The organism is Pseudomonas sp. GL_090, assembly GCF_057837765.1.
In genome coordinates, this window is the sequence record NZ_CM174452.1 from 5,681,552 (window position 1) to 5,737,459 (window position 55,908).

Sequence of the window (55,908 nt, forward strand, 5' to 3'; positions counted from 1 at the left end):
TCCGGCCCGCTGAGCTGCCCGGCCTTGCGCAGCAGATCCCTGGCGATCTGCCACAGCGCATCATCCTGATTCAGCGGTTTTGCCGCCGGCACGTTGGCCGGGGACTTTTCCACCTGCAACTGCGCCCCCAGTCGCGCCCAGTCCGCGTCGTCCATCTCCAGGGTCAGATCCACCGGCCAGTCGCCGATGCTTCCGCGAATTCGCAACATAGTCTGCTCCCGCACATTTCTTCCCGACATGCTCCCATGGGACTTGTGCAACGCCAAGCAGGCAGTCAAACTCTCCGCACTTACGTTATAAGATTACATAACATTTTCTTCATTTTACTTTTCGGAGACTCGCCATGCGTCGCCTGCTTCTCGCCCTGCCGTTTGCCATGTTGCCATTGGCTGTCGCCCATGCCGCCGACGAACACGATCATGAGCATGGCAGCCTGGATGCCCATGAACATGGCGTGGGACGCCTCAATGCGGCGCTGGACGGCAAGACCCTGGAGCTGGAACTGGAAAGCCCGGCCATGAACCTGGTGGGTTTCGAGCACGTCGCCACCAGCGATGCAGACAAAGCCAAAGTCGCCGCCGTGCGTGCTCTGCTCGAGCAACCACTGGCCTTGTTCAACCTGCCGAAAGCCGCCGGTTGCGTGGTGGAGAACCAGGAACTGGAAAGCCCGCTGTTCGGCGACAAGCCCGATGCCGACGATGATCACGATGAAGACGCCAAAGACGAAGACGGCCACGAACATCACGATGATCACAGCGAAATCCACGCCCGCTTTCAGTTCACCTGCGCCACGCCGGCGGCACTGAAGTCGCTGGACCTGGCGAATATTTTCACCCGCTTCCCGGCCACCCAGAAAATTCAGGTACAACTGATCGGCCCGAGCGGGCAGCAAGGGGTTGATGTGACGGCCAAGGCTGCCAGCCTGAAATTCTGAATCCACCGAAGATCCCCTGTAGGAGCGAGCCTGCTCGCGAAGGCGTGTCAGATACATTGGTATCGACTGATACACCATCGCGAGCAGGCTCGCTCCTACAGGGGTTCACCACCAACCAGACCGGTTTCACATGACCCAAGCACTCATCGAACTGTCCGACCTGGGCTTCAGTTGGCCCGGTCACCCGCCGCTGCTGGACATCCCGGCGTTTCGCCTGGAGCGCGGGGAAACCCTGTTCCTCAAAGGCCCCAGCGGCAGCGGCAAAACCACACTGCTCGGCCTGCTCGGCGGCGTGCAAAAGCCTGATCGCGGCAGCATCCGCCTGCTCGGCCGGGAACTGACGCAACTCTCGGCCGGTGCCCGCGACCACTTCCGCGTCGATCACACCGGCTACATCTTTCAGCAGTTCAACCTGCTGCCGTTTCTGTCGGTGCGTGAAAACGTCGAACTGCCCTGCCACTTCTCGAAACTGCGCGCCGAACGGGCGAAACAACGCCACGGCAGCGTCGACAAAGCCGCCGCCACGCTGCTCGCCCACCTGGGTTTGAAGGATGAAAACATCCTCGGTCGCCGCGCCGACTCGCTGTCCATCGGCCAGCAGCAACGGGTCGCCGCCGCCCGCGCGCTGATCGGTCAACCGGAACTGGTGATTGCCGACGAGCCGACCTCGGCCCTCGATTACGACGCCCGCGAGAACTTCATTCGCCTGCTGTTCGCCGAGTGCCGCGAAGCCGGGTCGAGCCTGTTGTTCGTCAGCCACGACCAGAGCCTGGCGCCGCTGTTCGACCACAACCTGTCGCTGGCCGAACTCAATCGCGCCGCTACCCCGTCCGAGGTCTGAGATGTATCTGTTTCGTCTAGCCATCGCCAGCCTGGCTAACCGCCGCTTCACCGCGATCCTCACCGCATTCGCCATTGCCCTGTCGGTGTGCCTGTTGCTGGCAGTGGAGCGCGTGCGCACCGAAGCCAAGGCCAGTTTCGCCAGCACCATCAGCGGCACCGACCTGATCGTCGGCGCCCGCTCAGGCTCGGTGAATCTGTTGCTGTACTCGGTGTTCCGCATCGGCAACGCCACCAACAACATCCGCTGGGACAGCTTCGAACACTTCGCCAGCAACCCGAAAGTGAAGTGGGCGATCCCGATGTCCCTTGGTGACTCCCATCGCGGTTACCGGGTGATGGGCACCACCGAAGCCTACTTCGAGCACTACCAGTACGGCCGCCAGCAACACCTGCAATTGAGCGATGGCCGCGCCTTCGAAACCGACCCGTTCGAAGTGGTGCTCGGTGCCGAAGTGGCCGATGCACTGCACTACAAACTCGGCGACAAACTGGTGCTGGCCCACGGCGTCGCGGCGATCAGCCTGGTCAAGCATGACGACAAACCGTTCACCGTGGTCGGCATTCTCAAGCGCACCGGCACGCCGGTGGACCGCACGCTGCACATCAGCCTCGGTGGCATGGAAGCGATTCACATCGACTGGCACAACGGCGTGCCGGCCCGGGGTGAGGGGCGCATCACCGCCGACCAGGCGCGCAACATGGACCTCACGCCGCAAGCGATCACCGCGTTCATGCTCGGCCTCAACAACAAGATTTCGACCTTTGCCCTGCAACGGGAAATCAACGAATTCCGTGGCGAGCCGATGTTGGCGATCCTGCCGGGCGTGGCGTTGCAAGAGCTGTGGAGTCTGATGGGCACTGCGGAAAAAGCGCTGTTCGTGGTCTCGCTGTTTGTGGTGCTGACCGGGTTGATCGGCATGCTCACGGCGATTCTTACCAGCCTCAACGAGCGCCGCCGGGAAATGGCGATCCTGCGCTCGGTGGGCGCGCGCCCCTGGCACATCGCGACGCTGTTGGTACTCGAAGCCTTTGCCCTGGCGCTGTCGGGCGTGATCGCCGGCGTGGCGTTGCTGTATGTGTGCATCGCCGCGGCCCAGGCCTATGTGCAAGCCAACTACGGCCTGTTCCTGCCGCTGTCCTGGCCGAGCGAGTATGAGTGGACGCTGCTCGGTGGCATCCTGATCGCCGCGCTGCTGATGGGCAGCGTGCCGGCCTGGCGCGCCTATCGCCAATCCCTGGCCGATGGCCTGTCGATCCGTTTATGAGGACGTTGAAAATGCCCCGCGCTGTACTTGCGCTGTTGATGCTGGTCGCCCTGCCCCTGTGGGCGGCCCAGCCGAAAGACCTGACCTGGTCGGAGATGATCCCGCCCGACGCCCCGAAAGAAGTGCCGAACATGACGCCGCTGCACGATCTGTCGCAGATGAGCAGCACGCTCTCGGCAGAGTCGGCACCAGCAGCCAGGCAGGACCTGCCCAACGCACCGGTGGTCAAGGCCCTCGATGGCCAGAACATTCGCTTGCCAGGCTACATCGTGCCGCTGGAAGTGAGCGAGGAAGGCCGCACCACGGAGTTTCTGCTGGTGCCGTATTTCGGCGCCTGCATCCATGTGCCGCCACCGCCGTCGAACCAGATCGTGCACGTCAAGAGCGAAGTCGGCGTGAAGCTCGACGAGTTGTATCAGCCGTACTGGATCGAAGGCGCACTGCAGGTCAAGGCGTCCACCAGCGAGTTGGCCGATGCCGGGTATCAGATGGAGGCGGACAAGATTTACCTGTATGAATTGCCGGAGTGAGTCCGGTGGTCATGCGTTGCTTGATAGTCAGTATCGCGAGCAGGCTCGCTCCTACAGATAATCGCGTCCCCTTGTAGGAGCGAGCTTGCTCGCGATGAGGCCATCAAAAACACCAAAAAAATCACTCCCGCCCCACTTTCATTGAGCTGCATCAAAAGACCGGATAGTTAGCCGGCTTACCATTGGACATCGAACACTTTTAACGTCCTTTGGAGCCCCCATGAACAAGTCCATGCTCAGCGCTTCGCTGGTTGCCCTCGCGCTCGCAGCCCCGCTCGCCCATGCCTTTGAGGCCGGCGACATTCTCCTTCGCGCCGGTGCAATCACCGTCAACCCGCAAGCCGACAGCTCCAGCGTCAAGGTCGATCAAGGCCCGCTCGCAGGTGCCGACCTGGGTGGCAAGGCGACACTGAGCAGCGACACGCAACTGGGCTTGAACTTCGCCTACATGCTCACCAACCACCTGGGTATCGAGTTGCTGGCAGCCACACCGTTCGAGCATGACGTGAAACTCAAGGGCACGGCCCTGAGCGCGGCCAACGGCAAACTCGGCACCCTCAAGCACCTGCCGCCGACCTTGAGCCTGGTGTACTACCCGCTGGATCCGAAGTCGGCCTTCCAGCCGTACGTCGGCGGTGGCATCAACTACACCTATATCTACGACGAACACGTAGGCAGCCAGGCGCAGTCCGCCGGTTTCAGCAACTTCAAGGCGGAAAACTCCTGGGGCCTGGCGTGGCAGGTCGGTGCTGACTACATGTTGACCGACAACATCATGATCAACGCCCAGGTGCGCTACATCGACATCGATACCCGCGCCACCGTCGAGAACAACTCGATTGCCCCAGGTACCCGGGCACGTGTGGACGTCGATGTAGACCCGTTCATCTACATGGTGGGCCTGGGTTACAAGTTCTAAAGAACGTTCACGTGGTGGTGAATGAGGCTTGGTGGCGAACAGACTAAATACTGACGGCGACTGCTTTGTAGTCGAACGGGGGAAGCCCCCTCGCCACAGGGAATCTACCTGCATCAGGTAAATTCCGGCCGTGAAAAAGGCGCCTGTAAAAAGGCGCCTTTTTCATGTCCGCATGGAAGCGATCTATCGCCCCAGCAACCGCGCCAGCCCCACGCGCATCGATGTCTGCTCCGTGGTACTGAAGCGCTCCAACAGGCGCCGGTTATTCGCCCGGGAATGACGAATGTCACCGGAGCGCGCCGGGCCGTAGCTCACCGGTGGCAACTTGCCAACCACGGTTTCGAGCGCTTCGAGCATTTGCTTAAGGGTCGTCGCCTGGTTCCAGCCAACGTTGACCGCACCGACTTCGACCTGGGGCATTTCGATGGCCTGCACCAGCAAGTCGACCAGGTCTTCGACGTAGACAAAATCCCGGGTCTGCTCGCCATCGCCAAACACCGTGATCGGCAAGCCCTTGAGTGCGCGCTCGCTGAAAATGCTGATCACCCCGGAGTACGGCGAGGACGGATCCTGGCGCGGGCCGAAGATGTTGAAGAAGCGGAAAATCACCGGTTCCAGACCATGCTGGCGGCGGTAAAAGTCGAAGTAATGCTCGCTGGCCAGCTTGTCCACCGCGTAAGGCGTCAGGGGCGCCTTGGGCGTGTCCTCGTCGATCGACTCACCTTCGCCATTGTTGCCATACACCGCCGCACTGGAGGCAAACAGCACGCGTTTGACCCCGGCCTGGCGCATGGCTTCGCAGACGTTCAGCGTGCCGATGAAGTTGCTCTGGTGTGTGCGCACCGGATCGTCCACCGAGGCCTGCACCGAAGCCACGGCGGCCAGATGCGCCACGGCGCTGCATCCGGACATCGCCCGGGCAACCAAAGCCGCATCGGCCACGTCGCCGACGATCAGTTCGACCCTGGGATTGTCCAGCGGCAGATTGCTGCGCTTGCCGGTGGACAGATCATCGAGAATCCGCACTGCATGGCCCTTGGCAAGCAGCGCGTCGGTCAGGTGTGAACCAATGAAACCGGCACCACCGGTGATCAAAACGGGGCCGTCAGCCATGGCGATAGAACCTGTCCAGTAGACCGGGAAGCGCCGCACGCCAGGCGCGCGGTTTGATCCCGAAGGTGTGCAGAATTTTCTTGCAGGCCAAGACCGCGTGTTGCGGTTCTTCGGCGGCATCCGGACGCGCGGCGTGGGCCTGGGCGGTCGGGGCTTCGATGGCCAGCGGATGCAGGCTGCGGGCTTCGGTCAGAATCGCCTGCCCCAGCGCCAGCGGCGTGGTCGCCTCATGCCCGGCGTAGTGGTAGGTGCCCCACAGCGGCGCGGCGCAATCGAGTTGTTTGAGCACAGAAATGATCACACGGGCGGCATCGTCGACCGGCGTCGGATTGCCGCGCCGGTCGTCGGCCATCAGCAATTCTTCAGGTTGTTCGGCACGGGCGAGGAAGCGGCCAAGGGTGCCATCCGGGCTGTCGTCCAGCAGCCAGCCGAAACGCAACAGCACGTGTTGCGGGCAGGTGGCGCGAACGCTTTGTTCGATTCGCCACAACGCCTGACCGCGCAGGCCCAAAGGCACCGGTTCGTCTTTTTCGCTGTAGGCGGTGGCACGGGAGCCGTCGAACACGCGATAGCTGGAAGGTTGCAGCAGCACGATGTTGTGGTGCTGGCACAGTTCCGCCAGACGCTCGATCGCACGCTCCTGGCTGGCCAGACGCTGTTCGCTCACCGCCTCGGCCTGAAACCAGTCGAAGTAATAGGCAAGGTTGATCAATGCATCGGGACGGGTGTCGTCGAGCAGTTGTGTCAGGCTCGCGGCATCCCAGCCGTCTTCGGGCGGGCGGGGGGCGAGGAAGCCGATGTCTTCCTCCGCACCGAGGCGAATCAGCGCCTGCCCAAGGGCATTTCCGCCGCCCAGTAACATAAGGCGCATTCGCATAGAGTCAGCAGGCCCAGTCTGATTGAAACAATGGCTTTATCGACATCGCCCCCAGGCGATGTCGTTGGTAATTGCCGGAATCGTTGCATTTTGCGGGTTTAGTGCGCAACCGTCACCCGTAAAGTGTAGATGCCCTGGATTTGTGGTGCTGTCTCTGGCCTCTTCGCGAGCAGGCTCGCTCCCACAAAGGATTTGTGTTCACCACCCCTCTGTGGGAGCGAGCCTGCTCGCGAAGAGGCCCTGAAGACCAGCGAAGGTCTTGAGCGGTACTTGCAACTTCCCGTTCCCACCCGCATAAATTGCTGCATGAACCTGCCCATCCCCGCAGACAGTGCCCTGAGCGGCTTCCACCCTGCCGTCAGCGCCTGGTTCAGCCACACGTTCGCAGCGGTCACCGCCGCCCAGGCCCGGGCGTGGCCGTTGATCCGCCAGCGCCGCTCGACCCTGGTCGCCGCGCCCACCGGTTCCGGCAAGACCCTCACCGCCTTTCTCGCTGTCATCGACGACCTGGTGCATCGCGGCCTGGAAACCCCGGAAGGCTTGCCCGACGCCACCCTGGTGGTCTACGTCTCGCCGCTCAAGGCGCTGTCCAACGACATCCGGATCAACCTGCAAAACCCGCTGGCCGGCATTACCGAGCAATTGCGCATGATGGGCCTGCCCGAACTGCAGATCAGCACCGCCGTGCGCACCGGCGATACACCGCAAAAAGACCGATCAGCAATGCGCAAAACGGCGCCACACATTCTGGTGACCACGCCGGAATCCCTGTATGTGCTGCTCGGCTCCGATTCCGGCAGGCAGATGCTCGGCACCGTACAAACGGTGATCGTCGACGAGATCCACGCCATGGCCGCCAGCAAACGCGGCAGCCACCTGGCACTGAGCCTTGAACGCCTGCAAGCCCTCTGCCCGGAGCCGCTGCTGCGCATCGGTCTGTCGGCCACGCAAAAGCCCATCGAAGCCGTCTCGCGCTTCCTGGTCGGTCGCGACCGTCCGTGCGAGATCGTCGACATCGGCCACGCCCGCCCCCGCGACCTGGACATCGAAGTGCCGCCCGTGCCGCTATCGGCCGTGATGGCCAACGATGTCTGGGAACGGGTGTACGACCGCCTCGCTGCCTTGGCCCGGGAACACCGGACCACACTGATTTTCGTCAACACCCGGCGCCTGGCCGAACGCCTGAGCCGGCACCTGAGCGAGCGTCTGGGCAAGGATGCCGTGGCGGCCCACCATGGCAGCCTGGCCAAGGAATTTCGCCTGGATGCCGAGCAGCGACTCAAGCGCGGCGACCTGCAAGTGCTGATCGCCACGGCGTCGCTGGAGCTGGGGATCGACATCGGCGACGTCGACCTGGTGTGCCAGATCGCCTCGCCGCGCTCGATTGCCGGGTTTCTGCAACGGGTCGGCCGTTCCGGGCACCAGGTCGGCGGCACGCCCAAGGGGCGTTTGTTCGCCACCACCCGCGACGACCTGATTGAATGCGCCGCGCTGCTCGACTGCGTGCGCCGGGGCGAACTCGATACCTTGCTGATCCCGCAAGCGCCGCTGGACGTGCTGGCGCAGCAGATCATCGCCGAGGTCAGTTGTCAGGAATGGCCGGAGCAAGCGCTGCTGGAGATGCTGCGCCGCGCCTCGCCCTACGCCGCACTCGACGACAAACACTACCTGGCGCTGCTGCACATGCTCGCCGAGGGTTACAACGGCCGTCAGGGCATCCGCAGCGCCTACCTGCACCGCGACGCCGTGAGCCGCACCCTGCGCGGTCGCCGGGGCGCGAAACTGACGGCGGTGACCAGTGGCGGGACCATTCCGGACAACGCCGACTACAGCGTGCTGCTGGAGCCTCAAGGGCTGAACATCGGCACCATCAACGAAGACTTCGCGGTGGAAAGCATTGCCGGGGATATCTTCCAGCTGGGCAACACGTCCTATCGGATCCTGCGGGTGGAAACCGGCAAGGTCCGGGTCGAGGACGCCCAGGGCCAGCCGCCGACCATTCCGTTCTGGCTCGGTGAAGCACCGGGGCGCAGCGCCGAGTTGTCCGCGGCAGTGGCGCGCTTGCAGGCACAACTCGACGACCTGCTGGGTGCCGCACCGGGCAACTTGCAGCCAGCGCTCGACTGGCTGACCGAAACCCTGGGCCTGAACCTCGCCAGCGCCGAACAACTGGTGGATTACCTGGCCCGCGCGCGGCAAACGCTGGGCGCCCTGCCATCGCAAGACACGCTGCTGATGGAGCGCTTTTTTGACGAGTCCGGCGGCACCCAACTGGTCATTCACACGCCGTTCGGCAGCCGCATCAACCGCGCCTGGGGCCTGGCCCTGCGCAAGCGTTTCTGCCGCACCTTCAACTTCGAATTGCAGGCTGCCGCCAGCGAAGACGCCATCGTGCTGTCGCTGTCCACCAGCCACAGTTTTGAACTGGACGACGTCTGGCGCTACCTGCACAGCAACAGTGCCGAACACATACTGATCCAGGCCGTGCTCGACGCGCCGCTGTTCGGTGTACGCTGGCGCTGGAATGCCGGTGTGGCCCTGGCCCTGCCGCGCTACAGCGGCGGGCGCAAAGTCCCGCCGCAGATCCAGCGGATGAAAAGCGAAGACCTGATCGCCAGCGTGTTTCCCGATCAGATTGCCTGCGTGGAAAACCTCGCCGGCGAACGGGAGATTCCCGACCATCCACTGGTAGAGCAAACCCTCGACGATTGCCTGCACGACGCCATGGACACTGAAGGCTGGCTGGCCTTGTTGCGGCGCATGGAACACGGTGACATTCGCCTGATCAGCCGCGACTTGCCGGCGCCTTCGCCGCTGGCGGCGGAGATTCTCAGCGCCCGCCCCTACACCTTTCTCGACGATGCGCCACTGGAGGAACGCCGCACTCAAGCCGTACTCAACCGCCGCTGGAGCGACCCGCAATCCACCGACGATCTCGGTGCCCTGGATACCGAGGCGATTGCCGCCGTGCGCGACGAAGCCTGGCCAGCGCCCTCCGGTGGCGATGAAATGCACGAGGCCTTGATGAGCCTAGCGTGCATCACCGATGCCGAAGCCGGCGCCAATCCGCAGTGGCTCGACTGGCTCACGACCCTGGCCGACAGCGGACGCGCGAGCCGCTTGCAGATCAACGCCGGGCAATCGTTGTGGCTGGCACTGGAGCGCTTGACCTGCCTGCGGGCGATCTATCCACAGGCCGAATTGATACCATCGCTGCAAGCGCTGCCGGACTTCGACGAGGTCTGGGATCCCGAAGAGGCCATCCTCGAACTGATCCGCGCGCGGCTCAGCGCCTTCGGGCCGCTGGCGCTCGATCGTATTGCCGAACCTCTCGGCTTGCCTGCTGCACAGATCAACCAGGCCCTGGCGCAACTGGAACGCGAAGGCTACGTGCTACGCGGCCGCTTCACCCCGGGCACCAGCCGGGAAGAATGGTGCGAGCGGCATTTGCTGGCGCGGATTCACCGCTATACGGTCAAGCGCCTGCGCCGGGAAATCGAACCGGTGGCGTTGCAGGATTTCATGCGATTCCTGTTCGACTGGCAGCATGTCTCGAGCGCAAGCCAGGGTCAGGGCGCGGCGGTTTTGCCGACCGTCATTGCGCAATTCGAAGGCTACCCCGCTGCCGCTTCAGCCTGGGACAGCAACATCCTGCCGGCGCGGATCAAGGACTACTCGGCGACCTGGCTGGATGAGTTGTGCCGCAGCGGCAGACTGGTGTGGACGCGCCTGACTGCGCACAGCAAAAGCGCCAGCACCGCCCTGCGCAGCACGCCGATCGTTTTGCTGCCGCGCAACCGGGTCGGCCTCTGGAGCGGCTTGACCGAACAGACGCCAGTCAGCGAACTCTCGCCGAAAACGCAAAAGGTCCACGCGGCCCTCGTCCAGCATGGCGCGCTGTTTTTCGATGAGCTGATCCATGAGGCCCATTTGCTGCGTTCGGAGCTGGAAATCGCCCTGCAGGAACTGGTGGGCGCGGGGTTGGTGAACGCCGACAGCTTCGCCGGGTTGCGCGCACTGATCACCCCGGCCAGCAAGCGCCAGCCGCGCAACAGCCGGCGTGGGCGCGGGGCATTCATCGGTGGCATGGACGACGCCGGGCGCTGGGCTTTGTTGCGACGCGTGCCTGCCGAGCCGGTGGTGCAAAACCAACGGACGCCTGCCGAAACCCTTGAACACATCGCCATGACCTTGCTGCGCCGCTACGGCGTGGTGTTCTGGCGCTTGCTGGAACGTGAAGCGGACTGGCTGCCGAGCTGGCGTGAACTGCTGCGTACGTTCCATCGCCTGGAGGCACGCGGCGAGATACGCGGTGGGCGCTTTGTCAGCGGCCTGGCGGGCGAGCAATTCGCCCTGCCCGAGGCGATTCCATTACTGCGCGAGGTGCGGCGTCGGCCCCATGACGGCAGCCTGGTCGCGGTGTGCGGGGTCGATCCGCTGAACCTCGCCGGCACGCTGTTGCCCGGCGCGAAAGTCCCGGCACTGGCGAGCAATCGGCTGGTGTATCGCGATGGATTGCCGGTGGCTGCCGAGATTGCTGGCAAGCAGCAGTTCTGGGGGGAGCTGGATCAGCAGATGAGTGCTGAAGTGCGCAGCAAACTGATCCGGTATTGAGGGTGTTTTATCGGGCTTCATCGCGAGCAGGGCTCACTCCTACAATTGATCTGTGTCGTTCACAAATCCCCCTGTAGGAGCGAGCCTGCTCGCGATGAGGCCAGAGCAGCCAAAAAAACTATTGAGACCGTGGCCGATCCGGCATCAGCACCGCCGAGTGATCCGGCTCATGCCCCGCCTCGGGTAGCGGCTCGACCGGATGCCTCGGAACCAGCGCCTGCTGTGGATAAGTCTGCGCGAAGTTCACCCACGGGCAGTTATCCACAAGCTTTTTCAAACGCTGGTTGAAGGCCCGGCTCACCGCGTATTGACCACCGGACACCGTGCGAAATTGCGCGGTCAGCACCACACCGTTGAGGTCCATCCTGTCGACGCCAAACACATCCAGCGGCCCTTGCAGGTTGTAGCGCAGGAAGGGATCGTTACTGATGGAATGCCCGGCCTCGCGGATCAGTTCGATGGCCTTGTCGACATCGGTATCGTAGGTAAATTGCACCGAGAAAAACGCATAGGCGAATTGCCGCGATTGGTTGGTCACGGCCTTGATCTGCCCGAACGGCACCGAGTGCACGAATCCCTTGCCGTCGCGCAGGCGCAAGGTGCGGATGGTCAGGCCTTCGACGGTGCCTGCGTGACCGGAATCGAGCACCACCCAGTCACCGATGGACAGGGTGTCTTCGATGATGATGAACAGCCCGGTAATCACGTCCTGCACCAGTTGCTGGGAACCGAAACCGATCGCCAGGCCGATGACCCCGGCACCGGCCAGGAACGGCGCGACGTTGATCCCCAGGTTGGCCATGGTGGTGATCGCGCAAATCACCACCAGGATGATTTTGATCGCGTTGCGCAACAGCGGCAGGATGGTTTTCACCCGCGTACTCGGCTGGCGCGCCGAGCGCTTGTTGGTCGGTGGCTTCAGTGCTTCCTGAATCGCCGTGTCGAGCACCACCCAGACCATCCAGGTCACCAGCAGGATCAGACCGATATGGCTCAGGGAATCACTGATCGCCCGGCCCACGGCATTGCTCACCGCGAATTCGAACAGCGACACGCCCCAGATCCGCCCGAGGATATCGATGAACACGATGGCCATGCCGATGCGCAACAAAGCATGGGACAGGTTGAGAAAACGCTCCTTGTAAGCGCCGCTGCGGCGCAGGTCCGCTTCGCTGCGGGCCTTGAACAAATGATGCAGCGTGGTGCTGAGAAACACCGTGGCAATCAGCAACACCGTGGTGAACAAGGCGCTGCGCAGTACTCTCTGATTGTCCACCCCTGCGCCGATCAGGTTGATGATCGAAACCAGTACCATCAACAGAATCGGCCAATACCAGAGCCCGGAAAATATCCGCAGGGTTTCACGCAACGCCGGCTGCCTGAGGCGCTGGGCCAGCGGCAAAATACGGATCACATGGGCGACCGGGCGGCGCATGCGGATCACCAGCAAACCGAAGGACATCGACGCTGCCAACCCGGTGAACACAGCGATGCTGCCGGTGAGATTGTTGCCCAGTTGATGGGCGATCTGCGGACTGGTCAGGGCATCGCTCAATGCCACCAGAAAGCCGATAGCGAACAAGGGGCGGGGACTCTTGTCGCGAATGATCTGCACCGCCCGCCGCTTGTGCCCGGCATTGAACACCACTACCAGCGACAGCACCAATGACCCGGCAAATATCCCCGCGCTGGCGGCATAAGCCAGACACAGCGCCAGCGCCCGTCCCGCCGATATCGGCAAAAACTGGCTGGCATAAATCGTCAACGGCAGACTGATCACCGCCGCAAGGGTGTAGGGCAGCACATAACCGAGCAACGCCTGGCCCCGTTCACGACTGAGCAGCAGACGATGCTCGCACAGGCGCCTGGCGGCCATCCGCCCGAGCAGCCAAAGACAGGCAAACACCACCGTCCACACGCAGGTCAGCAACAGGAAATCGCCGGCGACGCTCCAGGGCGAACGGGCCGAAGGCTGATTGACCAACTGATCCACTTCATCGACCGCGAGGCCGGCACGCAGACGCCAGACGTCGACGAGGTTTTCGTTGAGATCGAGTTTGGTCTGGACCTCGTCGATGCTTGTACTGATGGCCCCCAGTAACCCGCCTTGCACCAGCGGTTCGGGGTGTGCCGGCGGCGTCGCGGCGGTCGCGGTGGCGGGCAGCCCCGGTATCGCGGCGGCTTCCAGTTGCTCGCCGCCCACAAACAGCAACGCTCCCAGCAGTATCGCGGTCTTGAGCCTGATCAAAGCACCCGCTCCTTTGGCTGTGTCTGTATGGAACTGATCGAGAAATGCCGGGCAAGTTCGGATATGGCCCCCTCGGCACAGACTAGCACTCGTGCTCGCGATATTTGCCTTGGGCGCAAATATCAAATGCCCCATCCAGTATTTTTCTGAATGACCGGGGAGCGGGGGACCGTCCGTAGCGCCATCGAAACTTTCGCCGCAGCCTCGTAGTCATCTCAAGACAGGGGCTGTAAGACCGGAGGCGACATGGCGGCGATTCATATCGGTATTTCAGGCTGGCGCTATACGCCCTGGCGGGGAGACTTCTACCCCAGGGGCCTGACCCAAAGGCGCGAATTGCAGTTCGCCTCGCGGGCGGTCAACAGCATCGAAATCAATGGATCGTTCTACGCGCTGCAACGGCCCGAACGTTATGCCCAGTGGTATGGCGAAACCCCGCTCGACTTCGTCTTCAGCGTCAAGGCCCCGCGCTTCATTACCCATATCAAGCGGCTGCGGGACATCCACAAGCCGCTGGCGAATTTTTTTGCGTCCGGAGTGTTGGAGTTGAAAGAAAAACTCGGGCCGATCCTCTGGCAGTTTCCGCCCAGCTTCAAATTCGACGTCGAGTTGTTCGAAAACTTCCTCGACCAACTGCCCCGCAATACCGAACAGGCCGCCGCCCTCGCCCGCCAGCACGACTCCCACGTCACCGGCCATGCGAGTCTGAAGGCTTACAAAAAGAAGCCCTTGCGCCATGCCGTGGAAATCCGTCATGACAGTTTTGTCGATCCGCTGTTTGTCCGCTTGCTCAAGCGCTACAACACGGCCCTGGTCATCGCCGACACGGCAGGTAAATGGCCGTACCGCGAAGACATCACCAGCGATTTCGTCTACCTGCGCCTGCATGGTGCCGAAGCGCTTTATGCCAGCGGTTACACCCCACAGGCACTAAAACACTGGGGCGAACGAATCGAGGCCTGGCATCACGGCCAACAACCGGATGATCCACAATTGATTGCGCCCCGGCAGAGGCCAAAGGCGTGCAAATCCCGGGAGGTGTTCTGCTATTTCGATAACGACATCAAAGTCCGTGCCCCCTTTGATGCACGCCATTTGTTGCAACGCCTGCACCTCGACAAAAACCTCGCCACCATCCCCGGTGAGCCTGCCGCCGAGGGCGTGTTGCCATGAGTATTCCCGAGCCGGTCGGCGTCACGGACGAGCAGACACCCATCAGCACGACAGTACGCAGCTTCACCGTGCTGACGGTCAACACCCATAAAGGTTTCACCGCGCTCAACCGCCGTTTCATCCTGCCGGAACTGCGTGAAGCGGTGCGCAGCGTATCTGCCGATGTGGTGTTTTTGCAGGAAGTCCACGGCACCCACGAGCAGCATCCCAGGCGCTACACCAACTGGCCGGCGATGCCGCAATACGAGTTCCTCGCCGACAGCCTGTGGCCGCAGTTCGCCTATGGCCGCAATGCGGTGTATCCGGCGGGCGATCACGGTAATGCGCTGTTGTCGAAGTTCCAGATCATCCGCCACGACAACCTCGACGTGTCCTTCAGCGGCCACGAGAATCGCGGTCTCTTGCATTGCGTGCTGCGCTTGCCCGGCGACGGCCAGGAAGTGCATGCCATTTGCGTACACCTGGGGTTGCTCGAAACCCATCGCACCGCGCAACTGAAGCTGCTCGCCCAGCGCCTGGACGCCCTGCCCGGCGATGCCCCGGTGGTTGTCGCCGGGGACTTCAACGATTGGCGCCTGCGCGCCGATGCAATGCTCACGCCCAGCGGTTTGCGCGAAGTCTTCGCCGCGCACCATGGCAAACCGGCGCGCAGTTTCCCCGCGCGCTGGCCGGCATTGCGCCTGGACCGCATCTATGTACGCAACCTCAAGGCCAGCCATCCGCAAGTGCTGACCTCCCGGCCCTGGTCGCACCTTTCCGACCACGTCCCGCTGTCGGTGGAGATCGAGCTATGAGCAGCCACTCGATGGAAAAAAACACGCTGGAGCACATCCCCGCCCCGTCTTCCCTCGAGCCGACTGCGGTCGATGTCGAATACGGCTGGCAAGGCAGCAATCGGGTCGAGTTGCTGGAAAACGGTGAGGCGTATTTTCCCCGGGTGTTTGAAGCCCTGCGTCGGGCGCAAAGTGAAATCCTGCTGGAAACCTTCATTCTGTTCGAGGACAAGGTCGGCAATGAGCTGCAACAGATCCTGATCGAAGCCGCTCAACGCGGCGTGCGCACCACCGTCAGCCTCGACGGCTTTGGCTGCGGTGAACTGAGTACCGGGTTCCTCACCGCCCTGACCGTCGCCGGCGTGCACCTGCAAATGTTCGACCCGGCACCGAAACGCCTGGGCATCCGCACCAACTGGTTTCGGCGCCTGCATCGCAAGATTGTGGTGGTCGATGGCACCGTCGCGTTCGTCGGCGGGATCAACTTTTCCGCCGATCATCTGGCCGACTTCGGCCCCGAGGCCAAACAGGATTATTCCGTGGAAGTACAAGGTCCGGCCGTTGCCGATATCCATCACTTTGCCCTGCTGCAATGCGGGCGCCCGGCGCACGCCAGATACTGGTGGCACCGCCGTCGGCAGCGGCGTTCGGAACTGGCCTTCAGCGACCACGATGGCCAGGTGCGGCTGGTGTACCGCGACAACGGGGAACACCAGACCGACATCGAGGAAGTTTACCGCCAGGTATTGCGCCAGGCGCAGCGTCGGGTGGTAATCGCCAACGCCTACTTCTTTCCCGGCTTCCGCTTGCTGCGCGAGATCCGCAACGCGGCCCGCCGAGGCGTGGATGTGCGGCTGATCCTGCAGGGCCAGCCAGACATGCGGGTGGCCAGGCTTGCGGCGCGCATGACCTACGATTACTTGCTCAAGTCCGGGGTAAAGATCTACGAATATTGCGACCGCCCGCTGCACGGCAAGGTCGCATTGGTGGATGAGGACTGGAGCACCATAGGCTCGAGCAACCTCGACCCGTTGAGCCTGTCGCTGAATCTGGAAGCCAACGTGCTGATCCGCGACCGTGGCTTCAATCGAGTTCTGTTCGATCGCCTGGAAGACCTCAGCGACAACCATTGCAAGGCCATGTCTCACGACATCGCGCCACGCGGGCGGGTCTGGCACATGACCATCGGTTTTCTGGTATTTCACTTCCTGCGGCATTTCCCGGCATGGGCCGGTTGGTTGCCGGCGCATAAACCACGCCTGAAACCCTTCCCCCCTCCGACCGGGAGCGCTGACCATGAACCGCGCTGAACCCAACACGACAACTCACGCCAAAAGCCCTGGCAAGTCGCATTGGAGCCGCTGGAAACGACCGCTGACGATGCTGTTTTTCCTGATGCTGATCGTGCTGTTCACAATGCTCGCCCAGCGCCTCGAATGGAGCGAAGTGTTCGAAAACCTGGCCGATTTCAAGGTGCGCACACTGATCATTGCGTCGGGGCTGACACTGGTGAGTTTTCTGGTGTACGCCTGCTTCGACCTGATCGGCCGCACCTACATCCGCCAGAACCTGACCTGGAAGCAGATCCTGCCGGTGGGGATCATCAGCTACGCCTTCAACCTGAACCTCAGCGCATGGGTCGGCGGCATCGCCATGCGTTACCGGTTGTATTCGCGGCTCGGGGTCAGCAAGAGCAACATCGCGAAAATCCTCGGCCTGAGCCTGGCGACCAATTGGTTCGGCTACATGGTGATTGCCGGTGCCGTGTTCAGCAGCGGGCTGGTGCGCATGCCGCCGGGCTGGAAGCTCAGCAGTAGTACGCTGCAAGGCGTGGGGGTTTTGTTATTGCTGCTGAGCGCCGGGTACCTGGCGGCGTGTCGGTTTGCCAAGCGTCGGGAGTGGGCAATTCGCGGAATGGAAATTGACTTGCCGTCGCTGCGCATGGCGGTGCTGCAACTGGCCCTCGGGGCTCTGAACTGGTCGCTGATGGCGGCGGTGATTTTCACCTTGCTGCCGAGCAAACTGGACTATCCGCTGGTATTGGGCGTGCTGTTGATCAGTGCCATCGCCGGGGTCATCACTCACATACCGGCCGGGCTCGGCGTGCTGGAAGCAGTGTTTGTGGCGCTGCTGCAACACGAGACTTCGCGGGGCAGCCTGGTGGCGGGACTGCTGGCCTATCGAGCGATTTATTTCATCCTGCCGCTGTTGATTACCGTGGTGATGTACCTGCTGGTGGAAGCCAAGGCCAAGGCGTTGCGGATAGAGAAAAAACCCAAGTGATTTTGTGCTGGTTGTGAAGACGCCTTCGCGAGCAAGCCCGCTCCCACAAGGTCTGTTGGTGGATGCAGATTCTATGTACACCCTCGATCCATGTGGGCTTGCCCGCGAAGGCGTCCACAAGCACACCGCAAATCACTCGGATTGAATAATGCTCAACCGCTCCCCCACCACCATCTCGGTAATCCAGCCAACGAGGATCGAGGTGTAGGCCTGCTGCGAAACCGGGTCGCTCAGCGCATGGTCGGCACCGTCGATAATGCGGTGAGTCAGCGAGTGCGTCTGCTGGCAGGCCGCGCGGTAACTCATGATCGTCGCGTGGGGCACGTATTCGTCGGTCTCGGACTGCACCAGAAGCACGTCCCCGGTGAATTGCGAGCAAGCATGCAGGGCACGGTTGCTGTCGGCACGCACCAGGGTGCCTCGGTAATCACGCAGATCCAGTTTGTCCAGATCGCGTTTCGGCGTGTGCCATTGCTCGTCGCGATACAGCGCCGGTACCCGCAGCGCCAGCCAGCGAACGGGCCTGAGCGAGGTCAGAATCGAGGCCAGATACCCCCCGTAGCTGGTGCCGACCACGGCAATGGCCGAGGTATCGAGGGCCGGGTGTGCGAGCAAGCGGTCATAGGCTGCCAGCAAGTCGCGCAAATTGTCTTCCCGGGTCACCCGGGACAATGGTATGCCGGTGCCACCGGTATGCCCGCGCAGGTCGAAGGTCAGGCACACGCACCCCAACCCGGCGATACCTTTGGCGCGCTCCAGATCCCGCTCCTGGCTGCCGCCCCAACCGTGCACAAAGAGCACGCCGGGAACTTTCGATTTGGGACTCAGGAAGGTCCCGCTCATCTGTTCGTCGTCGATGTCGATCTGAATGGATTCGCTTCTAGCCGTCATAGGGTTTAACCGTCACGTACTTGAGGAGAAAGTCACCGGACTGCGCCGGCCCGCGGTACACCTCGATGGCGTCCGCCGGCAGCGGCTGATTGGTATAGGTTTCCACCGAAGACACACGAATCGCGCACACCCCCGGATCGTCGGTGAAACGCTGCAATGCCGCCACTTCGGCGCTGCTGGCACCGCCTATGCGCCAGGATTGTTCGAGCACGCCACTACGCGGCCGGCCGTCGCTGGCGATGCCTTGGGCGATATCGTAGTTGCGCCGCGAGGCATAAAAACCGGGGTAGGCTTCATCCGCCGCCCTGTCGAACACCTGTGCCTGATGGATCGCCAGGCGCACGTCTTCCGGCAGATCCAGTTTCAACAATTCGTCATAGCCGCCCGGCACCACCAGCAAGTTGGATCCGCCATACACCTGTTCACCCTGAGCGTCCTCGGTCAAGTATTGATCACCGCAGTAACTGAGTACCTTGTCGCCGATAAAACTCTGGCCGACGCTGTGGGTGACCACCTGGTCCAGGTCCTGTTCGAGTACCACGCCTTCGCCGAACGTAGCCTCAGCCTCTGACCTGGCAAGCAATTCATCGAACTCGTCGAGGCTTTTGATCACTTCCTGACCACGTCCGGCACAGGCATGAATCGGCTTCAGGCGGATCGGCCCGGTGTACAACAAATGCTCCGCCGCCGGGCGCGCATCCTTCAGGGAGAACACGCTGAGACCGTCGAGCACCACGCTGCGCACCCGCTCGGAAAACAACGGCGCCCAGCCTGGCGGCGCATGGGCGTGGCGGTTGAGCAATCCGTGACTGATGGCTTTGGTGCAGATGAAGTCGTGGTCGACATAACCGCCCCACAAATCCTCCGGCCCCTTGACCCCCAGTTGCCGGGCTGCCGCAGTGCCCACCAGGGTCTGGGTCGGCAACAGGTAGAGGTCCTGCCCGTCATGCAACTGCGGGTCGTAGCTGCCGCCGTATTTAAGCCCCAGTATCTGCGCCAGCCAGCGGGCCAGTGCACGATTGGTTTCAACTTCGTGTACTGGCGCGTCGGCGAGCACCGAATGGGCGACCACCAGCTTCCTGCGGTTTGTTGGGGTCATGCATCCCCCTTCAATCGACGCTTGATGAATGTAGCTCAGAGGTGCAGAGATCAGGCCAAGCTAACCTGAGGGGAAAGGGTTTTCAAATCAGCCTGTTGCGCAGTAAGTGATGGCATGATGCCTGTTTTATTCTGCACGACGCCCTTTGATTTTCCGGCATTTTGCACGATTCCAGCCCACACAACCGACCCTGTGGGAATCGAGGTGATGCGACTAGCGTGCAACCGATCCAGGGCTCACCCCAAACCGCGTCCGATAATCACTCGGCGCCAACCCGGTGATTTTCTTGAACGTCGCACGAAACGCCCCAGGGTCCTGATAACCCACGGTCCAGGCGATGTGGTCGATGGTACCGTTGGTGAATTCAAGCATTTCCCGGGCCTTGCCGACTCGCAGATGCTGGCAGTATTCCGTGGGTTTGAGCCCGCTGGCCGCGCGGAAGCGGCGCAGGAAGGTGCGTTCTTCCAGGCCTGCCTTTTCGGCCATCGCCGCCAGCGACACATCGGTCGCCCCGGTGCTTTGCAGCCAGTGTTGCACCTTGAGGATCGCCGCATCGCCGTGGCTGAGGATCGGCGCAAAATTGCTGCCGCACTCACTGGCGCTGTCGCTGTGTTCCACCACCAGAAAACGTGCGGTGTTGGTGGCGATGCTCGGCCCCAGCAGCCGGTTGACCAGGCGCAGACCCAGTTCTGACCAGGCCATCAGCCCGGCGGTGGTAATCAGGTCGCCGTCATCGACAATCGGCGTATCGGCCTTGAGCCTGATCGCCGGGTAACGTTCAGCGAAGGCTTTGGCCGAGGTCCAGTGGGTGGTGGCGCTGCGACCGTCGAGCAGACCGCTTTCGGCCAGCAGGATAGACCCCACGCAAACCCCGCCCAGCGTCGCGCCACTGGCATGTTGTTCGCGCAACCAACGGATCAATCCCTGTGGTGCCTGGCCTTCGGAAAAACCGGCAATCGACGGCGGAATCAACACGGCCACCAAGGCGCGCACCGGACCGGAATGACTATCGAAGATCCGAACCGGCGCCTGATCGCCTTCAACCTGCCAATGGCTGACCCGCAACAGCGGCAACTGTGCAGACTGATGTTCGGCGGCGATCCGATTGGCCACCCCGAACAAATCCGTCAAGCCATGCACCGCCGCCATCTGCGCGCCGGGATAGATCAGCACACCGATTTCGGCGATTGCCCTTTCTGCGTCCATTGTCAGTTTTCCCCCTTCTATTGTCGGTGCGGCCAATCCCCGGATCGCCTGCCACAGCCAATACTTCATTCCACGCCAACACACACTTCGAGGAAACAGTCATGGCCAAGCAAGCGCTCATCGTAGTCGATATCCAGAACGACTACTTCCCCCAAGGCAAGTGGCCGCTGGTCGGTGCCGACGCCGCCGCAGACAACGCCGTCCGCCTGATCAAGGCCTTCCGCGATGCCGGTGATTCAGTGGTGCATATCCGCCACGAATTCACCTCCGAAGAGGCGCCGTTTTTCACCCCGAACTCTGAAGGCGCCAAGCTGCACCCGAAAGTGCTCAACCGTGCCGACGAACCGGTGGTACTCAAACACTTCGTCAACTCGTTCCGTGAAACCGAATTGAAATCGATCCTCGACGAACAAGGCATCAAGGAGCTGGTGGTCGTGGGCAGCATGAGCCACATGTGCGTCGACGGTATCACCCGGGCGGCGGCGGATTTTGGTTATACGGTCACCGTGATCCATGACGCCTGCGCCACCCGAGACCTGGAGTTCAATGGCGTGACGGTTCCGGCGGCGCAGGTTCATGCGGCGTTCATGGCGGCCCTGGCGTTTGCGTACGCCAGCGTGGTGTCGACCGACGAGTTCCTGACAGGCAGCCAGAAGGTGTAAACCCTATTCAGGACGAGACAGCAAATATGAAAAAGCCCATGGCCTCACACGTCATGGGCTTTTTATTGCCAGTGAGTCTGGACGATCTGCATCGAACGCAATACCGACAGAACCCTGGAAAGGCATGCCAAAGCCAACAATGTCTCTACTCCCAACGCATACGCGGGGGATGTTGCCTTCACCCATGCCACTTTCTGGATAACTCACTGGAAGCCTGAACAATGAACAGCATGAATATCAGCACTGACCGCCTGTCGAAAAAAACATCCCTCGGATTCACCACCATGGCGATCGGGACCTACGGCATTTACTTCGCCCTCGCCGTTATCTACTTCTGGTTCGGCGGAATGAAATTTACCCACTATGAAGCAGAGGGGCTAGTGCCACTGGTGAGCAATAGCCCCTTCCTGGGATGGGTCTATGACCTTTTCAGCGTCGATCTGTTTTCCAGTTTGCTCGGTGTCCTGGAGATTTCCATTGGTGTCCTGATTGCGGGCCGCCTGCTGTCGCCAAAGCTTTCATTGATCGGAGGCGCCTTGTCTGCCGGACTGTTTTTCACCACCTTGAGCTTTATGTTCTCGACACCCGGCGCGATTGAGCCCGGCCTTGGTTTCCCGGCCATTACGGTCGCGCCTGGCCAGTTCCTGCTCAAGGACATCGGCTTGCTTGCCGCCTCCCTGTTCGTGGCCGGCCATTCGCTGACCAGACTGGAAACCCCTTGAGCTGACAACATCATCCGCCGATGGCCTGAATCAGCTCGATGCATTCAGGTCATCGTCAGCAAGTACGCGGCCCTCAACGGCCAGGGATTTCATCCAGCCCCGTGGACTGCAGCCGGTCTTGCGGCGAAACGCACGGGCAAGCGCCGACGGACTTTCATAACCCACCTCATCGGCGATCAGCGTAATCGGCCGCCCTTCCCGCAGGCGCTTCTGCGCCAGACTGATGCGCCAGCTCAGAAGATAATCCAACGGTGTTTGCCCCAGGACCGCGCGAAAATGCACCGCATAAGCGGCGCGGGACATGTTCGACTCATTCGCCAGCTCGGCCACGGACCAGGCCCGTTGAGGCTGGTTGTGCATCTGCATCAGCGAGCGCGACAGCCGCACATCGGCCAACCCGGCCATCATGCCGGTGCTCAACTGCTGGTGGTCGAGCAAATGCCGGAACAGCAGAATGATCAACAGCTCAAACAAACGATCAAGCACCGCCTCCCTGCCACAATGCCCGGAGCCAGCTTCATCGAACATCCATCTCAGGGTGTCGGCCAGCAACGGCAACTCATCCAGAGGCAATACCAGAAGATCGGGGAGCGAAGCAGATATCGGATTACTCGCGCCACCATCGAACAGCATCGACGCACATAACAGCCGGGCACCTTCAGTGTCACTGGCGATGAGCTGATGTCGGCTGGGGCGCGGCAGAAAAATCAGGCTGGGGCGAGTGAGCAACAACTCACTCCTCCCTGGGCCTTTCAACGTGACAGAGCCGGCCTGCAACAGGTGAATATGACCGCGCTGGTCGGCGCCATCGTAGGACGCCACGCCGCAAAGCATGCCGCTGTAAAACAGGTTTGCTCGCACGCCGAACTGTGACAACAACGTAGACAGGCGATCCATAGGGCAACTCTGCTCAAGGTCTGGACCTGTAGCAGAGTATCACTGCGCACTGGCGGCTGGACGGTCCTCGATCCCGGCGAGGAATGCCCTGGTAAAAATGCAAAAAGCCCGGCATCCATAGGGAGGCCGGGCTTTTTCAGGTTCTATTCTTTGGTGAAAGAATCAGAACGGGATATCGTCATCAAAGCTGTCGAAATCCGGAGCTGGCTGAGGAGCTGCCTGCTGTGGAGCCGGGCGCGACTGCTGCGGTGCCGACTGCTGTGGACGCGGAGCCTGCTGGCGTGGCGCGGACTGCTGGTAGTTGTTACCGCCGCCCTGGCCCTGCTGTTCGCCCTGTGGACGGCCGCCCAGCAGTTGCATGGTGCCTTGCATGTCGACCACGATTTCGGTGGTGTAACGCTTGATACCGTCTTTTTCCCACTCGCGGGTCTGCAGCTTGCCTTCGATATAGACCTGCGAACCTTTACGCAGGTATTCACCGGCGATTTCCGCAACCTTGCCGAACATCGACACACGGTGCCATTCGGTCTTTTCGACTTTCTGACCGGTTTGCTTGTCGGTCCACTGTTCGCTGGTCGCCAGACTCAGGTTGGTCACGGCGTTACCGTTAGGCAAGTAGCGAACTTCGGGATCCTGGCCGCAAGTGCCGACCAATATGACTTTGTTAACCCCACGGGCCATAACGTTCTCCTAGGCTACGCACGCTGCCCCGGCCGGGTTGTTCACCAGGCACTCAAGGGTGGTGCGATCCAATAGTTCGGTGTCCAGTTTGATGTAAATCGCCGCCTCTTCCGCGACGATGACTGCATCTGTTACCCCTACGACCGCCATCAGGCGCTCGACCAGACCCGCTTCGCGGATCGCCTCTGGCGACAACGGCAAGCGCAGGCTCGTGACGTAGGGAGGTTCGCGCATGGTAACAGCAAAGGCCAGCCAGAGGGCAGCCAGACCGGCGCATCCGAGGAACACAACCGACAGACCGCCATGCTGGAACAGCCAGCCGCCAAGAATGCCGCCCAATGCCGACCCGAGGAACTGGCTGGTGGAATAAACCCCCATCGCAGTGCCCTTGCCGCCGGCCGGTGAAACCTTGCTGATCAGCGATGGCAACGAAGCTTCCAGCAGATTGAATGCGGTGAAGAACACCACCGTACCGATCACCAGAGCCCGCAAGCTGTCGCCGAACTGCCAGAAGAATAGCTCAGTGAGCATCAGCGTCACGACGGCGCCGAGTAAAACTCGTTTCATTTTGCGTTTCTTCTCGCCGTAGATAATGAACGGGATCATGGCGAAGAAAGAAATCAGCAGCGCGGTCAGATACACCCACCAGTGCTGCTCTTTGGGCAGCCCGGCTTTCTCGACCAGCGCCAGTGGCAAGGCGACGAAGCTGGACATCAACATCGCGTGCAACACAAAAATGCCCAGGTCCAGGCGCAGCAGATCCGGATGCTTGAGGGTCGGGATCAACGCCTGGCGCGCGACCCTGGACTCACGGTGCTGCAACGGGCCGGTGGAGCGCGGCACCATGAACATCACGATCACGATGCCGAACAGCGCCATGCCGCCGGTGGCAAGGAACAGCCCGGACAACCCGAATGCACGGGTCAGCAGCGGGCCGACCACCATGGCCACCGCAAACGACAGGCCGATGGTCATGCCGATCATGGCCATGGCCTTGGTCCGGTGCTGCTCACGGGTCAGGTCGGACAGCAAGGCCATGACGGCCGCGGAAATCGCCCCGGCGCCCTGCAGGATCCGCCCGGCGATCACGCCCCAGATCGAGTCGGCATTGGCTGCCAGCAGACTACCGAGGGCAAAGACGATCAGGCCCAGGTAAATCACCGGGCGGCGACCGATGCGGTCGGAAATGAAACCGAAAGGAATCTGGAACACTGCCTGGGTCAGGCCATAGGCGCCAATCGCCAGACCGATCAGGGCCGGCGTGGCTCCGGCCAGATCCATCCCATAGGTCGCCAGTACCGGCAACACCATGAACATGCCAAGCATACGGAAGGCGAACACCAGGGCCAGCCCGCTTGCCGCGCGGGTCTCGCTGCCACTCATGCGCTCGCTGTGGGGATCGTGCATGGAAAAACCTCATGTGAACCGGCGGCGATTCTACCAGTCCCATCGATTGGCAGGGTATATCGCGACGCTTTGACGCGCATTGCTGACACACTCTTCATGTAAGACAGTAGCCCACTCGCTTGATAGTGTGCATCCATCCAGTATTTGGCCGTATACTCCTACGTTTTCGACGCCCGCCGAGCGAGGCCACCTTGGACAAGATCCTGATTCGTGGGGCTCGAACCCACAACCTGAAGAACATCGACCTGACCCTGCCACGGGACAAGCTGATCGTCATCACCGGCCTGTCCGGCTCCGGCAAGTCGTCCCTGGCGTTCGACACCCTGTACGCCGAAGGTCAGCGCCGCTACGTCGAATCGCTGTCGGCCTACGCCCGACAGTTCCTGTCGATGATGGAAAAGCCTGACGTCGACACCATCGAAGGCTTGTCGCCGGCAATCTCCATCGAACAGAAGTCGACCTCGCACAACCCGCGCTCGACGGTGGGCACCATCACCGAAATCTACGACTACCTGCGTCTGCTTTATGCTCGCGTGGGTATTCCCCGCTGCCCGGATCACGACATCCCGCTGGAAGCGCAGACCGTCAGCCAGATGGTCGACCTGGTCCTCGCCGAGCCGGAAGGCAGCAAGCTGATGCTGCTGGCGCCGGTCATTCGCGAGCGCAAAGGCGAGCACCTGTCGGTTTTCGAAGAGCTGCGCGCACAGGGCTTCGTCCGCGCCCGAATCAACGGCAAGCTTTACGAGCTGGACGAAGCGCCCAAGCTCGACAAGCAGAAAAAACATACCATCGATGTCGTGGTCGACCGCTTCAAGGTTCGCGCCGACCTGCAACAACGCCTGGCCGAATCCTTCGAGACCGCGCTGAAACTGGCGGACGGCATCGCCCTGGTGGCACCGATGGACGACGAGCCGGGTGAAGAGATGATCTTCTCCGCACGCTTCGCCTGCCCGATCTGTGGTCACGCCATCAGCGAGCTTGAGCCAAAACTGTTCTCCTTCAACAACCCGGCCGGCGCTTGCCCGTCCTGCGATGGTTTGGGGGTGAAGCAGTTCTTCGATATCAAGCGTCTGGTCAATGGCGAACTGACCCTGGCCGAAGGGGCTATTCGTGGCTGGGACCGGCGCAATGTCTATTACTTCCAGATGCTCGGTTCGCTGGCCTCGCACTACAAGTTCAGCCTGGAAGTTCCGTTCAACGAACTGCCGGCCGATCAGCAGAAATTCATCCTGCACGGCAGCGGTTCGCAAAACGTCGACTTCAAATACCTGAACGACCGTGGCGATATCGTCAAACGCTCGCATCCGTTCGAAGGCATCGTGCCGAACCTGGAACGCCGATACCGCGAAACCGAATCGGCATCGGTGCGTGAAGAACTGGCCAAGTTCCTCAGCACCCAGTCGTGTCCGGACTGCCGTGGCACCCGTCTGCGGCGTGAGGCGCGGCACGTGTGGGTCGGCGAGAAAACCCTGCCGGCGGTGACCAACCTGCCGATCGGCGATGCGTCCGAATATTTTGGCGGGCTCAAGCTCACCGGCCGGCGTGGCGAAATTGCCGACAAGATCCTCAAGGAAATCCGCGAGCGCCTGCAGTTCCTGGTCAACGTCGGCCTCGACTATCTGTCGCTGGATCGCAGCGCGGACACCCTGTCCGGTGGCGAGGCCCAGCGTATTCGTCTGGCCAGCCAGATTGGCGCCGGGCTGGTGGGCGTTCTGTACATCCTCGACGAACCGTCCATCGGCCTGCACCAGCGCGATAACGACCGGCTGCTGGGCACCCTCAAGCACCTGCGCGACATCGGTAACACGGTGATCGTGGTCGAGCACGACGAAGACGCGATCCGTCTTGCCGACTACGTGGTGGACATCGGCCCGGGCGCTGGCGTGCACGGCGGGCATATCGTCGCCGAAGGCACACCGGCCGAGGTCATGGCGCACCCGGACTCGCTGACGGGCAAATACCTGTCGGGCCGGGTAAAGATCGAAGTCCCGGCCAAGCGCACACCACGCAACAAGAAGCTGACGCTGTCGCTCAAGGGCGCACGTGGCAACAACCTGCGCAATGTCGACCTGGAAATTCCAATCGGCCTGCTGACCTGTGTGACCGGCGTGTCCGGCTCTGGCAAATCGACGCTGATCAACAACACCCTGTTCCCGCTGAGCGCCACGGCGCTGAACGGCGCGACCACGCTCGAAGCTGCCGCCCACGACAGCATCAAGGGCCTGGAGCACCTGGACAAGGTCGTCGACATCGACCAGAGCCCGATTGGCCGTACACCGCGTTCCAACCCGGCGACCTACACCGGATTGTTCACACCGATCCGCGAGTTGTTCGCCGGCGTACCGGAGTCCCGCTCCCGGGGCTACGGGCCGGGGCGCTTCTCCTTCAACGTCAAGGGCGGCCGCTGCGAGGCTTGTCAGGGCGACGGCCTGATCAAGGTCGAGATGCACTTCCTGCCGGACATCTACGTGCCGTGCGACGTGTGCAAGAGCAAGCGCTACAACCGCGAGACCCTGGAGATCAAGTACAAGGGCAAGAGCATCCACGAAACCCTCGAGATGACCATCGAGGAAGCGCGGGTGTTCTTCGATGCCGTACCGGCCCTGGCGCGCAAGCTGCAAACGTTGATGGACGTCGGCCTGTCGTACATCAAGCTGGGGCAATCGGCGACCACGCTGTCCGGTGGTGAAGCCCAGCGGGTGAAACTGTCCCGCGAACTGTCCAAGCGTGATACCGGCAAGACCCTGTACATCCTCGACGAACCCACCACAGGGCTGCACTTCGCGGATATCCAGCAACTGCTGGACGTGCTGCATCGCCTACGCGACCACGGCAACACAGTGGTAGTGATCGAACACAACCTGGACGTGATCAAGACCGCTGACTGGCTGGTGGACCTGGGTCCGGAGGGTGGTTCCAAGGGCGGGCAGATCATTGCCGTCGGCACGCCGGAGGAAGTGTCAGAGATGAAGCAATCTCATACCGGTTACTACCTCAAGCCGCTGCTGGAACGTGATAGGGCTTAACCGGGCCCCATGAAAAAGCCCCTGTCACTTCATCAGTGACAGGGGCTTTTTTGTATCTGTAGGAGCGAGCTTGCTCCGGGCTGCGTTCCGACGAAGGCCGTAAACGATAACGCAGCGCCTTCAGATTTTTCGCGAGCAAGCTCGCTCCTACAAAAGACGTTGGGGCTTCCCCCCCTATGCAATCAGGTGTGGGATTGCAGGTAGTTCTCAAGCCCGATCAACTTGATCAGCCCCAACTGCTTCTCGAGCCAGTAGGTGTGATCTTCTTCGGTGTCATGTAACTGGACCCGCAGCATTTCGCGGCTGACATAGTCCTTGTGTTGCTCGCAGAGCTTGATGCCCTTGCACAGCGCAGCCCGCACCTTGTATTCCAGGCGCAAATCCGCTTCGAGCATCTCGGTGACTGTGGTGCCGACATCGAGATCGTCCGGACGCATCCGCGGCGTGCCCTCGAGCATCAGAATCCGGCGCATCAGGGCATCAGCGTGCCCTGCTTCCTCTTCCATCTCGTGGTTGATTCGTTCGTAGAGCTTGGTGAAACCCCAGTCCTCATACATCCGCGAGTGGACGAAATATTGATCACGCGCGGCCAGTTCGCCGGTCAGCAACGTGTTGAGGTAATCGATCACATCTGGGTGGCCTTGCATCGCCCTACATCTCCCTGCTTGAAAGTTGTAGTTTGAACCAACATGCCCTTATCGTCACTCGCAAGACGCAATAAAAGCGAAGATATTCTGAGAAAACCGGCTGAAATAACGCAAAAAACCGCCCAAACAAGGGCGGTTCTGCTTCTCATTTAGACTTCGTTAAGCTGTACGTTGAGCAGCTTTGCGATTGCTTCTCCATACGCAGGGTCAGCCCTGTAGAAATGTTGCAGCTGGCGATCAACCACATCACTCGACACACCGGCCATCGCACCGGCGATGTTGCCGACCAGCAGTGATTTCTGCTCTTCAGTCATCAAGCGGAACAACGCGCCGGCATGACTGTAGTAATCAGTGTCCTCACGGTGGTCGTAACGATCGGCGGCACCATTGAGGGCTAACGCCGGCTCTGCGTAACGAGGCGCCTGCTTCGGCGACTCGACATAGCTGTTCGGCTCGTAGTTCGGTGTCGCACCGCCATTGCAGCCAAAAGCCATCGAACCATCACGCTGGTAACTGTTGACCGGACTGCGCGCAGCATTGACTGGCAACTGCTGGTGATTGGTGCCGACACGGTAGCGATGAGCGTCCGCGTAGGCGAAGACCCGACCTTGCAGCATACGATCCGGTGACAGACCAACGCCCGGGACCATATTGCTGGGACCGAACGCCGCTTGCTCGACTTCCGCGAAGTAGTTCTGCGGATTGCGATTGAGTTCCAACTCTCCGACTTCAATCAGTGGAAACTCTTTCTGCGACCAGGTTTTGGTGACATCAAACGGGTTCTCGTAGTGCTCCGCCGCCTGGGCCTCGCTCATGATCTGAATGCACACGCGCCATTTCGGGAAATCACCCTGCTCAATGGCATTGAACAGGTCGCGCTGGGCGTAATCCGGATCAGCACCCGCCAGGCGCGCCGCCTCGGCAGGAGCAAGGTTCTTGATCCCCTGTTTGGTCTTGTAGTGCCACTTCACCCAGTGACGCTCACCTTGAGCGTTGATGAGGCTGTAAGTGTGGCTGCCGAAGCCATGCATGTGGCGGTATCCATCAGGAATACCCCGATCTGAGAACAGAATGGTGACCTGGTGCAGCGCCTCGGGCGAATGCGACCAGAAGTCCCACATCGCCTGGGCACTCTTCAGGTTGCTTTGCGGCAAACGCTTCTGGGTGTGGATAAAGTCCGGAAACTTCAGCGGATCACGAATGAAGAACACGGGCGTGTTGTTGCCGACGATGTCCCAATTGCCTTCCTCGGTGTAGAACTTCAAAGCGAACCCGCGCGGATCACGCTCGGTATCGGCCGAACCACGCTCGCCACCCACGGTGGAAAACCGCAGGAAAGTCGGGGTTTGCTTGCCAACTGCCTCAAACAGCTTCGCGCTGGTGTATTGAGTGATATCGCGTGTCACGGTGAACGTACCGTAGGCACCCGAGCCTTTGGCGTGTACACGGCGCTCAGGGATGTTTTCACGGTTGAAGTGGGCAAGCTTCTCGATCAGGTGAAAGTCGTCGAGCAGCAGCGGGCCACGAGGGCCGGCGGAACGGGAATTCTGGTTATCGGCAACAGGAGCGCCACTGGCGGTGGTAAGCGTTTTGTTTTGGCTCATGCGATCTTCCTTCCTCTGTCGGTCTTGAACTGCCGGCTATCGGCTGAGAGGGAGTATTGATCATCAATATGACAGCTACAAATTCATTAACTTGCAGACATCGATAGAGAAAACTAATAATCATCCCCATCACATAATGCCGATGTGGACGAAGGAGACGCTTGTACAAACGGTGCGTTTCTTACAGGCACAAAAAACCGGGCACTAGGCCCGGTCCTTTGTTTCAGACTGACGTCTTACTCGGCAGATACAGCTTCGCCGGCAGTAGCACGATCAACCAACTCGACGTACGCCATAGGCGCGTTGTCGCCAGCGCGGAAACCGCACTTGAGGATGCGCAGGTAGCCACCCTCACGGGTAGCGTAACGCTTGCCCAGGTCGTTGAAGAGCTTACCAACGATAGCTTTCGAACGAGTACGGTCGAAAGCCAGACGGCGGTTAGCAACGCTATCTATCTTGGCCAAAGTGATCAGCGGCTCGGCAACGCGGCGCAGTTCTTTAGCTTTTGGCAGAGTAGTTTTGATCAGCTCGTGCTCGAACAGCGACACCGCCATGTTTTGGAACATGGCCTTGCGGTGCGAGCTGGTGCGGCTCAGGTGACGACCACTTTTACGATGACGCATGGTTCATTCCTTACCAAACACTACGTTCGGTGATTACGACGATCAGGCAGTCGCCTTGTCGTCCTTCTTAAGACTTGCAGGCGGCCAGTTGTCGAGGCGCATGCCGAGGGACAGACCGCGGGAGGCCAGAACGTCCTTGATTTCAGTCAAGGATTTCTTGCCCAGGTTCGGAGTCTTCAACAGCTCTACTTCGGTACGCTGAATCAGGTCACCGATGTAGTAGATGTTTTCCGCCTTAAGGCAGTTAGCCGAACGTACAGTCAGTTCCAGATCGTCAACCGGGCGAAGCAGGATCGGATCGATCTCGTCTTCCTGCTCGACAACCACTGGCTCACTGTCACCCTTGAGGTCGACGAACGCAGCCAACTGCTGTTGCAGGATGGTTGCAGCGCGGCGAATTGCCTCTTCAGGATCCAGAGTACCGTTGGTTTCCAGATCAATAACCAGCTTGTCCAGGTTAGTACGCTGCTCGACACGGGCGTTTTCCACCACGTATGCGATACGGCGAACCGGGCTGAACGAAGAGTCAAGCTGCAAGCGACCGATGCTGCGGCTTTCGTCTTCATCGCTCTGACGCGAGTCTGCCGGTTCATAACCACGACCACGAGCTACTACGAGCTTCATGTTCAGGGCGCCGTTAGACGCCAGGTTAGCGATTACGTGATCGGGATTAACGATCTCGACATCATGATCCAGCTGAATATCGGCAGCGGTAACCACCCCCGAACCCTTCTTCGACAAGGTCAGCGTAACTTCGTCACGACCGTGCAGCTTGATAGCCAGACCTTTAAGGTTCAACAGGATTTCAATTACGTCTTCCTGTACACCTTCGATGGCGCTGTACTCGTGGAGCACACCGTCAATCTCGGCCTCGACTACTGCACAGCCGGGCATTGAGGACAACAGGATGCGGCGCAGCGCGTTGCCCAGGGTATGGCCAAAGCCACGCTCGAGAGGCTCGAGAGTGATCTTGGCGCGGGTTGGACTGACAACCTGCACATCAATGTGGCGGGGTGTCAGGAACTCATTTACCGAAATCTGCATGGATGCACCTATTTTCTAGCCCTTACTTGGAGTAGAGCTCGACAATCAGGCTTTCGTTGATGTCGGCGGACAGATCACTGCGAGCTGGAACGTTCTTGAAAACGCCCGACTTCTTCTCAGTGTCTACTTCTACCCATTCTACGCGGCCACGTTGGGCACACAGATCGAGAGCTTGGACAATGCGAAGTTGATTTTTTGCTTTCTCGCGAACAGCGACCACGTCACCAGCACGAACCTGGTAGGACGGAACGTTAACGGTCTGACCGTTTACGCTGATCGACTTGTGCGATACCAGCTGACGGGATTCGGCACGAGTCGAACCAAAGCCCATACGGTATACAACGTTGTCCAGACGGCATTCGAGCAGTTGCAGCAGGTTTTCACCGGTTGCACCTTTCTTGCCAGCAGCTTCTTTGTAGTAGCCGCTGAATTGACGCTCGAGAACGCCGTAGATACGACGGACCTTCTGCTTTTCACGCAGTTGGGTGCCGTAGTCGGACTGGCGACCGCGGCGTTGGCCGTGGATACCAGGTGCTGCTTCAATGTTGCACTTCGATTCGATCGCGCGCACGCCGCTCTTCAGGAAGAGATCGGTGCCTTCGCGACGAGCGAGTTTGCATTTTGGACCAATGTAACGAGCCATTCTTTACAATCTCCTGGATTACACGCGGCGCTTCTTCGGCGGACGGCACCCGTTGTGCGGGATTGGCGTCACGTCGGTGATGCTGGCGATCTTGTAGCCACAGCCGTTCAAAGCGCGGACTGCGGATTCACGACCTGGACCTGGACCTTTGACGTTGACGTCGAGGTTTTTCAGGCCGTATTCCAGCGCAGCTTGACCAGCACGTTCAGCAGCTACCTGAGCAGCAAACGGGGTGGACTTGCGGGAACCGCGGAAACCCGAACCACCGGAGGTAGCCCAGGAAAGAGCGTTACCTTGACGGTCGGTGATGGTCACGATGGTGTTGTTAAAAGATGCATGGATGTGGGCGATGCCATCAACCACTGTCTTTTTAACTTTTTTACGAGGACGAGCAGCAGGTTTTGCCATGATTAAATTCCTGTCGATTCGCTGGGGCGATTACTTGCGGATCGGCTTACGCGGACCTTTACGGGTACGCGCGTTGGTCTTGGTACGCTGACCGCGTACTGGAAGACCGCGACGATGACGCAGACCGCGATAGCAACCGAGGTCCATCAAGCGCTTGATTTTCATGTTGATTTCGCGACGCAGGTCACCTTCAGTGGTGAACTTCGCCACTTCGCCACGCAGCTGTTCAATTTGCTCGTCGCTCAGATCTTTGATCTTTGCTGCTGGGTTTACCCCAGTCTCTGCACAAATTTTCTGTGCAGTAGTGCGACCAACACCATAGATGTAGGTCAGCGAGATAACAGTATGCTTGTTATCTGGAATGTTAACGCCTGCAATACGGGCCATTCAGTGGGACTCCAATTGACAGCTACCTACGCCCCGGAAGCCAAGAAATAGGGCGCGAGATAATATCGCTGTAATAACAAATAATCAACCCGGTAGCGCACTAGCTACCGGGCTTGAAGCACAATCACACTCAGCCTTGGCGCTGTTTGTGACGCGGTTCCGCGCTGCAAATTACTCGAACAACACCTTCGCGGCGAATAATCTTGCAGTTACGGCACAGCTTTTTCACCGATGCACGAACTTTCATCACCAACTCCTCGAACCTTATGGGTCAGCGCAGCATGCCGCTGCCGTAACCCTTCAGGTTGGCTTTCTTCATCAGGGATTCGTACTGGTGCGAAACGAGGTGCGATTGTACTTGGGACATGAAGTCCATCACAACCACGACGACGATCAGCAACGAGGTCCCGCCAAGGTAGAACGGTACGTTGGCTGCAACCACCAGGAACTGGGGCAACAGGCAGACGGCCGTCATGTAAAGAGCACCGAACATGGTCAAGCGAGTCAGAACGCCATCAATGTAGCGCGCAGACTGCTCACCTGGACGGATGCCCGGAATAAAGGCACCGGACTTCTTCAGGTTTTCCGCTACGTCTTTCGGATTGAACATCAACGCCGTATAGAAGAAGCAGAAGAAAATAATCCCTGCACTAAACAGCAGAATATTCAACGGCTGACCAGGAGCGATCGACTGCGAGATGTCCTGCAACCAGCCCATACCTTCAGACTGACCGAACCAGGCACCCAACGAAGCCGGGAACAGCAAAATGCTGCTCGCGAAAATAGCCGGAATAACACCGGCCATGTTCACCTTCAGCGGCAAGTGGCTGGTCTGCGCAGCGAAGACCTTGCGGCCCTGCTGACGCTTGGCGTAGTGAACAGCAATACGACGCTGACCACGCTCAATGAACACCACGAAACCGATAATCGCTACTGCCAGCAAACCGATGGCAACCAGGGCGAAGATGTTGATATCACCCTGACGCGCAGACTCGAAAGACTGCCCGATCGCTCTCGGAAGACCGGCGACGATACCCGAAAAAATCAACATCGAGATACCGTTGCCAACACCACGCTCAGTAATCTGCTCACCCAGCCACATCATGAACATCGCACCAGCCACAAACGTGGATACCGCGACGAAATGGAAGCCAAAGTCACCAGTGAACGCAACGCCCTGCCCCGCCAGACCAATGGACATGCCAATGGCCTGGACGAGAGCGAGGACGACAGTGCCGTAGCGGGTGTACTGGCTGATCTTGCGACGGCCAGCTTCACCTTCCTTCTTCAACTGCTCCAGCTGCGGGCTGACGGCTGTCATCAGTTGCATGATGATCGATGCCGAGATGTACGGCATGATCCCCAGTGCAAAGATGCTCATCCGTTCCAGCGCGCCGCCGGAAAACATGTTGAACAAGCTAAGAATGGTCCCCTCATTCTGTCGAAACAGGTCCGCGAGTCGGTCCGGGTTGATACCTGGAACCGGGATGTGTGCGCCTATTCGGTAGACGATAATCGCCAGGAACAGAAAACGCAGACGAGCCCAGAGTTCAGACATACCGCCTTTGCCGAGCGCAGAGAGAGCACCTTGCTTAGCCATTTATTCCTCGAACTTGCCGCCAGCTGCTTCGATAGCCGCACGCGCACCTTTGGTGGCGCCGATTCCCTTGCCGATAGTGACAGCGCGAGTCACTTCACCGGACAGCATGATTTTCACACGCTGTACGTTGACGTTGATCACGTTGGCATCTTTCAGGGACTGCACGGTGACGATGTCGCCTTCCACTTTAGCCAGCTCGGACAGACGCACTTCTGCGCGATCCATGGCCTTCAGGGAAACGAAACCGAACTTCGGCAGGCGACGATGCAGCGGCTGTTGACCGCCTTCAAAGCCTGGAGCAATGGTGCCACCGGAGCGGGAGGTCTGACCCTTGTGACCACGGCCACCAGTCTTACCCAAACCGCTACCGATACCACGGCCCGGACGATGCTTTTCGCGACGGGAACCCGGCGCTGGACTCAGATCATTGAGTTTCATCGATTAACCCTCGACACGCAGCATGTAGTAAGCCTTGTTGATCATCCCGCGATTCTCGGGAGTATCCTGGACTTCTACAGTGTGACCGATGCGACGCAGACCCAGACCCTTAACGCACAGTTTGTGGTTAGGGATGCGGCCGGTCATGCTTTTGATCAGCGTTACTTTTACGGTAGCCATGATCAGAAGATCTCCTTGACGCTTTTGCCACGCTTGGCGGCAATGGATTCAGGAGACTGCATTGCTTTCAAACCCTTGAAAGTGGCGTGAACCACGTTTACAGGGTTAGTCGAGCCGTAGCACTTGGCCAGAACGTTCTGAACGCCAGCAACTTCGAGGACAGCACGCATAGCGCCGCCAGCGATGATACCGGTACCTTCAGAAGCAGGCTGCATGTACACCTTCGAAGCGCCGTGAGCGGACTTCATTGCGTACTGCAGAGTAGTGCCGTTCAGATCAACCTGGATCATGTTGCGGCGAGCAGCTTCCATTGCCTTCTGGATCGCAGCAGGCACTTCACGCGACTTGCCACGGCCGAAGCCAACACGGCCCTTACCATCACCAACCACGGTCAACGCGGTGAAAGTGAAGATACGGCCGCCTTTAACGGTTTTGGCTACGCGGTTAACTTGAACCAGCTTCTCGATGTAGCCTTCGTCGCGCTTTTGGTCGTTATTTGACATAACTTAGAACTCCAGCCCAGCTTCACGAGCAGCATCAGCCAGCGCTTTAACGCGGCCGTGGTACTTGAAGCCAGAGCGGTCGAAAGCCACTTGCGAGACGCCAGCGGCCTTAGCACGCGTAGCGACCAGCTGGCCAACCTTAGTGGCCGCGTCGATGTTGCCGGTGGCACCATCACGCAGTTCTTTATCCAAAGTCGAGGCGCTTGCCAGGACTTTGTTGCCGTCGGCCGAAATGACCTGGGCGTAGATGTGCTGCGAAGAGCGGAACACGCAGAGACGCACGACTTCGAGTTCGTGCATTTTCAGGCGTGCTTTGCGAGCGCGACGCAGTCGAGTAACTTTTTTGTCGGTCATTTGCTATGCCCTACTTCTTCTTGGCTTCTTTACGACGGACGACTTCGTCCGCGTAGCGCACACCTTTGCCTTTGTACGGCTCTGGTGGACGGAAGTCGCGGATCTCGGCGGCCACTTGACCTACCAGCTGCTTGTCGATGCCCTTGATCAGGATATCGGTCTGGCTAGGAGTCTCAGCGGTGATGCCTTCCGGCAGTTCGTAATCCACTGGGTGCGAGAAGCCAAGAGCCAGGTTCAGCACTGTGCCTTTTGCTTGCGCTTTGTAACCAACACCGACCAGCTGGAGCTTGCGCTCGAAGCCTTGGCTTACGCCTTGGACCATGTTGTTTACCAACGCACGAGTGGTACCAGCCATTGCGCGAGTCTGTTGATCGCCATTGCGAGCAGCGAAACGCAGCTCACCAGCTTCTTCAACGATCTCAACGGACGAATGGATGTTCAGTTCGAGAGTGCCCTTGGCACCCTTCACCGAAAGCTGTTGGCCTGCGAATTTTACTTCGACACCGGCTGGCAGCTTAACGGGGTTCTTAGCGACGCGAGACATGCTTATCCCCCCTTAGAACACAGTGCAAAGAACTTCGCCGCCGACACCGGCAGCGCGCGCAGCACGATCAGTCATCACACCCTTGTTGGTGGAGACGATAGACACACCGAGACCGCCACGAACTTTTGGCAGATCATCGACGGACTTGTACTGACGCAGGCCTGGACGGCTAACGCGCTTCACTTCTTCGATAACCGGACGGCCTTCGAAGTACTTCAGCTCGATGGACAGCAGTGGTTTGATTTCGCTGCTGATCTGATAACCCGCAATGTAACCTTCGTCCTTCAGGACTTTGGCAACAGCTACCTTCAACGTGGAAGATGGCATGCTTACGACGGACTTTTCAGCCATCTGGGCATTACGGATACGAGTTAGCATGTCCGCTAACGGGTCCTGCATACTCATGGGCTAGACGCTCCTAATACAAAAAAATTAGCCTTGCGGCTATTACGTGTCGCCGAGAATCTCCGAGCATGAAAAACACGGGCTCAGGCGAGCCGGGTATTCTAGACACACCCCAGAAATGAATCAAGCCCCAAAAGGGGCTTGATTCAGATTCAAGGCCACCGGTGGTCAGGATCTTGCGATCCTGGACACCGAGACTTTGACAGTACTTACCAGCTGGCTTTAACCAGACCCGGTACGTCACCACGCATGGCAGCTTCACGCAGCTTGTTACGGCCGAGGCCGAACTTGCGGTAAACGCCGTGTGGACGACCGGTCAGGCGGCAGCGGTTACGCATGCGCGAAGCGCTTGCGTCACGTGGCTGCTTCTGCAGGGCTACTGTAGCTTCCCAACGCGCTTCTGGACTTGCGTTCAGATCAACGATGATAGCTTTCAGTGCTGCACGCTTCTTGGCGTACTTGGCAACCGTGAGCTGACGCTTCAGCTCGCGGTTTTTCATGCTCATCTTGGCCATGGTCCTACTCCAATCAGTTGCGGAACGGGAATTTGAACGCACGCAGCAGAGCGCGGCCTTCATCATCGTTCTTGGCAGTGGTGGTCAGGGTGATGTCCAGACCGCGGAGAGCATCGATCTTGTCGTAGTCGATTTCCGGGAAGATGATCTGCTCTTTCACGCCCATGCTGTAGTTGCCACGACCATCGAAGGACTTGGCATTCAGGCCGCGGAAGTCGCGAACCCGAGGCAGGGAGATCGACAGCAGACGATCCAGGAACTCGTACATACGCTCACGGCGCAGGGTCACTTTGACGCCGATCGGCCAACCTTCACGGACTTTAAAGCCAGCGATGGATTTGCGAGCGTAGGTCACAACGACTTTCTGGCCGGTGATCTTTTCCAGGTCAGCAACAGCGTGCTCGATGACTTTTTTGTCGCCGATCGCTTCGCCCAGACCCATGTTCAGGGTGATTTTGGTAACGCGCGGAACTTCCATCACGTTCGAAAGCTTAAGTTCTTCCTTAAGTTTCGGAGCAATTTCCTTCCGGTAAATCTCTTTTAGTCGTGCCATGGTCTCATCTACCTAGCAGTGTTCAAGCATCAACCGCTTTTTGGGTCGACTTGAAGACACGAATTTTCTTGCCGTCTTCTACTTTGAAACCAACGCGGTCAGCCTTGTTGGTTTCGCCGTTGAAAATGGCGACGTTAGAAGCATCCAGTGGAGCTTCTTTTTCGACGATACCGCCCTGCACGCCCGACATCGGGTTAGGCTTGGTATGACGCTTGACCAGGTTCAGACCACCAATAACCAAACGGTTGTTAGCGAGAACCTTAAGCACCTTACCGCGCTTACCTTTGTCTTTGCCGGCGATCACGATGATCTCGTCGTCACGACGAATCTTTTGCATGTCGGATCTCCTTACAGCACTTCTGGGGCGAGCGAGACGATCTTCATGAACTTCTCAGTACGAAGTTCACGGGTCACTGGCCCAAAGATACGGGTGCCGATCGGCTCTTGCTTGTTGTTCAGAAGAACAGCAGCGTTGCCATCAAAGCGGATAATGGAGCCATCAGCACGACGTACGCCGTGACGAGTGCGGACTACAACAGCAGTCATCACTTGGCCTTTTTTCACTTTACCGCGAGGAATTGCTTCCTTCACGGTAACTTTGATGATGTCACCGATACCAGCGTAACGACGATGGGAGCCACCCAGCACCTTGATGCACATAACACGGCGAGCGCCGCTGTTATCGGCCACATCGAGCATGGATTGAGTCTGAATCATATAATTTCTCCGACCCCTAGTCCTTAGACTTCCACAGCGCGTTCGAGAACATCAACCAGCGCCCAAGACTTGGTCTTGGCCAAAGGACGAGTTTCACGAATAGTGACTTTGTCGCCGATGTGGCACTGATTGGTTTCGTCGTGCGCGTGCAGCTTAGTCGAACGCTTAACGTATTTACCGTAGATCGGGTGCTTAACGCGACGCTCGATCAGAACGGTGATGGTTTTGTCCATCTTGTCGCTGACAACACGGCCAGTCAGCGTACGGACAGTTTTTTCGGCTTCAGCCATGATTACTTACCTGCCTGCTGGTTGAGCACAGTCTTCACGCGAGCGATGTCACGCTTAACTTGCGAGAGCAGATGAGACTGCCCCAACTGGCCAGTTGCTTTCTGCATACGCAGATTGAACTGGTCGCGCAGCAAGCCGAGCAGTTGCTCGTTCAGCTGCTGTGCGGATTTTTCACGAAGTTCATTCGCTTTCATCACATCACCGTCCGTTTAACAAAGGAGGTGGCGAGCGGCAGCTTTGCAGCAGCCAGGGCGAAAGCCTCACGCGCCAGCTCTTCAGAAACACCCTCGATTTCATACAGGACTTTGCCTGGCTGAATCTGGGCAACCCAGTATTCGACGTTACCCTTACCTTTACCCATCCGAACTTCGAGTGGCTTCTTGGAAATAGGCTTGTCCGGGAATACACGGATCCAGATCTTGCCGCCACGTTTTACGTGACGGGTCAGAGCACGACGCGCTGACTCGATCTGACGAGCGGTGAGACGACCACGAGCAACAGACTTCAGCGCGAACTCGCCGAAGCTGACTTTGCTACCGCGCAATGCCAGGCCACGGTTGTGACCAGTCATTTGCTTGCGGAACTTCGTACGCTTTGGTTGCAACATTTGGCGTACCCCTTACTTAGCAGCTTTTTTACGAGGCGCTGGTGCTTGTGGTTTCAGTTCTTCTTGGCGACCACCAATTACTTCGCCTTTGAAGATCCAAACCTTTACACCGATCACACCGTAAGTGGTGTGAGCTTCGTAGTTGGCATAGTCGATGTCGGCACGCAGGGTGTGCAATGGCACACGACCTTCGCGATACCATTCAGTACGTGCAATTTCAGCACCGCCGAGACGACCGCTCACTTGGATTTTGATGCCTTTGGCACCAATGCGCATGGCGTTCTGTACGGCGCGCTTCATAGCGCGACGGAACATTACGCGACGCTCCAGCTGCTGAGCTACGCTCTGCGCAACCAGCATACCGTCGAGTTCCGGCTTGCGGATCTCTTCGATATTGATGTGCACAGGCACACCCATTTGCTTGGTCAGGTCCTGACGCAGTTTCTCAACATCTTCACCTTTCTTCCCGATAACGATACCTGGACGAGCGGTGTGGATGGTGATACGTGCAGTTTGGGCCGGACGATGGATATCGATACGGCTTACGGACGCGCTTTTTAGTTTGTCTTGGAGATACTCACGCACCTTCAGATCTGCGAGCAAATAGTCCGCATAAGTCCGACCGTCTGCGTACCAGACGGAGGTGTGCTCCTTGACGATTCCCAGGCGAATGCCAATGGGATGTACTTTCTGACCCATCTCTTCGACTCCGTTACTTGTCAGCAACCTTGACAGTGATATGGCAAGACCGCTTGACGATGCGATCAGCACGGCCTTTGGCACGTGGCATGATGCGCTTCAGCGAACGCCCTTCGTTGACGAAAACAGTGCTGACCTTCAGGTCATCAACGTCTGCGCCTTCGTTATGCTCGGCGTTGGCTACGGCCGACTCCAGCACTTTCTTCATGATCTCGGCGGCTTTCTTACTGCTGAAAGCCAACAGGTTGAGCGCTTCGCCCACCTTCTTCCCGCGGATCTGGTCGGCGACCAAGCGGGCTTTCTGGGCGGAGATTCGAGCGCCCGACAACTTAGCGGCTACTTCCATTTCCTAACCCCTTAACGCTTGGCTTTCTTGTCTGCCACGTGCCCGCGATAAGTGCGGGTACCGGCGAACTCGCCCAGTTTGTGGCCGACCATGTCTTCGTTCACGAGAACTGGGACGTGCTGACGACCGTTGTGTACTGCGATGGTCAGACCGACCATTTGTGGCAGGATCATCGAACGACGCGACCAGGTTTTCACCGGTTTGCGATCGTTCTTTTCCGCCGCCACTTCGATCTTCTTCAGTAGGTGAAGATCGATAAAAGGACCTTTTTTCAGAGAACGTGGCACTGTCGTATCCCTCTATTTACTTGCGACGACGGACGATCATTTTGTCGGTACGCTTATTACCACGAGTCTTCGCGCCCTTAGTCGGGAAGCCCCATGGCGATACCGGATGACGACCACCAGAGGTACGACCTTCACCACCACCATGTGGGTGGTCAACCGGGTTCATGGCAACACCACGAACGGTTGGGCGAACGCCACGCCAGCGTTTGGCACCAGCTTTACCCAGCGAACGCAGGCTGTGCTCGGAGTTCGAGACTTCGCCCAGGGTCGCACGGCATTCAGCCAGGACTTTACGCATTTCACCGGAACGCAGACGCAGGGTAACGTACACGCCTTCACGAGCGATCAGCTGAGCCGAAGCACCAGCGGAACGAGCGATCTGAGCGCCTTTACCTGGCTTCAATTCGATGCCGTGTACGGTAGAACCGACTGGAATGTTGCGCAGTTGCAGGGCGTTGCCTGGCTTGATTGGAGCCAGAGCGCCTGCGATCAGCTGGTCGCCAGCACTCACGCCTTTAGGGGCGATGATGTAGCGGCGCTCGCCGTCTGCGTAGCAGAGCAGTGCGATGTGAGCAGTACGGTTTGGATCGTATTCGATACGCTCGACAGTGGCGACGATGCCATCTTTGTCGTTGCGACGGAAATCGACCATACGGTAATGCTGCTTATGACCACCACCGATGTGACGAGTGGTAATACGGCCATTGTTGTTACGACCACCAGTCTTCGATTTCTTCTCGAGCAGCGGTGCGTGAGGAGCGCCTTTATGCAGCTCCTGGTTGACCACCTTGACCACAAAACGGCGGCCAGGGGAAGTCGGTTTGCATTTAACGATTGCCATGATGCACCCCTTCCTTACTCAGCACTGCTGCTGAAATCGAGATCTTGGCCTGGCTGAAGGGAGATAACTGCCTTCTTCCAGTCATTACGCTTGCCCAGACCGCGAGCAGTGCGCTTGCTCTTACCCAGAACATTCAGGGTAGTAACACGCTCTACTTTCACGCTGAACAGGCTTTCGACGGCCTTCTTGATTTCCAGCTTGGTTGCGTCGGTAGCAACCTTGAAAACGAACTGGCCTTTCTTGTCTGCCAGAACCGTAGCCTTCTCGGAAACGTGCGGGCCAAGCAGAACTTTAAATACGCGTTCCTGGTTCATCCCAGCAGCTCCTCGAATTTCTTCACGGCCGACACGGTGATCAACACCTTGTCGTATGCGATCAGACTAACTGGATCGGAACCTTGCACGTCACGTACATCTACGTGTGGCAGGTTACGAGCAGCCAGGTACAGGTTCTGATCAACAGCGTCGGACACGATCAGAACGTCGGTCAGGCTCATGTTGTTCAGTTTGCCCAGCAGGTCTTTGGTTTTCGGCGTTTCAACGGCGAAATCCTGAACCACGACCAGACGATCAGTACGCACCAGCTCAGCAAGGATGGAACGCATTGCTGCGCGATACATCTTCTTGTTCAGCTTCTGGGAGTGATCCTGAGGACGAGCTGCGAAAGTGGTACCGCCGCCACGCCAGATTGGGCTACGGATAGTACCGGCACGAGCACGGCCAGTACCTTTCTGACGCCATGGGCGCTTACCGCCACCACGAACGTCGGAACGGGTCTTTTGCTGCTTGGAACCCTGACGACCGCCAGCCATGTAGGCTACGACTGCTTGGTGAACCAGCGTCTCGTTGAATTCGCCGCCAAATGTCAGTTCGGAAACTTCGATCGCTTGAGCGTCATTTACATTTAATTGCATGTCAGCTTCCCCTTAACCGCGAGCCTTGGCTGCTGGACGTACAACCAAGTTGCCGCCAGTAGCGCCAGGAACAGCGCCCTTGACCAACAACAGATTGCGTTCAGCGTCCACGCGCACTACTTCGAGGGACTGCACGGTCACGCGCTCAGCGCCCATATGACCGGACATTTTTTTGCCCTTGAATACACGACCAGGAGTCTGGCACTGGCCGATAGAGCCTGGAACGCGGTGGGATACGGAGTTACCGTGGGTGTTATCTTGCCCGCGGAAATTCCAACGCTTGATCGTACCCTGGAAGCCTTTACCCTTGGACTGACCGGTTACATCAACCAGTTGACCAGCGGCGAAGATTTCAGCGTTGATCAGATCGCCGGCCTGGTACTCGCCTTCTTCAAGGCGGAATTCCATTACGGTACGACCAGCGGCAACGTTCGCTTTAGCGAAGTGGCCAGCCTGAGCTGCTGTTACACGCGAAGCACGACGCTCGCCGACAGTGACTTGCACTGCACGATAGCCATCGGTCTCTTCAGTTTTGAACTGGGTGACGCGATTCGGTTCGATCTCAATGACCGTGACCGGAATGGAGACACCTTCTTCGGTGAAAATACGGGTCATACCGCATTTACGACCGACTACACCAATAGTCATGTTGTAAACCTCATGAGTGTACGGGGCTTTCACCCGCTATGGCCGCCCATTTCAGAGCGTTACACGACTAAGACCGAGTCTTAGCCGAGGCTGATCTGCACTTCCACACCGGCCGCAAGATCAAGCTTCATAAGAGCATCAACGGTTTTATCCGTTGGCTGGACGATGTCCAGAACGCGCTTATGAGTACGGATCTCGTACTGGTCACGCGCGTCTTTGTTGACGTGCGGGGAGACCAGAACGGTGAACCGCTCTTTACGGGTAGGCAGTGGAATTGGACCACGCACTTGAGCACCAGTACGTTTCGCGGTTTCCACGATTTCCTGGGTTGATTGGTCGATCAGGCGATGGTCGAAAGCCTTCAACCTGATACGGATTTGCTGATTTTGCATTGGATTTCAGACTCCGGCTGCTATTCCCACCGGGCGCAATACGCCCGTTAAAAGGAGGCGCAATTCTATAGACGCCCCAGATGGGTGTCAACCCAATAAAAAAGCCCCCGCTGAGCGGGGGCTTTTCAAAGCATCGAAGCTATCTCAAAAGAGATGCTTACTCGATGATTTTGGCTACGACGCCAGCGCCGACGGTACGACCGCCTTCACGGATAGCGAAACGCAGGCCGTCTTCCATTGCGATGGTCTTGATCAGGGTAACTTCCATCTGGATGTTATCACCTGGCATTACCATTTCAACGCCTTCTGGCAGCTGGCAGTTACCAGTCACGTCAGTAGTACGGAAGTAGAACTGTGGACGGTAGCCTTTGAAGAACGGAGTGTGACGACCGCCTTCTTCCTTGCTCAGAACGTAAACTTCTGCGGTGAACTTGGTGTGCGGCTTAACCGAACCCGGCTTAACCAGAACCTGGCCACGCTCAACGTCGTCACGCTTGGTACCACGCAGCAGAACGCCGCAGTTCTCGCCAGCACGACCTTCGTCGAGCAGCTTGCGGAACATTTCAACACCAGTGCAGGTGGTGGTGGTGGTGTCACGCAGACCAACGATTTCCAGTGCATCTTGAACGCGAACGATACCGCGCTCGATACGACCAGTCACAACAGTACCACGACCCGAGATCGAGAATACGTCTTCGATTGGCATCAGGAATGGCTTGTCGATAGCACGCTCTGGTTCTGGGATGTAGCTGTCCAGAGTTTCAACCAGTTTACGAACGGCAGTGGTGCCCATTTCGTTGTCGTCTTTGCCTTCCAGCGCCATACGAGCCGAACCGATGATGATTGGAGTGTCATCGCCCGGGAAGTCGTAGGTGGACAGCAGGTCGCGAACTTCCATCTCGACCAGTTCCAGCAGCTCAGCGTCGTCTACCAGGTCAGCCTTATTCAGGAAAACCACGATGTACGGAACGCCTACCTGACGGGACAGCAGGATGTGCTCACGGGTTTGTGGCATCGGACCATCAGCGGCCGAGCAAACCAGGATCGCGCCGTCCATCTGGGCAGCACCGGTGATCATGTTCTTCACGTAGTCAGCGTGACCAGGGCAGTCAACGTGAGCGTAGTGACGGATCTTCGAGTTGTACTCGACGTGCGCGGTGTTGATGGTGATACCACGAGCTTTTTCTTCTGGAGCGCTGTCGATTTTATCGAAATCAACGATTGCGGAACCGAAAACTTCGGAGCAAACGCGAGTCAGAGCTGCGGTCAGAGTGGTTTTACCGTGGTCAACGTGACCGATGGTGCCAACGTTGACGTGCGGTAGGGAACGATCAAATTTTTCTTTAGCCACGACAATTAACTCCTTGCCTAAAGGACTGAATCAGCCTTGTTTTTTGGTTACAGTTTCGACGATGTGCGACGGAGCTGTATTGTATTTTTTGAATTCCATAGAGTAGCTTGCGCGACCCTGGGACATCGAACGAACGTCGGTCGCATAACCGAACATCTCGCCCAACGGAACTTCAGCACGGATCACCTTACCGGAGACCGTGTCTTCCATACCCAGAATCATGCCGCGACGACGGTTAAGGTCGCCCATCACGTCACCCATATAGTCTTCAGGCGTAACAACCTCTACCGCCATGATCGGCTCGAGCAACTCACCACCGCCCTTCTGGGCCAGTTGCTTGGTCGCCATGGAAGCAGCCACCTTAAACGCCATCTCGTTCGAGTCGACGTCGTGGTAAGAACCATCAAACACGGTAGCCTTCAGGCCGATCAGCGGATAGCCGGCAACTACGCCGTTCTTCATCTGCTCTTCGATACCCTTCTGGATAGCCGGGATGTATTCCTTAGGAACCACACCACCCACTACTTCGTTCACGAATTGCAGACCTTCCTGACCTTCGTCAGCAGGAGCAAAACGGATCCAGCAATGGCCGAACTGGCCACGACCGCCGGACTGACGAACGAACTTGCCTTCGATTTCGCAATTCTTCGTGATGCGCTCACGATACGAAACCTGAGGCTTACCGATGTTGGCTTCGACGTTGAACTCACGGCGCATCCGGTCAACCAGGATGTCCAGGTGCAACTCGCCCATGCCAGAGATGATCGTTTGACCAGTCTCTTCATCAGTCTTAACGCGGAAAGACGGGTCTTCCTGAGCAAGTTTGCCCAGAGCGATGCCCATTTTTTCCTGGTCATCCTTGGTCTTAGGTTCTACGGCAACCGAAATAACCGGCTCCGGGAAGTCCATGCGAACGAGGATGATTGGCTTGTCAGCGTTGCACAAGGTTTCACCAGTGGTGACGTCCTTCATGCCGATCAGGGCCGCGATGTCACCAGCGCGCACTTCCTTGATCTCTTCACGGGCGTTTGCGTGCATTTGCACCATACGACCCACGCGCTCTTTCTTGCCTTTGACCGAGTTGATCACGCCGTCGCCGGAGGCCAACACGCCCGAGTAAACACGGACGAAAGTCAAGGTACCCACGAATGGGTCGGTAGCGATCTTGAACGCCAGAGCCGAGAACGGCTCGTTGTCGTCTGCATGACGCTCCATTTGCTTTTCCTCGTCATCCGGGTCAGTACCCTTGATGGCAGGAATGTCGGTTGGAGCCGGCAGGTAGTCGATAACGGCGTCGAGAACCAGGGGAACACCCTTGTTCTTGAAGGAAGAACCGCAAACAGCCAGAACGATCTCACCAGCAATAGTACGCTGACGCAGAGCACCCTTGATTTCCTCGATGGTGAGCTCTTCACCTTCAAGGTACTTGTTCATCAGCTCTTCGCTGGCTTCGGCCGCAGCCTCAACCATGTTGTTGCGCCACTCTTCAGCCAGTTCCTGCAGTTCAGCAGGGATGGCTTCACGACGAGGAGTCATACCCTTGTCGGCGTCGTTCCAGTAAACGGCTTCCATGGTCATCAGATCGATCTGACCCTGGAAGTTGTCTTCGGAACCGATAGCCAGCTGGATAGGCACCGGAGTGTGACCCAGACGCTGCTTGATCTGAGCGATCACGCGCAGGAAGTTCGCACCAGCACGGTCCATCTTGTTCACGTAAACGATACGTGGAACACCGTACTTGTTGGCTTGACGCCATACGGTTTCGGACTGAGGCTCAACGCCGGAAGTACCGCAGAACACAACGACCGCGCCGTCGAGTACACGCAGGGAACGCTCAACTTCAATAGTGAAGTCTACGTGGCCCGGGGTATCGATGACGTTGAAACGGTACTGGTCTTTGTGCTGCTTGGCGGAACCCTGCCAGAAGGCGGTAATGGCAGCGGAAGTAATGGTAATACCACGCTCCTGCTCCTGCACCATCCAGTCTGTGGTCGCGGCGCCGTCATGCACCTCGCCCATTTTGTGACTTTTGCCAGTGTAAAAAAGGACGCGCTCAGTGGTGGTGGTTTTACCAGCATCCACGTGTGCAACGATACCAATGTTACGGTAGCGATTAATCGGTGTTGTACGAGCCATAAAGCCCTCGCAAAATTAGTGACGCTAAAATTAGAAGCGGTAGTGCGAGAAAGCCTTGTTGGCTTCAGCCATACGGTGAACGTCTTCACGCTTCTTAACTGCAGCACCTTTACCTTCGGCAGCGTCCAACAGTTCGCCAGCCAAACGCAGAGCCATAGACTTCTCGCCGCGCTTGCGGGCGTAGTCTACCAACCAGCGCATTGCCAGAGCGTTACGACGGGAAGGACGAACCTCGACCGGAACCTGGTAAGTAGCACCACCAACGCGGCGCGACTTCACTTCGACCAGCGGAGCGATGGCGTCGAGTGCTTTTTCGAAGAGTTCCAGGGGATCGGTGCCGGCCTTACGAGCCTTCACGGTATCCAGGGCACCATAAACGATACGCTCGGCAACGGCTTTCTTGCCGCTTTCCATTACGTGGTTCATGAATTTGGCGAGGATTTGGCTTCCGTATTTCGGATCGTCCAGAATCTCACGCTTGGCTGCTACGCGACGTCTTGGCATTGATAAGCCCTCAAACGGTCTTCAGGTTAGCCCGGGACAGCTCCTGTGGATGCGTGCCCGACCTTACTCTTATCGACTCAATAAAATGAAAAACTGCAAAACGGCCGATTACTTCGGACGCTTGGTACCGTACTTCGAACGACCCTGGTTACGACCTTTAACACCGGAAGTATCCAACGAACCGCGAACGGTGTGGTAACGAACACCTGGCAAGTCTTTTACACGACCGCCGCGGATCAGTACCACGCTGTGCTCTTGCAGGTTGTGGCCTTCACCGCCGATGTACGAGGAAACCTCGAAACCGTTGGTCAGGCGCACACGGCATACTTTACGCAGTGCCGAGTTAGGTTTTTTCGGCGTGGTGGTGTACACACGGGTGCACACGCCACGGCGTTGCGGGCAGTTCTGCAGCGCAGGCACGTCGGATTTCTCGACGATACGCTTACGCGGCTGACGTACCAGCTGGTTGATAGTTGCCATCTACTAGCTCCACTGTTGTCTTGCGACGCTATTGTCTTGCAAGAAAAGCAAAATGGCAGGAACGAGTTCCCGCCAAATTTAGGGGTACAAGAGTCTAAAGAGGATCTTGCCCCCAGTCAAGGCAAGGCCCCGCTCTCCCCACTCATCCAATCTCGACAAATTGTCTCGATTCGATGAACGGAGTGACCAGGGCCTCACACTCATTTACCGCAGAACTCAGTTACCGCTCGAGTTCAGCGCTTCGGTCAGTGCAGCTTCCACTTCACTGGCGCTTACGCGCAACGGCTTGTCTGCATCACGGCGGCGCTTACGCTCGCTGTGATAAGCCAGACCGGTACCAGCCGGGATCAGACGACCCACGACCACGTTCTCTTTCAGGCCGCGCAGGTAATCGCGCTTGCCGGTTACCGCCGCTTCGGTCAATACGCGAGTGGTTTCCTGGAAGGAAGCCGCCGAGATGAACGATTCGGTGGACAACGACGCCTTGGTGATACCCAGCAGAACGCGAGTGAACTTGGAGACAAACTTGTCTTCACCGCTCAAGCGCTCGTTCTCTACCAGTACGTGAGTCAATTCCATCTGGTCGCCCTTGATGAAACTGGAATCGCCGGATTCAGCGATCTCAACTTTACGCAGCATCTGACGCAGGATGGTCTCGATGTGCTTGTCGTTGATCTTCACGCCTTGCAGACGGTAAACGTCCTGGATCTCGTTGACGATGTACTTGGCCAGCGCACTCACACCCAGCAGACGCAGGATGTCGTGTGGATCGCTCGGGCCGTCGGAGATAACTTCGCCGCGGTTTACCTGTTCGCCTTCAAACACGTTCAGGTGACGCCACTTCGGAATCAGCTCTTCGTACGGATCGGTACCGTCGTTCGGGGTGATAACCAGACGGCGCTTGCCCTTGGTCTCTTTACCGAACGCGATGGTGCCGCTGACTTCAGCCAGAATCGACGCTTCTTTCGGACGACGGGCTTCGAACAAGTCGGCAACACGCGGCAGACCACCGGTGATGTCTCGAGTTTTCGAAGTCTCTTGCGGGATACGAGCGATAACATCACCGATCGCGATCTTCGCACCATCCGCCACACCGACCAGGGCGTTGGCTGGCAGGAAATACTGAGCGATAACGTCAGTGCCTGGCAGCAACAGATCCTTGCCGTTGTCGTCGACCATCTTCACGGCAGGACGGATGTCCTTACCGGCAGCTGGACGATCTTTGGCGTCGAGTACTTCAATGTTGGTCATACCGGTCAATTCGTCAGTCTGACGCTTGATCGTGATGCCTTCTTCCATGCCCACGTAGGTCACGGTACCTTTCATTTCGGTAACGATCGGGTGAGTGTGCGGATCCCACTTGGCCACAATGGCGCCAGCTTCGACCTTGTCACCCTCTTTAACCGAAATCACGGCACCGTACGGCAGCTTGTAACGCTCACGCTCACGACCGAAGTCATCAGCGATGGCCAGTTCACCGGAACGGGACACGGCAACCAGGTGACCATCCACTCGCTCAACGTGCTTCAGGTTATGCAGACGGACGGTACCGCCATTCTTCACCTGAACGCTATCGGCTGCGGAGGTCCGGCTTGCCGCACCACCGATGTGGAACGTACGCATCGTCAGCTGGGTACCCGGCTCACCGATGGACTGGGCAGCGATAACGCCGACCGCTTCACCGATGTTCACCTGGTGACCACGAGCCAGATCGCGGCCGTAGCACTTGGCGCAGATACCGAAACGGGTTTCGCAGCTGATCGGCGAACGCACGATCACTTCGTCGATGCTGTTCAGCTCGATGAACTCGACCCACTTCTCGTCGACCAGGGTGCCGGCAGGAACGATGACGTCCTCGGTACCTGGCTTGAATACGTCACGGGCGATAACTCGACCCAATACGCGCTCACCCAACGGCTCTACAACGTCACCGCCTTCAATGTGCGGAGTCATCAGCAGACCGTGCTCGGTGCCGCAATCGATCTCGGTTACAACCAGATCTTGTGCAACGTCTACCAGACGACGAGTCAGGTAACCGGAGTTAGCCGTTTTCAACGCGGTATCCGCAAGACCCTTACGAGCACCGTGAGTGGAGATGAAGTACTGGAGTACGCTCAAACCTTCACGGAAGTTCGCAGTAATCGGCGTTTCAATGATGGAACCGTCCGGCTTGGCCATCAGGCCACGCATACCGGCCAGCTGACGAATCTGTGCTGCGGAACCCCGCGCACCCGAGTCGGCCATCATGTACATCGAGTTGAAGGATTCCTGGTCGACTTCGACGCCATGGCGGTCGATGACTTTCTCTTTCGAGAGGTTGGCCATCATCGCCTTGGAAACTTCGTCGTTCGCCTTGGACCAAAGGTCGATCACTTTGTTGTACTTCTCGCCCTGGGTTACCAGGCCGGAGGCGTACTGGCTTTCGATCTCTTTCACTTCATCAGTAGCAGCATTGATGATGCGGGCTTTTTCATCCGGGATAACGAAGTCGTTAACACCGATGGAAACGCCGGAAATGGTCGAATAAGCAAAACCGGTGTACATCAACTGGTCAGCGAAGATCACAGTCTCTTTCAAACCAACCACGCGATAGCACTGGTTGATCAGCTTGGAGATCGCCTTTTTCTTCATCGGCAGGTTGACGACGTCGTACGACAGACCTTTTGGCACAACCTGGAACAACAGAGCGCGGCCGACAGTAGTGTCGACGATACGGGTGTTGCTCACGCTGCCGCCATCACGGTCGTTGACGGTTTCGTTGATCCGGACTTTAACCTTGGCGTGCAGTGCGGCTTCGCCGGCACGGAACACACGGTCAACTTCCTGCAGATCCGCGAACACACGACCTTCGCCCTTGGCGTTGATCGCTTCACGCGTCATGTAGTACAGACCCAATACAACGTCCTGCGACGGAACGATGATTGGCTCACCGTTGGCTGGCGACAGAATGTTGTTGGTCGACATCATCAACGCACGCGCTTCGAGCTGGGCTTCCAGCGTCAGCGGTACGTGCACGGCCATTTGGTCGCCGTCGAAGTCGGCGTTGTACGCGGCGCAGACCAGAGGGTGCAGCTGGATAGCCTTACCTTCGATCAGTACCGGTTCAAACGCCTGGATACCCAGACGGTGAAGGGTCGGTGCACGGTTGAGAAGAACCGGGTGTTCGCGAATCACTTCAGCGAGAACGTCCCAGACCTCTGGCAGCTCGCGCTCGACCATCTTCTTGGCAGCCTTGATGGTGGTCGCGAGACCACGCATTTCCAGCTTGCCGAAAATGAACGGCTTGAACAGCTCGAGAGCCATTTTCTTCGGCAGACCGCACTGATGCAGACGCAGGGTCGGACCTACGGTAATTACCGAACGACCGGAGTAGTCAACACGCTTACCGAGCAAGTTCTGACGGAAACGACCCTGCTTACCCTTGATCATGTCAGCCAGGGATTTCAGAGGACGCTTGTTGGAACCGGTGATAGCGCGGCCACGACGGCCGTTGTCGAGCAGTGCGTCGACAGCTTCCTGCAACATACGCTTTTCGTTGCGCACGATGATGTCCGGAGCGGACAGATCGAGCAGACGCTTCAAGCGGTTGTTACGGTTGATCACTCGACGATACAGATCGTTGAGGTCGGAAGTCGCGAAGCGACCGCCATCGAGCGGGACCAGTGGACGCAGATCTGGCGGCAGAACCGGCAGAACGGTCAGCACCATCCACTCTGGCAGGTTGCCGGAACCCTGGAAGGCTTCCATCAACTTCAGACGCTTGGACAGCTTCTTGATCTTGGTTTCGGAGTTGGTTTGCGGAATCTCTTCGCGCAGACGGCCAATCTCGTGCTCCAGGTCGATAGCGTGCAGCAGTTCGCGGACAGCTTCGGCACCCATGCGGGCATCGAAATCGTCGCCGAACTCTTCCAGCGCTTCGAAGTACTGCTCATCGTTCAGCAGCTGACCTTTTTCAAGGGTGGTCATGCCTGGATCGATAACGACATAGCTCTCGAAGTAGAGAACGCGTTCGATATCACGCAGGGTCATGTCCATCAGCAAGCCGATACGGGACGGCAGCGATTTCAGGAACCAGATGTGGGCAACTGGCGAGGCCAGTTCGATGTGCGCCATGCGCTCACGACGAACTTTTGCCAGCGCGACTTCAACGCCGCACTTCTCGCAGATCACACCACGGTGCTTCAAGCGCTTGTACTTACCGCACAGGCACTCGTAATCCTTTACCGGGCCAAAGATCTTGGCGCAGAACAGGCCGTCACGCTCAGGTTTGAACGTACGGTAGTTGATGGTTTCCGGCTTTTTAACTTCACCGAACGACCACGAACGGATCATCTCAGGCGATGCCAATCCGATACGGATGGCGTCGAACTCTTCGACTTGACCCTGGTTTTTCAGCAAATTCAGTAGGTCTTTCAAGGCCTTTCCTCCTGGCGGAGCAGAGAGCGGGCAATCCTGCCCCGCTCTCGATTCGCGTCACGTGTTATTCGGTTTCCAGATCGATATCGATGCCGAGGGAACGAATTTCCTTGATCAACACGTTGAAGGACTCGGGCATGCCCGGCTCCATACGGTGATCGCCATCCACGATGTTCTTGTACATCTTGGTACGGCCGTTCACATCGTCCGACTTCACTGTGAGCATTTCTTGCAGAGTGTAAGCGGCACCGTATGCTTCCAGTGCCCAGACCTCCATCTCCCCGAAACGCTGACCACCGAACTGCGCCTTACCACCCAGCGGCTGCTGGGTAACCAGGCTGTACGAACCGGTAGAACGAGCGTGCATCTTGTCGTCTACCAAGTGGTTCAGCTTCAGCATGTACATGTAGCCAACGGTAACCGGGCGCTCGAACTTGTTGCCGGTACGGCCGTCGGTCAGCTGCATCTGGCCACTTTCTGGCAGGTCCGCCAGTTTCAGCATGGCCTTGATTTCGCTTTCCTTGGCGCCGTCGAACACTGGAGTGGCCATTGGAACGCCGCCACGCAGGTTTTGAGCCAGGTCCAGGATTTCCTGGTCCGAGAAGTCATCGAGGCTTTCCTGACGACCGCCGATCTCGTTATAGATCTCGTGCAGGAATTTACGCAGCTCGGCGACTTTGCGTTGCTCTTCAATCATGCGGTTGATCTTCTCGCCCAGACCTTTGGCCGCGAGGCCCAGGTGGGTTTCAAGGATCTGACCGACGTTCATACGCGAAGGTACGCCCAACGGGTTGAGGACGACGTCGACCGGGGTGCCATTGGCATCGTGCGGCATGTCTTCAACCGGCATGATCACGGAGACCACACCTTTGTTACCGTGACGACCGGCCATCTTGTCGCCTGGCTGGATGCGACGACGGATTGCCAGGTAAACCTTGACGATTTTCAGCACGCCTGGAGCCAGGTCATCGCCCTGCTGCAGTTTGCGCTTCTTGTCTTCGAACTTGTCGTCCAGCAGACGGCGACGATCAACGATGTAGGCCTGAGCCTTCTCGAGCTGCTCGTTCAGAGCATCTTCAGCCATGCGCAGTTTGAACCACTGGCCATGCTCAAGACCGTCGAGAATTTCGTCGGTGATGTCCTGACCTTTCTTCAGACCGGCGCCGCCTTCGGCTTTGTGGCCGACCAGAGCGGAACGCAGACGTTCGAAAGTAGCACCTTCAACGATGCGGAACTCTTCGTTCAGATCCTTGCGGATCTCGTCCAGCTGGGACTTCTCGATCGACAGTGCACGAGCATCACGCTCAACGCCGTCGCGGGTGAAGACCTGTACGTCGATGACAGTACCTTTGGTACCGGTAGGTACACGCAGGGAAGTGTCTTTAACGTCGCTGGCTTTTTCACCAAAGATCGCACGCAGCAGTTTTTCTTCCGGAGTCAGCTGGGTCTCGCCTTTCGGAGTGACCTTACCGACCAGGATGTCGCCCGCGCCAACTTCAGCACCTACGTAAACGATACCGGCTTCGTCCAGCTTGTTCAGAGCCGCTTCACCCACGTTCGGGATGTCGGCAGTGATTTCCTCTGGGCCAAGCTTGGTGTCACGGGCCACACAGGTCAGTTCCTGGATGTGGATCGTGGTGAAGCGATCTTCCTGAACAACACGCTCGGACAGGCAGATGGAGTCTTCGAAGTTGAAGCCGTTCCATGCCATGAACGCGATGCGCATGTTCTGACCCAGTGCCAGTTCACCCATGTCGGTGGACGGGCCGTCGGCCATGATGTCGCTACGCTGAACCCGATCACCCTTACGCACCAGCGGACGCTGGTTGATGCAGGTGTTCTGGTTGGAGCGGGTGTACTTGGTCAGGTTGTAGATGTCGACACCGGCTTCACCGGTTTCAACTTCGTCATCGGCAACACGAACCACGATACGGCTGGCGTCGACGGAGTCGATCACGCCGCCACGACGAGCCACGACGCAAACGCCGGAGTCACGGGCTACGTTACGCTCCATGCCGGTACCGACCAGCGGCTTGTCAGCGCGCAGGGTTGGTACAGCTTGACGCTGCATGTTCGAACCCATCAACGCACGGTTGGCGTCGTCGTGCTCGAGGAACGGAATCAGCGACGCAGCAACCGAAACTACCTGCTTCGGCGATACGTCCATCAAGGTGACGTCTTCCGGCGCCTTGACGGTGAATTCGTTCAAGTGACGAACAGCTACCAGCTCGTCGATCAGGACTTTCTTGTCGTTCATCGTGGCCGAGGCCTGAGCGATCACGTGATCGGCTTCTTCGATGGCGGACAGGAATACGATCTCGTCGGTGACCAGAGCGTCTTTCACCACACGGTACGGGCTCTCGAGGAAACCGTACTGGTTGGTGCGCGCATAAGCGGCCAGGGAGTTGATCAGACCGATGTTCGGACCTTCCGGCGTTTCAATCGGGCATACACGACCGTAGTGAGTCGGGTGTACGTCACGAACTTCAAAGCCGGCACGTTCACGAGTCAAACCGCCAGGGCCGAGTGCGGAAACACGACGCTTGTGGGTGATCTCGGACAGCGGGTTGTTCTGGTCCATGAACTGGGACAGCTGGCTGGAACCGAAGAACTCTTTCACCGCCGCAGCCACTGGCTTGGCGTTGATCAGGTCTTGCGGCATCAGGCCTT

59 protein-coding genes (2 of these 59 only partly in view) are annotated in these 55,908 nt (G+C 58.6%); 13 read left to right on the forward strand and 46 right to left on the reverse strand.

The genetic code is table 11. From position 1 onward, the window contains the following. Window positions 1-209 carry the 5' portion of a hypothetical protein gene (locus AC3ITA_RS25675; protein ID WP_095941937.1) on the reverse strand. The gene continues 130 nt to the left of window position 1, outside the view, so 209 of the gene's 339 nt are visible here — the first part of the coding sequence; the start codon lies at window positions 207-209; its stop codon lies off the left edge, out of view. A gap of 134 nt (window positions 210-343) precedes the next feature. Between AC3ITA_RS25675 and AC3ITA_RS25680 the strand changes: the two genes are divergently transcribed. The 5 genes from AC3ITA_RS25680 (at window position 344) to AC3ITA_RS25700 (ending at window position 4,491) form a co-directional block, all read left to right on the forward strand. Continuing rightward, window positions 344-934: a DUF2796 domain-containing protein gene (locus AC3ITA_RS25680; protein ID WP_489278714.1), complete on the forward strand. Its 591-nt coding sequence runs from the start codon at window positions 344-346 to the stop codon at window positions 932-934. 130 nt (window positions 935-1,064) lie between these two features. Beyond that, window positions 1,065-1,775, forward strand: a complete 711-nt coding sequence (locus AC3ITA_RS25685; RefSeq protein WP_489278715.1) for an ABC transporter ATP-binding protein — start codon at window positions 1,065-1,067, stop codon at window positions 1,773-1,775. Window position 1,776: 1 nt separating this feature from the next. Then, window positions 1,777-3,042: an ABC transporter permease gene (locus AC3ITA_RS25690; RefSeq protein ID WP_489278716.1), complete on the forward strand. Its 1,266-nt coding sequence runs from the start codon at window positions 1,777-1,779 to the stop codon at window positions 3,040-3,042. 11 nt (window positions 3,043-3,053) lie between these two features. Next, a complete protein-coding gene (locus tag AC3ITA_RS25695) occupies window positions 3,054-3,572 on the forward strand; it encodes a DUF3299 domain-containing protein (protein WP_150673789.1) in 519 nt (172 codons plus the stop codon). Between the two features lie 220 nt (window positions 3,573-3,792). Continuing rightward, the gene (locus tag AC3ITA_RS25700; protein WP_095941933.1) at window positions 3,793-4,491 is read left to right on the forward strand and encodes an OmpW/AlkL family protein; all 699 of its coding nucleotides are present in this window, start codon (window positions 3,793-3,795) and stop codon (window positions 4,489-4,491) included. Window positions 4,492-4,674: 183 nt separating this feature from the next. On the opposite strand, the gene AC3ITA_RS25705 is transcribed toward AC3ITA_RS25700, so the two are convergent. Both AC3ITA_RS25705 and AC3ITA_RS25710 read right to left on the reverse strand, forming a co-directional pair. After that, window positions 4,675-5,604: an NAD-dependent epimerase/dehydratase family protein gene (locus AC3ITA_RS25705; protein ID WP_489278718.1), complete on the reverse strand. Its 930-nt coding sequence runs from the start codon at window positions 5,602-5,604 to the stop codon at window positions 4,675-4,677. Further along, window positions 5,597-6,481, reverse strand: coding sequence for a sugar nucleotide-binding protein (locus AC3ITA_RS25710; RefSeq protein WP_095941931.1), 885 nt, complete (start codon window positions 6,479-6,481; stop codon window positions 5,597-5,599). Before AC3ITA_RS25710 ends, AC3ITA_RS25705 begins: the two co-directional genes overlap by 8 nt. Window positions 6,482-6,787: 306 nt before the next feature. Between AC3ITA_RS25710 and AC3ITA_RS25715 the strand changes: the two genes are divergently transcribed. Further along, a complete protein-coding gene (locus tag AC3ITA_RS25715; protein WP_489278720.1) occupies window positions 6,788-11,095 on the forward strand; it encodes an Lhr family helicase in 4,308 nt (1,435 codons plus the stop codon). A 118-nt stretch (window positions 11,096-11,213) separates the two neighbouring features. Here the strand turns inward: AC3ITA_RS25715 and AC3ITA_RS25720 are convergent, their stop codons facing one another. Then, window positions 11,214-13,343 (reverse strand): mechanosensitive ion channel family protein, encoded by a 2,130-nt coding sequence (locus AC3ITA_RS25720; RefSeq protein ID WP_489278722.1) that lies wholly within the window; start codon window positions 13,341-13,343, stop codon window positions 11,214-11,216. 246 nt (window positions 13,344-13,589) lie between these two features. On the opposite strand from AC3ITA_RS25720, the gene AC3ITA_RS25725 reads away from it, so the two are divergent. From AC3ITA_RS25725 to AC3ITA_RS25740, 4 genes are read left to right on the forward strand one after another with little or no spacing between them, the layout of a single operon-like run. Continuing rightward, window positions 13,590-14,516: a DUF72 domain-containing protein gene (locus tag AC3ITA_RS25725; protein WP_489278724.1), complete on the forward strand. Its 927-nt coding sequence runs from the start codon at window positions 13,590-13,592 to the stop codon at window positions 14,514-14,516. Continuing rightward, window positions 14,513-15,310 carry an endonuclease/exonuclease/phosphatase family protein gene (locus tag AC3ITA_RS25730; protein WP_150673786.1) on the forward strand — a complete coding sequence of 266 codons (798 nt, stop codon included), beginning with the start codon at window positions 14,513-14,515 and terminating at the stop codon, window positions 15,308-15,310. The genes AC3ITA_RS25725 and AC3ITA_RS25730 overlap by 4 nt, the downstream gene beginning before the upstream one ends. Further along, a complete protein-coding gene (gene clsB, locus AC3ITA_RS25735; protein ID WP_489278726.1) occupies window positions 15,307-16,599 on the forward strand; it encodes a cardiolipin synthase ClsB in 1,293 nt (430 codons plus the stop codon). The genes AC3ITA_RS25730 and clsB overlap by 4 nt, the downstream gene beginning before the upstream one ends. Then, complete coding sequence (locus tag AC3ITA_RS25740; RefSeq protein WP_095941925.1) at window positions 16,586-17,572, forward strand: lysylphosphatidylglycerol synthase domain-containing protein; 987 nt, start codon at window positions 16,586-16,588, stop codon at window positions 17,570-17,572. Before clsB ends, AC3ITA_RS25740 begins: the two co-directional genes overlap by 14 nt. Before the next feature lie 132 nt (window positions 17,573-17,704). On the opposite strand, the gene AC3ITA_RS25745 is transcribed toward AC3ITA_RS25740, so the two are convergent. The 3 genes from AC3ITA_RS25745 to AC3ITA_RS25755 all read right to left on the reverse strand — a co-directional run bounded on the left by AC3ITA_RS25745 (window position 17,705) and on the right by AC3ITA_RS25755 (window position 20,768). Then, window positions 17,705-18,463 carry an alpha/beta hydrolase family protein gene (locus AC3ITA_RS25745; RefSeq protein ID WP_095946324.1) on the reverse strand — a complete coding sequence of 253 codons (759 nt, stop codon included), beginning with the start codon at window positions 18,461-18,463 and terminating at the stop codon, window positions 17,705-17,707. Continuing rightward, on the reverse strand, window positions 18,453-19,562 hold the full coding sequence (locus AC3ITA_RS25750) for a DUF3182 family protein (RefSeq protein ID WP_095946323.1): 1,110 nt from the start codon (window positions 19,560-19,562) through the stop codon (window positions 18,453-18,455). The genes AC3ITA_RS25745 and AC3ITA_RS25750 overlap by 11 nt, the downstream gene beginning before the upstream one ends. 213 nt (window positions 19,563-19,775) lie before the next feature. Beyond that, complete coding sequence (locus tag AC3ITA_RS25755; protein WP_414928552.1) at window positions 19,776-20,768, reverse strand: GlxA family transcriptional regulator; 993 nt, start codon at window positions 20,766-20,768, stop codon at window positions 19,776-19,778. A gap of 101 nt (window positions 20,769-20,869) precedes the next feature. Between AC3ITA_RS25755 and AC3ITA_RS25760 the strand changes: the two genes are divergently transcribed. Then, complete coding sequence (locus AC3ITA_RS25760; protein WP_095946321.1) at window positions 20,870-21,430, forward strand: cysteine hydrolase family protein; 561 nt, start codon at window positions 20,870-20,872, stop codon at window positions 21,428-21,430. Window positions 21,431-21,651: 221 nt separating this feature from the next. Next, a complete protein-coding gene (locus tag AC3ITA_RS25765) occupies window positions 21,652-22,152 on the forward strand; it encodes a YkgB family protein (RefSeq protein WP_489278729.1) in 501 nt (166 codons plus the stop codon). A 30-nt stretch (window positions 22,153-22,182) separates the two neighbouring features. Here the strand turns inward: AC3ITA_RS25765 and AC3ITA_RS25770 are convergent, their stop codons facing one another. The 3 genes from AC3ITA_RS25770 to AC3ITA_RS25780 form a co-directional block, all read right to left on the reverse strand. Further along, window positions 22,183-23,049: an AraC family transcriptional regulator gene (locus AC3ITA_RS25770; RefSeq protein WP_489278731.1), complete on the reverse strand. Its 867-nt coding sequence runs from the start codon at window positions 23,047-23,049 to the stop codon at window positions 22,183-22,185. Window positions 23,050-23,211: 162 nt separating this feature from the next. After that, the gene (locus AC3ITA_RS25775; protein ID WP_150673757.1) at window positions 23,212-23,730 is read right to left on the reverse strand and encodes a single-stranded DNA-binding protein; all 519 of its coding nucleotides are present in this window, start codon (window positions 23,728-23,730) and stop codon (window positions 23,212-23,214) included. A 9-nt stretch (window positions 23,731-23,739) separates the two neighbouring features. Beyond that, complete coding sequence (locus AC3ITA_RS25780) at window positions 23,740-25,137, reverse strand: MFS transporter (RefSeq protein WP_095946317.1); 1,398 nt, start codon at window positions 25,135-25,137, stop codon at window positions 23,740-23,742. 191 nt (window positions 25,138-25,328) lie between these two features. Here AC3ITA_RS25780 and uvrA point away from each other — a divergent pair, with 191 nt between their 5' ends. After that, window positions 25,329-28,163, forward strand: a complete 2,835-nt coding sequence (gene uvrA / locus AC3ITA_RS25785) for an excinuclease ABC subunit UvrA (protein ID WP_414928551.1) — start codon at window positions 25,329-25,331, stop codon at window positions 28,161-28,163. Window positions 28,164-28,345: 182 nt separating this feature from the next. Here uvrA and bfr read toward each other — a convergent pair whose 3' ends face one another. From bfr to rpoB, 36 genes are all read right to left on the reverse strand, one after another. After that, window positions 28,346-28,810: a bacterioferritin gene (gene bfr / locus AC3ITA_RS25790; RefSeq protein WP_008053867.1), complete on the reverse strand. Its 465-nt coding sequence runs from the start codon at window positions 28,808-28,810 to the stop codon at window positions 28,346-28,348. A 149-nt stretch (window positions 28,811-28,959) separates the two neighbouring features. Then, the gene (locus AC3ITA_RS25795; RefSeq protein ID WP_150673755.1) at window positions 28,960-30,414 is read right to left on the reverse strand and encodes a catalase; all 1,455 of its coding nucleotides are present in this window, start codon (window positions 30,412-30,414) and stop codon (window positions 28,960-28,962) included. A 236-nt stretch (window positions 30,415-30,650) separates the two neighbouring features. Continuing rightward, window positions 30,651-31,037, reverse strand: a complete 387-nt coding sequence (gene rplQ / locus AC3ITA_RS25800; protein ID WP_046041617.1) for a 50S ribosomal protein L17 — start codon at window positions 31,035-31,037, stop codon at window positions 30,651-30,653. A gap of 42 nt (window positions 31,038-31,079) precedes the next feature. Next, the gene (locus AC3ITA_RS25805; RefSeq protein WP_007970428.1) at window positions 31,080-32,081 is read right to left on the reverse strand and encodes a DNA-directed RNA polymerase subunit alpha; all 1,002 of its coding nucleotides are present in this window, start codon (window positions 32,079-32,081) and stop codon (window positions 31,080-31,082) included. 22 nt (window positions 32,082-32,103) lie between these two features. Beyond that, window positions 32,104-32,724, reverse strand: a complete 621-nt coding sequence (gene rpsD / locus AC3ITA_RS25810) for a 30S ribosomal protein S4 (protein ID WP_003176404.1) — start codon at window positions 32,722-32,724, stop codon at window positions 32,104-32,106. Window positions 32,725-32,742: 18 nt separating this feature from the next. After that, window positions 32,743-33,132 carry a 30S ribosomal protein S11 gene (gene rpsK / locus AC3ITA_RS25815; RefSeq protein WP_002555466.1) on the reverse strand — a complete coding sequence of 130 codons (390 nt, stop codon included), beginning with the start codon at window positions 33,130-33,132 and terminating at the stop codon, window positions 32,743-32,745. Window positions 33,133-33,162: 30 nt separating this feature from the next. Further along, window positions 33,163-33,519: a 30S ribosomal protein S13 gene (gene rpsM, locus AC3ITA_RS25820; RefSeq protein ID WP_009045849.1), complete on the reverse strand. Its 357-nt coding sequence runs from the start codon at window positions 33,517-33,519 to the stop codon at window positions 33,163-33,165. A 130-nt stretch (window positions 33,520-33,649) separates the two neighbouring features. After that, window positions 33,650-33,766, reverse strand: a complete 117-nt coding sequence (rpmJ, locus tag AC3ITA_RS25825; RefSeq protein WP_002555468.1) for a 50S ribosomal protein L36 — start codon at window positions 33,764-33,766, stop codon at window positions 33,650-33,652. Between the two features lie 24 nt (window positions 33,767-33,790). Beyond that, complete coding sequence (gene secY / locus AC3ITA_RS25830) at window positions 33,791-35,119, reverse strand: preprotein translocase subunit SecY (RefSeq protein WP_003228718.1); 1,329 nt, start codon at window positions 35,117-35,119, stop codon at window positions 33,791-33,793. Next, window positions 35,120-35,557, reverse strand: a complete 438-nt coding sequence (gene rplO, locus AC3ITA_RS25835; RefSeq protein ID WP_003228720.1) for a 50S ribosomal protein L15 — start codon at window positions 35,555-35,557, stop codon at window positions 35,120-35,122. It abuts the gene before it with no gap. A 3-nt stretch (window positions 35,558-35,560) separates the two neighbouring features. Beyond that, a complete protein-coding gene (gene rpmD / locus AC3ITA_RS25840) occupies window positions 35,561-35,737 on the reverse strand; it encodes a 50S ribosomal protein L30 (protein ID WP_003176408.1) in 177 nt (58 codons plus the stop codon). 2 nt (window positions 35,738-35,739) lie between these two features. Beyond that, window positions 35,740-36,240, reverse strand: a complete 501-nt coding sequence (gene rpsE, locus AC3ITA_RS25845) for a 30S ribosomal protein S5 (protein WP_003186035.1) — start codon at window positions 36,238-36,240, stop codon at window positions 35,740-35,742. Between the two features lie 3 nt (window positions 36,241-36,243). After that, a complete protein-coding gene (gene rplR, locus AC3ITA_RS25850) occupies window positions 36,244-36,594 on the reverse strand; it encodes a 50S ribosomal protein L18 (protein ID WP_003186037.1) in 351 nt (116 codons plus the stop codon). A gap of 10 nt (window positions 36,595-36,604) precedes the next feature. Beyond that, entirely contained in the window at window positions 36,605-37,138 is a 534-nt protein-coding gene (gene rplF, locus AC3ITA_RS25855) for a 50S ribosomal protein L6 (RefSeq protein ID WP_003176412.1), read from the reverse strand. Window positions 37,139-37,150: 12 nt separating this feature from the next. Further along, window positions 37,151-37,543: a 30S ribosomal protein S8 gene (gene rpsH / locus AC3ITA_RS25860; RefSeq protein WP_003186040.1), complete on the reverse strand. Its 393-nt coding sequence runs from the start codon at window positions 37,541-37,543 to the stop codon at window positions 37,151-37,153. Window positions 37,544-37,752: 209 nt separating this feature from the next. Then, on the reverse strand, window positions 37,753-38,058 hold the full coding sequence (gene rpsN / locus AC3ITA_RS25865; protein WP_003176414.1) for a 30S ribosomal protein S14: 306 nt from the start codon (window positions 38,056-38,058) through the stop codon (window positions 37,753-37,755). Between the two features lie 13 nt (window positions 38,059-38,071). Continuing rightward, window positions 38,072-38,611 (reverse strand): 50S ribosomal protein L5, encoded by a 540-nt coding sequence (gene rplE / locus AC3ITA_RS25870; protein WP_003210069.1) that lies wholly within the window; start codon window positions 38,609-38,611, stop codon window positions 38,072-38,074. A 22-nt stretch (window positions 38,612-38,633) separates the two neighbouring features. Further along, window positions 38,634-38,948 carry a 50S ribosomal protein L24 gene (rplX, locus tag AC3ITA_RS25875; RefSeq protein ID WP_003176416.1) on the reverse strand — a complete coding sequence of 105 codons (315 nt, stop codon included), beginning with the start codon at window positions 38,946-38,948 and terminating at the stop codon, window positions 38,634-38,636. A gap of 11 nt (window positions 38,949-38,959) precedes the next feature. Continuing rightward, complete coding sequence (gene rplN / locus AC3ITA_RS25880) at window positions 38,960-39,328, reverse strand: 50S ribosomal protein L14 (protein ID WP_002555479.1); 369 nt, start codon at window positions 39,326-39,328, stop codon at window positions 38,960-38,962. A 23-nt stretch (window positions 39,329-39,351) separates the two neighbouring features. Continuing rightward, window positions 39,352-39,618, reverse strand: coding sequence for a 30S ribosomal protein S17 (gene rpsQ, locus AC3ITA_RS25885; protein ID WP_003176419.1), 267 nt, complete (start codon window positions 39,616-39,618; stop codon window positions 39,352-39,354). A gap of 2 nt (window positions 39,619-39,620) precedes the next feature. Next, window positions 39,621-39,812, reverse strand: coding sequence for a 50S ribosomal protein L29 (rpmC, locus tag AC3ITA_RS25890; protein WP_002555481.1), 192 nt, complete (start codon window positions 39,810-39,812; stop codon window positions 39,621-39,623). Next, window positions 39,812-40,225, reverse strand: coding sequence for a 50S ribosomal protein L16 (gene rplP / locus AC3ITA_RS25895; protein WP_003228729.1), 414 nt, complete (start codon window positions 40,223-40,225; stop codon window positions 39,812-39,814). The genes rpmC and rplP overlap by 1 nt, the downstream gene beginning before the upstream one ends. Before the next feature lie 12 nt (window positions 40,226-40,237). Then, a complete protein-coding gene (gene rpsC / locus AC3ITA_RS25900) occupies window positions 40,238-40,924 on the reverse strand; it encodes a 30S ribosomal protein S3 (protein WP_008065719.1) in 687 nt (228 codons plus the stop codon). Between the two features lie 13 nt (window positions 40,925-40,937). After that, complete coding sequence (gene rplV / locus AC3ITA_RS25905; RefSeq protein WP_003103908.1) at window positions 40,938-41,270, reverse strand: 50S ribosomal protein L22; 333 nt, start codon at window positions 41,268-41,270, stop codon at window positions 40,938-40,940. Between the two features lie 11 nt (window positions 41,271-41,281). Further along, a complete protein-coding gene (gene rpsS, locus AC3ITA_RS25910) occupies window positions 41,282-41,557 on the reverse strand; it encodes a 30S ribosomal protein S19 (protein WP_002555486.1) in 276 nt (91 codons plus the stop codon). A gap of 16 nt (window positions 41,558-41,573) precedes the next feature. Beyond that, complete coding sequence (rplB, locus tag AC3ITA_RS25915) at window positions 41,574-42,398, reverse strand: 50S ribosomal protein L2 (protein WP_003228734.1); 825 nt, start codon at window positions 42,396-42,398, stop codon at window positions 41,574-41,576. Window positions 42,399-42,412: 14 nt separating this feature from the next. After that, window positions 42,413-42,712, reverse strand: coding sequence for a 50S ribosomal protein L23 (gene rplW, locus AC3ITA_RS25920; RefSeq protein ID WP_002555488.1), 300 nt, complete (start codon window positions 42,710-42,712; stop codon window positions 42,413-42,415). Beyond that, entirely contained in the window at window positions 42,709-43,311 is a 603-nt protein-coding gene (gene rplD / locus AC3ITA_RS25925; RefSeq protein WP_003228735.1) for a 50S ribosomal protein L4, read from the reverse strand. The genes rplW and rplD overlap by 4 nt, the downstream gene beginning before the upstream one ends. Window positions 43,312-43,323: 12 nt before the next feature. Then, window positions 43,324-43,959, reverse strand: coding sequence for a 50S ribosomal protein L3 (rplC, locus tag AC3ITA_RS25930; protein ID WP_003186059.1), 636 nt, complete (start codon window positions 43,957-43,959; stop codon window positions 43,324-43,326). 80 nt (window positions 43,960-44,039) lie between these two features. Next, window positions 44,040-44,351, reverse strand: a complete 312-nt coding sequence (rpsJ, locus tag AC3ITA_RS25935) for a 30S ribosomal protein S10 (RefSeq protein WP_003186070.1) — start codon at window positions 44,349-44,351, stop codon at window positions 44,040-44,042. 157 nt (window positions 44,352-44,508) lie between these two features. Further along, a complete protein-coding gene (gene tuf / locus AC3ITA_RS25940; RefSeq protein WP_008053875.1) occupies window positions 44,509-45,702 on the reverse strand; it encodes an elongation factor Tu in 1,194 nt (397 codons plus the stop codon). Window positions 45,703-45,732: 30 nt separating this feature from the next. Further along, window positions 45,733-47,838, reverse strand: coding sequence for an elongation factor G (gene fusA, locus AC3ITA_RS25945; RefSeq protein ID WP_007994652.1), 2,106 nt, complete (start codon window positions 47,836-47,838; stop codon window positions 45,733-45,735). A 30-nt stretch (window positions 47,839-47,868) separates the two neighbouring features. Continuing rightward, complete coding sequence (rpsG, locus tag AC3ITA_RS25950; protein ID WP_007994653.1) at window positions 47,869-48,342, reverse strand: 30S ribosomal protein S7; 474 nt, start codon at window positions 48,340-48,342, stop codon at window positions 47,869-47,871. A 108-nt stretch (window positions 48,343-48,450) separates the two neighbouring features. After that, window positions 48,451-48,822, reverse strand: a complete 372-nt coding sequence (gene rpsL / locus AC3ITA_RS25955; protein WP_003186084.1) for a 30S ribosomal protein S12 — start codon at window positions 48,820-48,822, stop codon at window positions 48,451-48,453. Between the two features lie 216 nt (window positions 48,823-49,038). Next, on the reverse strand, window positions 49,039-53,238 hold the full coding sequence (gene rpoC, locus AC3ITA_RS25960; protein WP_056728978.1) for a DNA-directed RNA polymerase subunit beta': 4,200 nt from the start codon (window positions 53,236-53,238) through the stop codon (window positions 49,039-49,041). A 64-nt stretch (window positions 53,239-53,302) separates the two neighbouring features. Beyond that, window positions 53,303-55,908, reverse strand: partial view of a DNA-directed RNA polymerase subunit beta gene (gene rpoB, locus AC3ITA_RS25965; protein ID WP_489278745.1) — the 3' portion only. It continues 1,468 nt past the right edge of the window; 2,606 of the gene's 4,074 nt are visible here — the last part of the coding sequence; its start codon lies off the right edge, out of view; it ends in the stop codon at window positions 53,303-53,305.

What these genes read in the sequence shown, in the direction of transcription:
- AC3ITA_RS25680 (WP_489278714.1), top strand. Translation starts at nt 344, where the DNA reads ATGCGTCGCCTGCTTCTCGCCCTGCCGTTTGCCATGTTGCCATTGGCT.
- AC3ITA_RS25685 (WP_489278715.1), top strand. Translation starts at nt 1,065, where the DNA reads ATGACCCAAGCACTCATCGAACTGTCCGACCTGGGCTTCAGTTGGCCC.
- AC3ITA_RS25690 (WP_489278716.1), top strand. Translation starts at nt 1,777, where the DNA reads ATGTATCTGTTTCGTCTAGCCATCGCCAGCCTGGCTAACCGCCGCTTC.
- AC3ITA_RS25695 (WP_150673789.1), top strand. Translation starts at nt 3,054, where the DNA reads ATGCCCCGCGCTGTACTTGCGCTGTTGATGCTGGTCGCCCTGCCCCTG.
- AC3ITA_RS25700 (WP_095941933.1), top strand. Translation starts at nt 3,793, where the DNA reads ATGAACAAGTCCATGCTCAGCGCTTCGCTGGTTGCCCTCGCGCTCGCA.
- AC3ITA_RS25705 (WP_489278718.1), bottom strand. Translation starts at nt 5,604, where the DNA reads ATGGCTGACGGCCCCGTTTTGATCACCGGTGGTGCCGGTTTCATTGGT.
- AC3ITA_RS25710 (WP_095941931.1), bottom strand. Translation starts at nt 6,481, where the DNA reads ATGCGAATGCGCCTTATGTTACTGGGCGGCGGAAATGCCCTTGGGCAG.
- AC3ITA_RS25715 (WP_489278720.1), top strand. Translation starts at nt 6,788, where the DNA reads ATGAACCTGCCCATCCCCGCAGACAGTGCCCTGAGCGGCTTCCACCCT.
- AC3ITA_RS25725 (WP_489278724.1), top strand. Translation starts at nt 13,590, where the DNA reads ATGGCGGCGATTCATATCGGTATTTCAGGCTGGCGCTATACGCCCTGG.
- AC3ITA_RS25730 (WP_150673786.1), top strand. Translation starts at nt 14,513, where the DNA reads ATGAGTATTCCCGAGCCGGTCGGCGTCACGGACGAGCAGACACCCATC.
- clsB (WP_489278726.1), top strand. Translation starts at nt 15,307, where the DNA reads ATGAGCAGCCACTCGATGGAAAAAAACACGCTGGAGCACATCCCCGCC.
- AC3ITA_RS25740 (WP_095941925.1), top strand. Translation starts at nt 16,586, where the DNA reads ATGAACCGCGCTGAACCCAACACGACAACTCACGCCAAAAGCCCTGGC.
- AC3ITA_RS25745 (WP_095946324.1), bottom strand. Translation starts at nt 18,463, where the DNA reads ATGACGGCTAGAAGCGAATCCATTCAGATCGACATCGACGACGAACAG.
- AC3ITA_RS25750 (WP_095946323.1), bottom strand. Translation starts at nt 19,562, where the DNA reads ATGACCCCAACAAACCGCAGGAAGCTGGTGGTCGCCCATTCGGTGCTC.
- AC3ITA_RS25755 (WP_414928552.1), bottom strand. Translation starts at nt 20,768, where the DNA reads ATGGACGCAGAAAGGGCAATCGCCGAAATCGGTGTGCTGATCTATCCC.
- AC3ITA_RS25760 (WP_095946321.1), top strand. Translation starts at nt 20,870, where the DNA reads ATGGCCAAGCAAGCGCTCATCGTAGTCGATATCCAGAACGACTACTTC.
- AC3ITA_RS25765 (WP_489278729.1), top strand. Translation starts at nt 21,652, where the DNA reads ATGAACAGCATGAATATCAGCACTGACCGCCTGTCGAAAAAAACATCC.
- AC3ITA_RS25770 (WP_489278731.1), bottom strand. Translation starts at nt 23,049, where the DNA reads ATGGATCGCCTGTCTACGTTGTTGTCACAGTTCGGCGTGCGAGCAAAC.
- AC3ITA_RS25775 (WP_150673757.1), bottom strand. Translation starts at nt 23,730, where the DNA reads ATGGCCCGTGGGGTTAACAAAGTCATATTGGTCGGCACTTGCGGCCAG.
- AC3ITA_RS25780 (WP_095946317.1), bottom strand. Translation starts at nt 25,137, where the DNA reads ATGCACGATCCCCACAGCGAGCGCATGAGTGGCAGCGAGACCCGCGCG.
- bfr (WP_008053867.1), bottom strand. Translation starts at nt 28,810, where the DNA reads ATGCAAGGCCACCCAGATGTGATCGATTACCTCAACACGTTGCTGACC.
- AC3ITA_RS25795 (WP_150673755.1), bottom strand. Translation starts at nt 30,414, where the DNA reads ATGAGCCAAAACAAAACGCTTACCACCGCCAGTGGCGCTCCTGTTGCC.
- rplQ (WP_046041617.1), bottom strand. Translation starts at nt 31,037, where the DNA reads ATGCGTCATCGTAAAAGTGGTCGTCACCTGAGCCGCACCAGCTCGCAC.
- AC3ITA_RS25805 (WP_007970428.1), bottom strand. Translation starts at nt 32,081, where the DNA reads ATGCAGATTTCGGTAAATGAGTTCCTGACACCCCGCCACATTGATGTG.
- rpsD (WP_003176404.1), bottom strand. Translation starts at nt 32,724, where the DNA reads ATGGCTCGTTACATTGGTCCAAAATGCAAACTCGCTCGTCGCGAAGGC.
- rpsK (WP_002555466.1), bottom strand. Translation starts at nt 33,132, where the DNA reads ATGGCAAAACCTGCTGCTCGTCCTCGTAAAAAAGTTAAAAAGACAGTG.
- rpsM (WP_009045849.1), bottom strand. Translation starts at nt 33,519, where the DNA reads ATGGCCCGTATTGCAGGCGTTAACATTCCAGATAACAAGCATACTGTT.
- rpmJ (WP_002555468.1), bottom strand. Translation starts at nt 33,766, where the DNA reads ATGAAAGTTCGTGCATCGGTGAAAAAGCTGTGCCGTAACTGCAAGATT.
- secY (WP_003228718.1), bottom strand. Translation starts at nt 35,119, where the DNA reads ATGGCTAAGCAAGGTGCTCTCTCTGCGCTCGGCAAAGGCGGTATGTCT.
- rplO (WP_003228720.1), bottom strand. Translation starts at nt 35,557, where the DNA reads ATGAAACTCAATGATCTGAGTCCAGCGCCGGGTTCCCGTCGCGAAAAG.
- rpmD (WP_003176408.1), bottom strand. Translation starts at nt 35,737, where the DNA reads ATGGCTACCGTAAAAGTAACGCTGATCAAAAGCATGACCGGCCGCATC.
- rpsE (WP_003186035.1), bottom strand. Translation starts at nt 36,240, where the DNA reads ATGTCAAATAACGACCAAAAGCGCGACGAAGGCTACATCGAGAAGCTG.
- rplR (WP_003186037.1), bottom strand. Translation starts at nt 36,594, where the DNA reads ATGACCGACAAAAAAGTTACTCGACTGCGTCGCGCTCGCAAAGCACGC.
- rplF (WP_003176412.1), bottom strand. Translation starts at nt 37,138, where the DNA reads ATGTCTCGCGTCGCTAAGAACCCCGTTAAGCTGCCAGCCGGTGTCGAA.
- rpsH (WP_003186040.1), bottom strand. Translation starts at nt 37,543, where the DNA reads ATGAGTATGCAGGACCCGTTAGCGGACATGCTAACTCGTATCCGTAAT.
- rpsN (WP_003176414.1), bottom strand. Translation starts at nt 38,058, where the DNA reads ATGGCCAAGATGAGCATGAAAAACCGCGAGCTGAAGCGTCAGCTCACG.
- rplE (WP_003210069.1), bottom strand. Translation starts at nt 38,611, where the DNA reads ATGGCACGACTAAAAGAGATTTACCGGAAGGAAATTGCTCCGAAACTT.
- rplX (WP_003176416.1), bottom strand. Translation starts at nt 38,948, where the DNA reads ATGCAAAAGATTCGTCGTGACGACGAGATCATCGTGATCGCCGGCAAA.
- rplN (WP_002555479.1), bottom strand. Translation starts at nt 39,328, where the DNA reads ATGATTCAGACTCAATCCATGCTCGATGTGGCCGATAACAGCGGCGCT.
- rpsQ (WP_003176419.1), bottom strand. Translation starts at nt 39,618, where the DNA reads ATGGCTGAAGCCGAAAAAACTGTCCGTACGCTGACTGGCCGTGTTGTC.
- rpmC (WP_002555481.1), bottom strand. Translation starts at nt 39,812, where the DNA reads ATGAAAGCGAATGAACTTCGTGAAAAATCCGCACAGCAGCTGAACGAG.
- rplP (WP_003228729.1), bottom strand. Translation starts at nt 40,225, where the DNA reads ATGTTGCAACCAAAGCGTACGAAGTTCCGCAAGCAAATGACTGGTCAC.
- rpsC (WP_008065719.1), bottom strand. Translation starts at nt 40,924, where the DNA reads ATGGGTCAGAAAGTACATCCCATTGGCATTCGCCTGGGAATCGTCAAG.
- rplV (WP_003103908.1), bottom strand. Translation starts at nt 41,270, where the DNA reads ATGGAAGTAGCCGCTAAGTTGTCGGGCGCTCGAATCTCCGCCCAGAAA.
- rplB (WP_003228734.1), bottom strand. Translation starts at nt 42,398, where the DNA reads ATGGCAATCGTTAAATGCAAACCGACTTCCCCTGGCCGCCGTTTTGTG.
- rplW (WP_002555488.1), bottom strand. Translation starts at nt 42,712, where the DNA reads ATGAACCAGGAACGCGTATTTAAAGTTCTGCTTGGCCCGCACGTTTCC.
- rplD (WP_003228735.1), bottom strand. Translation starts at nt 43,311, where the DNA reads ATGCAATTAAATGTAAATGACGCTCAAGCGATCGAAGTTTCCGAACTG.
- rplC (WP_003186059.1), bottom strand. Translation starts at nt 43,959, where the DNA reads ATGACTATTGGTGTAGTCGGTCGTAAATGCGGTATGACCCGTATTTTC.
- rpsJ (WP_003186070.1), bottom strand. Translation starts at nt 44,351, where the DNA reads ATGCAAAATCAGCAAATCCGTATCAGGTTGAAGGCTTTCGACCATCGC.
- fusA (WP_007994652.1), bottom strand. Translation starts at nt 47,838, where the DNA reads ATGGCTCGTACAACACCGATTAATCGCTACCGTAACATTGGTATCGTT.
- rpsG (WP_007994653.1), bottom strand. Translation starts at nt 48,342, where the DNA reads ATGCCAAGACGTCGCGTAGCAGCCAAGCGTGAGATTCTGGACGATCCG.
- rpsL (WP_003186084.1), bottom strand. Translation starts at nt 48,822, where the DNA reads ATGGCAACTATCAACCAGCTGGTACGTCAGCCGCGTAAGCGTATCGTC.